Raw genomic sequence first — 57671 nt, forward strand, 5'->3', positions numbered from 1 at the left:
CCACACAGATTGTCTTGTTATAAATTGTTAAAGAACGTTTTGCTAATCGGACTTGCCGATTAGCACGCTTTTCAGCTTTTGCCTTCTAGCGTTGCTTCAGGTTCTCCCCGAAGCGGGAGGCGCATTCTACGCCTTTTGTTTTCAGTGTCAACATGTTTTTGAAATTATTTTCTAAAATGTTTCGCTGAAAACCGCTTCCGATAAGGCTTTCGCCTTTTCCTGCAAGTTGTCGTTTTGACTTTCCTGCCGAAGCGGATGCGCATTGTAGGGATTTAAATTTCTGCGTCAACTCTTATTTAAAAAAAACTCCCACATTTCGTTTGAACGGTTACTTTATAGACTATCAGCTCTATTTCTGCACGTTTTCTACAGGTATAGTTCTCCTACTTCCTAACGAGTGTTTAATTATATGACTATTCGACAGTACCAAACTATCTCACCAACGTTGGGCAACAACGTTTATATTGATGAAATGGCCCTTATCGCCGGCGACGTCCATATGGCGGATGATGTTAGTGTTTGGCCGTTTGTCTCTGCCCGTGGAGATGTAAACACGATAACGATTGGCGCAAGATCAAATATTCAAGACGGCACTGTGTTGCATGTGACACGAAAAACAAGCTCAAATCCTGAGGGTTACCCCCTGGTAATTGGTAAAGATGTCACCATCGGCCATAAGTGTATGCTGCACGGTTGCAGACTTGGTGACCGCATCTTAGTAGGCATGGGTGCCATTATTATGGACAACGTGATTGTGGAAAATGACGTATTTATTGGTGCAGGTACTCTCGTTCCGCCCAATAAAAGACTAGCAAGTGGCTATTTGTATGTGGGTAATCCTATGCAGAAAAAACGTCCATTAACAGAGGCTGAAATTGCTTTTTTAAAGCAGTCAGCCATCAACTATGTTGAGCTCAAGAATGACTATCTCAACACGACGTCAAATAGCGAACGTTAAATATCCCTTAACGCGGCTTGCACTTCTGTAATTGCAGGTCGTTTACCCGTCCAAATATAAAACGCTTCAGCAGCCTGGCCTATCAACATACCTAATCCATCCGATACTTTTGCTGCGCCGTTACTTAATGCATGGCGCATAAATGGTGTAGCCTGCTTCCCGTATACCATGTCGTAAGCAAGCTGGCTTTGTCCGATTTTTAAGGTGCCCAGCTCTGGCAGTTCTCCAGTTAAGCTAGCTGATGTACAGTTCACGATAATATCGTATTGTTGTGAAGCCAATTCGTCCCCTGTCATCGCTTTGACCTGACTAATACCTAATGCATCACTCAGGCGTTTTGCTTTTTCGAAAGTTCGATTGCTAATATGAAGCTCGCTCACTCCTGTATCCAGTAATGGCTTTATCACCCCTCTTGCAGCCCCCCCAGCTCCTATCAGTAAGACTGACGCACCTTGAAGCGAACCAATCTGCGCAACCAAATCACTGACTAATCCCAATCCGTCCGTGTTGAAACCGCGCAGAATGTCCGCTTGTAAAAGCGTATTCACCGCTCGCGCTTGCATGGCATAACGGTCGCAATTAGATTGCGTCAATTCAAAAGCTTCCTGCTTAAACGGCACAGTGATGTTGCAACCAATTGCCTCGGGATCAGCGAAGAAAGCAGTTAATGCTTGCGCAAAATTACCTTTCGCACATTCAATTTTTTCATATGAAATCGTTTCACCACAGGATTGGGCAAACATATGGTGGATAGATGGTGATAGACTATGCGCAATCGGATTACCAAACACTGCTAGTTTTTTCATGAATTTTTTTCGCTCGCTTAAAAAGAAACCCACCACGCCATTTAAGGCTATAGGAGGGCAAGTCATAACTAACGCCATCGCAGAAACCTTTTACGACATTATGGAGGGAGATCCCCTTGCAGCGGATTTGATGGCAATACATCCTAAGCCATTAACGCGAATTCGTGAAGTATTCGCACTATACTTAACTATGTGGCTTGGCGGGCCTAATACTTATGAAGAGCAATTCGGTCATCCCCGACTGCGCGCACGCCACCTTCCTTTTACCGTGACGCCAGTGTTGAAGGAACAATGGATGTATTGTATGCGAAAAGCCATATTTAAGCATGTCCCCGATAAAACGCTGGCTAATCGGATACTGGCTTCGCTGAATGAGTTAGCTGAACACATGATTAATACCAAGGACTAACGTTTACCAGTCCTGGGGCTTCAACCATTCTTGTAACGACGCTTCATCGCTACCTTCTTCGGGAGAGTAACAATATTCCCATCGGGCCAGGGGGGGCATTGACATTAATATAGATTCGGTCCGTCCTCCTGTTTGTAAACCAAATAAGGTTCCTCTGTCATAAACCAGGTTAAACTCAACATAACGACCACGTCGATATAGTTGAAACTGTCTTTGCCTCTCGCCAAAAGCAGTATTTTTGCGTTTTTCAACAATCGGCACATAAGCATCCACATAGCCATTCCCTACCGCCTGCATAAAGGCAAAGGATTGCTCGAACCCGAAATGGTTTAGATCATCAAAAAATAGTCCTCCTACGCCGCGCGTCTCATTACGATGCTTTAGATAAAAGTATTCATCACACCATTTTTTATATTTGCCGTAAGTAGAGTTACCAAAGGGTGCACATATATCTTTTGCAACCTGATGCCAATGCATGACATCTTCTGGATAAGGGTAAAATGGGGTTAAATCAAAGCCGCCCCCAAACCACCAGATAGGTTTTTCGCCTGGCTTTTCTGCAATAAAAAAACGCACGTTTGCGTGTGACGTAGGTACATATGGGTTATGCGGATGTATAACTAACGACACCCCCATAGCTTTGAAACTTCTACCCGCCAGCTCGGGGCGTGAAGCGGTGGCAGATGCCGGCATGGCATCACCAAATACATATGAATAGTTGACACCGCCCTGCTCTATCACCCTACCATCTTTCATGACACGAGTCAGACCACCACCACCCTGTTCACGTTGCCATTTGTCTTCTACAAATGAGGCTTTACCATCTACGGCTTCCAATGTATTACAGATGTTGTTTTGCAATGACTGCAAGTAGGTCTGGACTTGCTGGATGGCTTGTTCCGGTTGGGTCAATTCTTCCACGTTACTCATTAAAGTTCTCACTACGCTCTTATTATATTGCCAGTTTGACTATCACGAATCGTAGAGGGAGAATCATATCCTCCGGTTTCACCTTCGACATAGTACACTTTTTCGCCAAAATACGTTTTTGCCTCCGCTAGAGAGGTCGCAGGTACTAACCCGGAAGGGTTGGCACTGGTAGAAACGAGCGGACTTTCTGCGATTCTACACAGCTCAATTACCACTGGATGATTGGTAACACGCACTGCAATTTGCTCCTGTCCTCCGGTAATCCAATCGGGAGCAGTTTTGCTTTTAGGTAATAACCACGTTACCGGGCCAGGCCACGAAGAAAAAATTGCAGGCCGTCTATCTAATGAAATTTTTTGGTCATCAACATATGGAAGCAAGCGTGAGTAAGTATCCGCAATCAGGATCATACCTTTTTCAATTGGCCGCGCTTTCAGTGCTAGTAATGCATCCACTGCATCACGGTTATCTGGGTCACACCCTATGCCCATTACTGCTTCAGTGGGATACACCACCAGCTTACCGTCATCAAATGCCTGCTTGAACTCGGCACGCTGTATTTCGTTCATGTGGAACTACCTGAAATAAAATAATTTAACTATAGCGACGTAGGTTTTATTGTGTGTGCCAGTTACTACTGTTTAAAGTCGCACTTAGGCTGGGGGCAACAAACGGTACCTTTTTTATCAATTAACATCTTCCAACCACAAGTTGGACAGGTTCCTGCCACAGGAGGCCAGTTTACCACGTAACGACATTTGGGATACCCATCGCAGGAATAGAATCGCTTCCCGTATTTGTTAGTGCGCTCGGTTATTTTGCCTTCATGACATTGCGGACAGGCTACCTCGGTATCCGTTTTTTGCTTCAATGGGGCAATATGCTGGCAATCTGGAAATCCAGAACAACCGACAAACATACCGTAGCGCCCTTTTTTCACCGCTAAACCCTCACCACAAGATGGACATACAGAACCATCAATAGCGGTTAGCGTTGTAGTTTGATTATCATGCAGGGGTTTACTGAAATGGCAATCGGGAAAACCCGAACATCCAACGAAGGGACCTGATTTGCTGTTCTTAATATGTAAGGCCTTGCCACATTCAGGACAAGGACCAAGTGAGTCGTCTAGCGCGTGTTCCTCAGCGCTAAACAAAGAAAGGTCAATTTTTGACATTCACCATAACCAGTTAATGGTAAAAAATTAATGTAGCGTGCCATCGGATTCATCAAACAACAAATCTTCCATCTGAGCATAGGCATTTTCCTTACCTGGTACATTAAACAGCACCATCAACACTACCCATTTAAGATCTTCCAGACAGAACTCAGTTGAATCTATTTCCATTACCCGATCAATTACCATCTCACGGGTTGACGCATCCAGCACTCCAACTTGCTCTAAAAATAACAAAAAACCGCGACATTCTATATCCAGCCGCATCTGTTCTTCCTGCGTATAAATCCGGCTCAGACTGGAATTTATATTTTTGCAGAAATACGGTTTGATGTCCGTCTCCTGCAATGCAGCAAGTTTTTCTAACCACGCTAGCGCTTTATAGATTTCGTCGTGATGAAAGCCAGCACGAACCAATTCATCCGTTAATTCATCCTGATCAACGCGAATTTCCGTTTCGCTGTGAATAAAGTTTTCAAATAGATACATGAGGATGTCGAACATTTTTTTTACCCCTCAATTTGACGTAGCCGCCTGGTACGGCTGCTACACAACCCCGCAATTCGTATTCTAAAAGGGTTGCCAATACCTCTGAAACTGACAACTTGTTGCGTTCGGCAATAACGTCTACAGCTGTAACATCAAAGTCCACACTATCTAATAATTCATCGGTTGCCAAGTTTTCGCATGGACTTTTTTGCGATTCATCCACACCTTGCAATGCCAGTTGCGATGGTACACAAGCGAATTCTTCGATAATGTCTTCCACCTTAAATACTAGTTTTGCACCTTGTTGGATTAAATGATGACAACCTTCTGATGTGGAATTATAAATGTTACCGGGTACAGCAAATACCTCTCGCCCTAGATCTATGGCTAAATTTGCAGTTATCAAGGTGCCACTTTTAATTGCCGCCTCAATTACTACAGTTCCAGTGGACAGTGCTGCAATAATTCTATTTCGTCTGGGAAAATGACAAGCTCTTGGTGGAGTTCCGGGCCAAAACTCACTCACAATGGTACCGCCTTGTTCAACGATGGAATGATGTAGCTTCTGATTTCGGGCAGGATAAATTTTATCAGGCCCCGTACCCGTAACGGCAATAGTTTTAGCCTGCCCATGCAACGCTCCTTGGTGGGCGGCAGCATCGATTCCCGTCGCGAGCCCACTCACAACGCTCCAACCAAGCTCAGCTAATTGTCTGGCAAATTCTTGAGCTATTTGCTTACCTGCGTGGGTGCAGCGGCGGCTCCCCACCAGTGCTATAGAAGGCTGTGATATTAATCTCTCGTTACCTCGCACAAAGAGCACCAATGGCGGGGAACATAATTGTTTCAGCATTTCTGGATAAGACGAGCAATCAATACTGACCAGTTGATTTAAGGTCTCCTGAGACTGCCACTCAAGACTTTGCTCGATACGCTGCAGATCGGCTGCGCGTATAAGTTGAGCTAATTTTTCGGGTAGCTCAGCTTGGTGGTTTACTTGAGGCTGCCAATTACCAGTAAAAAGGTGGTCGAGTGAAATCGAATTTTTTTCAATTACGTCTAACCATTCCCTCGGGGTGACGCCTTTGATGGTGGTTAGGGTGAGCCATTTAATTAAATCTTCCTGATTGCAGACTCCAATCGTATTCATTTGCCCTTCCTGCGTTCTGTTCAGTCAGAGCGAGGACCCTCTGCGACTACGGGTTAGCGACGATTGCCCCTCTCTGAATACTATCTTTTGCCCGCGTAATAATGCCATAGCTGGCTTTTTCAAATGTTTTGAAGATGATCAGTTCTCCTACTTTCAAAGCGGGTTGTTTTACCGTTGAACCATCATTAAACACACTTTTTACCACATTGGTTTCACTGCTATAACGGGGAGTATGGCCATCAATTATGTCTGGACCTTGGGTGTAGATACCCATAACGGTTCCAGGTGCTATCTGTTTATTGCCTATATCAACAATTACCACATCGTGTTTGCCTGTAAGCGTATGTTCATGCAAATTACCTACGATATGACCTCGTTGACTGGTTGCAGCAGCCAGGGTTAAGTCTTTCGCATCAGTAAATTTGCCAGCATAAAGTTTGTCACCCCTTTGGGCTTCAAAGTTTGACTTATCAACTTTTACCAACCACTGGTCAGCAGCCTTGTCTTCTACCATCGTTGCATCAGCAACATGGTGAACCTGCACGCCAAGTACATTTCCTTCGAAGTCTTTAATAGTACTTTGCTTACGAATAACCCGATACTGATCTTCTGGACGGCCCATCTTTCGACTGAGCACCAAATCCCCTTCTACAAAACGCATGTCTGCTTCCTGATTACCTAATAGGTAGGGCAAACGTGAATAGTTTTCTTCTGCCAACAATTCATTTTGATTCACATAGGTAGCAATGGCTGACCAAGGCAGGACACTTATCGGCTGCGGCTTCGTTTCCGTGACGGTGGTGGGTGTCAGGGTCAGTTGTTTTTTATTGCGGACTACTTCCAAGATCGGCTGGCCGTCCACATACCTAATCGTCAGCACATCGCCAGGATAGATCAGGTGAGGATTCGATATTTGTGTATTTTTGCGCCAAAGCTCAGGCCATAGCCAAGGCTTGTCGAGAAATAAGCTGGCGATATCCCACAACGTATCATTCTTCTTTACGGTATAGGTTTTAGGAGCGCTAGGTCTTATATCCACTTGTTGTGCCATGGCGAAGCCGGCAACCACAAAGGTGAGCAATGTAAGTAGACATGCACCTTTGCTTATCAGTTTCTTTACAAAAATCATGTATGTATTGCCCCTTTCCTGTCTGTTTGCACTTACGTCACCCTGCATCAACTTGCACCTTGCTGTTACTATACCTATAAAGCCAAAACAAAAAAATGCACGTAGGTATGGATATACGTTAGAATAGTACGCTATTAATAGGTGTAAATAGTGCTGGCAATCGGATCGTATATGTTTTTATACAGTTTAGGGTCGGTTTGCTGTCACTGGATAGACTACAAGTGAGATTATGGCCACTCTAGAAGTATTAAGCTTTCCGGATGAACGCTTGCGTACAATCGCAAAACCGGTAGAAAAATTTGACGACGAGCTAAAACAACTTGTCGCCGACATGTTTGAAACAATGAAAGACGAAAATGGCATTGGGCTGGCGGCTACGCAAGTGGATCGTCACATTCAGGTGGTAGTGATGGATGTATCTGAAGATCAAGATACGCCATATGTTTTTGTTAATCCTGAAATAGTTGAAAAGCAGGGCAAAGTCACCAGCGAAGAAGGGTGTTTGTCTGTGCCTGGCAACTATGCCAAAGTAGATCGTGCTGAGTCTGTTAAAGTAAAGGCATTTAATGAACGCGGCGAGCCATTTGAGCTAGAAGCTTCAGGGCTGTTTGCTATTTGTATCCAACATGAGCTTGATCACCTGAAAGGGGTATTGTTTGTGGATTATTTGTCCCCTTTAAAGCGCCAACGTATCCGTAAAAAACTTGAAAAAGAAGCCCGTCTAGCGGCCCGAGCGTAAGAGTCGACGTGACCATAGCAAAAAAAATTATTTTCGCGGGAACACCTGATTTCGCCGCCAAGCACTTAGATGCCTTAATCCACTCCGAACACCATGTTGTTGCCGCGTATACACAACCCGATCGCCCAGCCGGTCGGGGCAAAAAACTTACGCCAAGTGATGTAAAAAAATTAGCACTGGCAAATGATATCCCCGTTTTTCAACCTGCTAATTTACGCCATGAAGATGCGCAACAACAACTAGCAGCTTTGGATGCAGACATTATGGTGGTAGTGGCATACGGATTGATACTACCAAAAACAATCTTAGCAACCCCCCGTCTAGGTTGTTTAAACGTACACGGCTCAATTCTGCCAAAATGGCGAGGTGCTGCCCCTATCCAGCGCGCAATCTGGGCGGGTGATACTCAGACCGGTGTGACCATAATGCAAATGGACGAAGGGCTGGACACGGGGGATATTCTTGATATTGCCACCTTACCAATTAACCCTGATGATACCAGCGCCAGCTTGTACACCAAATTAGCAGCGCTGGGTCCCAAGGCATTATTGAAAGTCCTTGATCAACTGGAAGAACTCACACCGCAAGCCCAAGATAATGCTATGGCTACCTATGCCAAGAAGCTGTCAAAAGATGAGGCGCGTATTGATTGGCAAGAAGACGCTGAGCAGCTAGAGCGAAACATTCGCGCCTTCAACCCGTGGCCCGTTGCATGGACAAAAGTGCAAGATGAGAACGTAAAATTGTGGCAGGCCAGCATAGAAAAAACCGCTATCACATCAGCACCTGGTACTATATTGCGCGCAGATAAGCAGGGAATAGTGGTGGCGACTGGATCTAACGCACTTGTTATTACGCAGCTACAGTTACCTGGGAAACGTCCATTATCTGCTGCCGATGTACTCAATTCTCGATGTGACTGGTTTACTCCTGGTACTGTTCTTAGCAGTTGTAACGCATGATTAAACACGCTCTTCCCAAACAGCCCACTTTACGTAGCGATACTGCATGGGTGATTTATCAAATTTTGGAAGTGGGTAAATCGTCGCGGGAATGTTTGAACACAGCGCAACGCAGGCACTCTTCCAAAGACAGCGCATGGATCCAGGAAATGGCCATGGGCGTAATGCGACAACTACCTCAACTTCAATTGTGGCTTAGGGAATTACTGGAACAACCCCTAAAAGGCAAAAAGAAAATTATCGAACATCTTTTATTGCTGGGGCTCTATCAGATAGCGTTTACTCGCGTGTCAGATCATGCTGCAATTTCTGAAACGGTCAATGCCTGCCCTAATTTAGGTAACCCAGGTTTGAAGGGACTAGTGAATGCTATCTTACGTCGCTTTCAGCGCGAGCATATGGCACAACAGTTGAGCAGTGATCCAATTGTTGCCAGCGGCTTACCTAAATGGATAGTCAAATCGCTGCAACAATACTATTCGCAAAGGGAAGTTGCCCAAATTATCAAACAAACCAATCGCATAGCGCCAATTTGGCTTAGAGTTAATCAACGGCAAACTGACATAGACCATTTCACTCAGCATCTGCGTGATCAAAACATTCAATTCACACTATCCAACGACCATCCAGAAGCGATAATTTTGCAGTCTCGTGTGGACATTCCCTCTCTCCCGGGTTATGCGGATGGCTGGTTTTCGGTGCAGGATGGAGCAGCCCAACATGCAGCTCGTTACCTCGCTCCGCGACCTAATGAGCGGGTCTTGGATTGCTGTGCAGCCCCCGGCGGCAAGACCAGCCATATTATGGAGTTGGTGCCAGATTTGGCTGAATGTATCGCATTGGATAACGAAACTGCTCGGCTTGCCCGACTCGAAGAAAATATGCGGCGATTAAAGCATTCTGTAAAAGTCCTTCATGCTGACGCACTCGATACTGAAAGTTGGTGGGATGGAAATTTGTTCGATCGTATTTTGCTTGATGCTCCCTGTTCAGCTACCGGTGTGATCCGTCGCCATCCTGATATTCGTTGGCTGCGCAAGGCCTCTGATATTGAGAAATTGGTGGCGCTTCAACAAAAGATGCTGAATACCCTTTGGCCACTATTAAAGAAAGGTGGGTCATTACTGTATGCCACGTGTTCTATTTTACCGCAAGAAAATGTACGGCAAATTGCTGGTTTCCTTGCCTCTCATAGTGATGCTAAGTTAGATCCAATATTGAATAATGAAACTAATGACTTACCTGGAAGGCAAATTTTACCCGGGGAAGGGCAAATGGATGGTTTCTATTATGCGAGACTGATAAAGTCTGCATCGTAATTAAACAGGGTGTTTGCTTAATACAATGAAAATTATCATTCTGGGCGCTGGACAGGTAGGCGGGACTCTCGCTGAGAATTTAGTTGGTGAAAAGAACGAAATCACCGTTATCGATTCTGATCCCGGCAAGCTTCGCACCCTGCAGGACAGATTAGATCTACAAGTCGTTACAGGCGTGGGCTCTCATCCTGATGTGCTACGTAAAGCCGGCGCTGAAGATGCCGATATGTTAATCGCCGTCACCAGCAGTGATGAAAGTAATATGCTGGCTTGCCAGGTCGCCTACAGTTTATTTAAAACACCCACTAAGATCGCCCGTGTTCGCAGCGAACAATACATCATTTATCAAGAGCAGCTTTATAAGCAGCAGAACATACCGGTTGACCATATCATCGCGCCTGAACAGCTGGTTACCACCTCCATTAAACGATTAATTGATTACCCAGGCGCCCTGCAGGTGGTGGAGTTTGCTGAAGGTAAGGCCAGTTTGGTCGCAGTTAAAGCGTATTACGGTGGCTTGCTGGTGGGTCATGCCCTATCTGCTTTAAAAGAGCATATGCCAAACGTGGAAACACGGGTAGCAGCTATTTATCGGCGTGGCAAACCTATCAGGCCATTAGGCACCACCGTAATAGAAGCCGATGATGAAGTTTTCTTTATTGCTGCAACCAAACACATTCGTGCGGTAATGAGTGAATTACAAAAACTCGAGTCCAGTTATAAACGCATCATGATTGCAGGGGGTGGCCTAATTGGTGCTGGCTTAGCCAAACGACTGGAACACAAACACAATGTTAAACTGATTGAATATAGTGCAGAGCGGGCGCAATATTTATCAGCACATTTAGATAAAACCATCGTTTTTCGGGGCGATGCCTCGGACCCCGAGCTTCTTACCGAGGAAGGAATCGAGCGGGTAGACGCATTTATTGCAGTAACCAACGATGATGAAGCGAATATTATGTCTGCCATGCTAGCTAAGCGCATGGGGGCCCAAAAGGCCATGGTGCTAATCCAACGGGGCGCCTATGTTGATTTAGTTCAAGGGGGTGAAATCGACATTGCCTTCTCGCCGCAACAAGCCACCATTTCTGCTCTGCTCACGCATATACGTCGCGGAGATATTGTTAATGTTTACTCTTTACGCCGTGGAGCGGCTGAGGCCATTGAAGCTATCGCGCATGGCGATGAAAACACGTCTAAAGTGGTCGGTAAACAAATTGGTGATGTACGCCTTCCTCCAGGCACCACAATTGGAGCCATCGTTCGCGATGACCAAGTGATCATTGCTCATAGTGACACTGTTATTAAAGCCAATGACCATGTGATTTTGTTCCTGGTGGATAAAAAGTATATCGGAGACGTGGAAAAGCTGTTCCAACCCAGCGCTTTCTTTTTTGGGTGACCGCTCAGCTTCGCCAGAACGTGGGCGAGAACAATACCAGCAGAGAAAATATTTCCAGTCGTCCAAATAACATGGCCATCACCAGTAACCACTTACCCGCATCGCTCACATCAGAATACGTTACGGACACGCTACCTAACCCTGGACCAAGGTTATTTAACGTCGCCGCAGTGGCAGTAAATGCCGAAAGGTTATCTAACCCCGTGGCTATCATGCCGATCATGATAACCACAAAAACAATCGCGTAGGCTGAGAAAAAGCCCCACACCGCTTCGACGACTCTATCCGGCATCGCTCTTTCTCCAAGCTTTACCGAATAAACCGCTTTAGGGTGGATAAGACGGTCTATTTCGCGCTTGCCTTGCAGAAACAACAAAAATACGCGGATCACTTTTAACCCGCCCCCGGTTGAACCAGCGCATCCTCCAATAAAGCTTGCGAAGATTAACAGGATAGGTAAAAAAGCCGGCCAAGCGGCGAAGTCGGTGGTAGCAAACCCGGCGGTAGTGCTGATCGATATCGCCTGGATCATGGCTTGGTCCAAGGCTTCTTCGGCATCGGTATAATAGCCTGTGAGCACTAATACTAAAAAGCAGATTAAAATTATCGACGCCTGAATAACAAAAAATGCTTTAAATTCAGGATCGTTAAAGTACCCTTTTGTTGAACGGGTAGCCGCAGCGGCATAGTGCAGGGAAAAATTAAGCGCAGCTATCAACAAAAATATTGAGCACACCACGTTTACCATGGGGCTATCGAAGTAGCCTAAACTGGCATCGTGGGTCGAGAAACCGCCAATCGCAATCGTCGAGAACGCATGACAAATCGCATCGAACCAGCCCATACCGGCAAACCAATATGCCAGGGTGCATGCTATTGTTAGGGAAAGGTATATGTACCAAAGGTGTTTCGCGGTATCCGCAATACGCGGGGTCATTTTAGAATCTTTAACTGGGCCGGGTGTTTCAGCTCGATACAACTGCATTCCCCCTACCCCTAAGATAGGCAGTATTGCCACCGCCAGTACGATAATCCCCATACCGCCAAGCCACTGCAGCTGCTGACGATAAAATTGCACCGAGTGAGGCAGAAATTCTATGCCTTCAATCACAGTAGCGCCAGTAGTTGTCAATCCGGAGAACGATTCAAAAAACGCATCGGTGACCGTCATTGACGGTTGATCTAATAATATGAAAGGGATAGCGCCAAAACTCGCCAGTACAGTCCAGAACAAGACAACAATTAAGAAGCCTTCTTTGGCGCGTAAGTCGCGACGATGACCCCGTTGTGGATACCAAAAACCCAGCCCAGTTACCACACACATGATAAAGGTAAGAATGAAAGGCAGACCACTCCCATCCTGATAGATCACCGACACCACCGCGGGGGGGATCATTGTGACACTAAAAAGTGCAACCAGCAGTCCAAGAATTCGTACTATCGCACGATAGTGCATGTTTTTGCCTTATTTTTCTTTGATTTATCGGGCAGTTAAAAAAAGCGAATTTTAAATATTATCACTTGGCTTAATATTATGCGCGGTTACATGAATGCTGGCAAAGAAAAAAGCGTTGTTTTCTTTGCCATATCAACTCATGCCATCCCAATAACCGTCTGCACCATTTTATTGATTCCCGCATGCGCTTCCAGAATATCCTGCGCCAGCATATAGGCGGGTGTAGTGACCAATTTCGCTTCACTATCGATAATTATTTCTTCCACCGGACAACTGACATGCTGAGCCCCTAACGCATTTATACCTTGCGCAGTTGATTCATCGGTACCAATTGTCATTTTAACATTGTTACCATACACCGACGCTGCCAGAGCTGGGGCAATACAGGCATATCCTGCGGGCTTGCCACACTTTGCAAATGCCTTACATGCCGCTGCAACGTCACTATCTAGCTGGCTGTCTGCGCCATCAGTGGCAAAAGTACACAAGTTTTTCGCAGCACCAAACCCACCCGGAACAATCAGTGCGTCAAACTCATCTACGTTAAGTTCAGTTACCGGCTTTATTTCACCGCGGGCAATACGGGCCGACTCCACCAACACATTCCGCGACTGTCCACTTTCCTCGGCACCGGACAAATGATTGATCACATGCAACTGCGCTTTATCGGGCGCAAAACACTGATATTCGGCCCCATGTTGCCTAATCGCCAATAGCGCCAATACCGTTTCGTGAATTTCAGCACCGTCAAATACACCACACCCGCTTAAGATTACTGCAACTTTTTTCATATTTCCTCCAAGGCCTTGCGTTCTCAGACTTATGCTTTTTTGTTCATTTTTCAATCTCAATTGAACAAAAAAGATATCAAAATACCTGTTAGGATTTTGAATTGGTTATGCTACATTACTTCGCTAACTTGGTAATGATAAAAATAAAGCTCGCCAAGTTATCCACAAAAAAGCAAACAAAAATAATAAAAATAAGGTTCTTGTTTCTAGCCGTCTACGCCTTATACCAAAACGACTTCAGGGTCTCAATTCCTGAGGCTTACTTATATCTAAAATTCAGCTCACCATTTTTTGTCACAGAGTTATCCACAGGATTAAAAAGATTCTTTACACCATCATCTGGCGAAGTGCAGGTGCATGTGGCATCCTCTCACTCAATCTATTGTTCCAAGCGAAAAGCGTATCCAGCATGTCAAAACAAACTACCCCACCCTTTATTCTTGTTGATGGTTCGTCCTACCTATTTCGAGCTTTTCATGGGTTACCCCCATTAACTAACTCTAAAGGACAGGATACGGGAGCAATTTACGGCGTGATCAATATGCTTAAGAGTTTGTTGAAACAATATCAACCCACTCACATTGCGGTAGTGTTTGATGCTAAAGGCAAAACGTTTCGTGATGAAATGTACGCCGAATATAAGGCAAATCGTCCGCCCATGCCTCAGGAGTTGGGTAGCCAGATTGCGCCACTTCACGAAATCATTCGCGCCATGGGTTTACCCATCATCATCGAAGAGGGCGTGGAAGCCGATGACGTTATCGGTACGTTGGCCAAGCAGGCGTCGGAGGCTGGTATCAATACACTTATCAGCACAGGTGACAAAGACATGGCCCAGCTGGTCAATGAGCATGTCACGTTAATCAATACCATGACCAATCAACTCATGGATATAGCAGGCGTCAATGAAAAGTTCGGCGTGCCGCCTGAACTTATTATCGACTTTCTAGCCCTCAAGGGCGATAAGGTGGATAACATCCCGGGCGTTCCTGGTGTGGGCGATAAAAGTGCGCAGGCGATGTTAAATGGCATTGGGGGCATCAGCGCTATCTATAATAATCTGGACAAGCTCGCAGAACTAAGTTTCCGGGGCAGCAAAACAATGGCGGCCAAGATGCAGGAATACGAAGAGCAAGCACGTATTTCATATCAGCTTGCCACCATTAAAACCGATGTTGAACTTTCAGTGAGGCCGGATGATCTTAAGCCCGCTACAGCAGATAACACTAAATTAGCCGCGTTATATACTGAGTATGAGTTTAAACGGTGGCTCCAGGAAGTATCCTCAGAAACCTCGGCACAGGAAATGGAAGACGCTGCTCCAGCTTCCTCGCCATCGGTTGATATTGACCACAGTAAATACGAAGTAATTTTCAGCGAAGCCGCGCTGGACAGATGGATCGAGAAACTCAAACAAGCCCCTCTCTGGGCATTTGATACCGAAACCACCAGCCTTAATTACAAAGACGCTGAATTAGTGGGCATGTCGTTTTGCACAGGGCCGGGTGAAGCTGCATACCTGCCGGTCGCGCACGATTATATGGACGCCCCGGAGCAACTCTCTCGCGATTTGGTATTGGAAAAATTTAAACCCCTGCTGGAAAATAATGAAGCCAAAAAGATTGGGCAGCATCTTAAATACGATAAACATGTGCTTGCCAATTATGACATTAAACTAAACGGCATTGCTTTTGACACTATGCTGGAATCCTATGTGTTAAACAGCACCGCCACACGCCACGATATGGATTCATTAGCCTTGGCTTACCTTAGCCATCAAACGGTAAAGTTTGAGGACATTGCGGGAAAAGGGGCTAAACAACTCACCTTTAATCAGATTGAAATTGATAAAGCAGCACCCTATGCCGCGGAAGATGCGGAAGTTACCTTTTTATTACATCAGGTTTTATGGGAAAAACTTGAACAAGTCGAGCCTTTAAAAAAGCTATTGTTGGATATCGAAATGCCGGTGGCCAATGTGTTGGCACGCATGGAGCAGCTTGGTGTGCGCATCGATAGCCAGCAACTTAATCAACAAAGCCAGGATTTGGCAAAGCGTATCATGGAACTAGAAAAACAAGTACATGAAGAAGCGGGTGAAGAATTTAATTTGGGATCTACTAAACAACTTCAACAAATTCTGTTTGAGAAAAACGCACTACCTGTCATTAAAAAAACGCCGAAGGGAGCCCCCTCTACCTCGGAAGAAGTTCTGCAGGAACTGGCCTTGGATTACCCGATTCCCAAGTTAATCATGGAGTATAGAGGGTTAACTAAGCTTAAAAATACCTATACCGACAAGCTACCCAAGATGATCGATCATCGCTCAGGGCGTGTGCATACCTCCTATCACCAAGCTGTTGCAGCCACCGGGCGTTTGTCTTCTACTGATCCTAATCTGCAAAATATTCCGATCCGAACCGAAGAAGGACGTAGAGTACGTCAGGCATTTGTGCCGCGAAAGGGATTCAAAATAGTTGCCGCCGACTACTCACAAATTGAACTTCGCATCATGGCACACCTTTCCAATGATAAGGGTTTACTTACCGCGTTTTCGGAGGGAATAGATATACATAGTGCCACCGCAGCCGAAGTATTTGGGGTGAAGCTGGAAGAGGTAACAACCAATCAGCGTCGCAACGCAAAAGCGATTAACTTTGGTTTAATTTATGGTATGTCTGCATTTGGCTTAGCCCGACAGCTCAACATTCCACGCGGCGAAGCTCAGGAGTATATGGATCTGTATTTCGCTCGCTACCCAGGGGTACGCACATACATGGATGAAGCCCGGGAAAGCGCTAAAGAAAAGGGTTACGTGGAGACAGTGTTCGGGCGGCGCTTATATTTGCCTGATATTAAAGCCAGCAACGGGGCCCGCCGTAAGGGGGCAGAGCGTGCGGCTATTAATGCGCCGATGCAGGGTACCGCGGCAGATATCATCAAACTGGCAATGATTGCGGTTGATGAATGGATAGAAAAAGAGGCCCAAGAGGACGTTTTCATGATGATGCAGGTACATGACGAACTCGTTTTTGAAATAAAAGAACAAAACATTGAAAAACACAGTAGGCAAATCCAGCAATTAATGGAACGCGCCGCCACACTCTCAGTCCCATTAGATGTGGAAGTTGGGGTCGGAAATAACTGGGATGAAGCACATTAAAAAGTAATTAGGTTACGACATTTGGCATACTTATATTCAAAATAGCGGCTTTTCAGTAATTAAATTACACAAAATGCTTGCTAAGCAGTTTTCATTTAAGTACCCTTATTTGTGTAGGGTACAGAGGTGAAAACACTGTTTTCATTCCTTTGATTTGGCCCCGGTCGTTTGACCGGGGTTTTTTTATATATTGAAGAACTCGCGCAGCCTCTCTTGCTCTCCGTTCACATCACTACGAAAAACGTTTTTTAAATAAAAATAAAAAAATCTGAACTAATGCGTCAAGACGTACTCTGAATATATAGTTTTAATGTGTTTTCTCTTTGTGTTTAGCCCCGCCCTTGGCGGGGTTTTCTTTTTTAATCACCCACGAAAACGTTTTTCGAATACGAATCCATTTGCTAGTTTTTCATTATTCCCCGTAAAGCTGCAGCATACACGCGTATAAAGCCTACTTCTGCTCGTACTTCAGTCAGATGAACAGAGAGTAAACACTCCCCATGTAGGTTTATGATCAGTCGTTTGACTGGTAATCGCTGATATAGTGAAGTTTAGTAGTCGGTAAAACCATTACACCCCTTATAAAAAAGAAGCAGTTGTCACACCCGCTGCAATTGGGTGCGCTTGCGACTCAACGGGTATGGGCCAGATTGCCCCAGCAAGCTAACAACCTGCGCCATGGAAGGATAAAAGTGTGGTCCCCCCTTAAACCCATCTGGGCAGTTAAGTTTAATTTTGCCTGAGGCGGCTAACCATTGTCGCTTCAATTTCTCACTCGTCGCTTACCAGCCACAAAAAAGCTCTATTCATTTCGCTCTTTCTTAAAGATTATCACCGACGCATAAGGTCAGATTTGAGATTGAAGGGCTTCGCCATGCAACACTTAGAGCATCTACGAACTCCACTATTCGTGGGGCTGGGGTTTGCAACAATTTGTTTTTTCTTGGTGATGTTTCATTGGGCACACCGGCAAGAGGGTATGCCGCAATGGCAGTAGCAATGTTAGTGCAAATGTTGTTGCCAGATCCAATAGCTCAATAGAGGATCGAAACGGTGGCAAAATCAAAGCAGGCAAAACCCTCTCCTGCACAAGCTCAAGATGCTAAGAATCAGTGATAATAGTGGGTAACAGATGTGGAACTACACCAGCTATTACTACGCCGAATGTACACTTTTAATACGTGTTCACCCCGCTAATTAGCGGGGTTTTCTTTTTGTCCCGCAGTGTTATCTAATTCCAGCCATCGATTAAGCATTTGCTCTAACTCAGGTAAGCCTTGCTTATTTAATGCAGAAAATGTGTTTACTGTGACGTCTCCGCAAAACGCGAGCGCCGCTTCTCTAGCCATCAACAATTGTGCCTTACGTTTGCCCGATTTCAGCTTATCTGATTTAGTCAATAACGCCAGTACAGGCAAATTGGCACTCACCGCCCAATGGATTAAATCCTGATCTAGATCTTTAAATGGATGTCGAATATCCATCAACACCACCAGTCCTTTAAGGCACTTGCGTTTCTGTAGATATTCACCTAATGACAGTTGCCACTTTTTCTTCATTGCCAAAGGAACTTGTGCGTAACCGTAACCAGGCAGGTCCACCAGCCGTCGCTGTTCATCCAGCTCAAACACGTTGATCAACTGCGTTCTTCCTGGGGTTTTACTGGTACGGGCAAGATTTCGCTGGCGCGTGAGTGTGTTCAATGCACTGGACTTACCTGCATTGGACCGCCCTGCAAAGGCCACTTCAATGCCCCCCTCATCGGCAAGATGTTTAATATCAGGTGCACTGGTTAAAAATTTCGCTTTTGTATAGTACGTCATGTATCGTAGCTCAAATTTTAGTTGCGCAATATACAACTGAATGACAGGATATTGCGATAAAAAGGGCGAAAAACCATAGTTTTATCATGGAATAGGTTTTTCTAACGCATTAAATGTGTAAAATAGCCATGATAACACGTATAGCACGCGAGCCGTTGGGACAATTACAGAGATAAATTATGAAAAAACTGTGTTTGCTGATAGGAATGACATTTATGCTTAGTGGCGCAGCCGTTGCTAATGGCGATGCTGCTGCGGGCAAAGAGAAAGCAGCGACCTGCGCAGCCTGCCATGGGCCTGATGGAAATAGTGTAATTGAAGCGAATCCAAAATTGGCTGGCCAGCATCCGAACTATCTTGTTAAACAGTTACAAGAATTCAAGCTGGCCGCAGAAACCGGTGGCGAAGAGGGCCGTAACAATGCGGTAATGAACGGTATGGCCGCCCCCCTGTCTCAACAGGATATGGAAGATATCGCAGCGTATTACGCAAGTCAGGAAATGACTTCTGGGACGACGATAGAAGAATATGTTGAGCCTGGCGAAGCATTGTATCGTGGCGGTGACGAAGAACGGGGTATTACGGCGTGTATCGCTTGTCATGGTCCCAATGGGAATGGAATGCAATTAGCAGGTTTTCCAGATATTAGTGGACAACATGCGGCCTATACCGCAGCACAGCTAAACGCCTTTAAAGACGGTCTCCGTCACAATGATATGAACGGTATGATGCGTGATATCGCCCAAAAATTAACTGATGAAGATATTGCCATACTGGCCAGTTACATTTCAGGATTACACTAAATTTCTACTAAATTCATCAATTTGTTAAATAATTGTAATAAAAGTAGTTGAAATTTAAAATCTGTCATGTATTCTACTGCATAACTTTTGATGTCCACGCATAATAATAAAACAATGTGGCCTCAGGGGAATACATAACAATAATAATAAAAAAAGTTGCAAGGACGACGTCATAAAGCGTCAGGAAGACCCAAAACAACAAGAAACGATGCTCTGTCAATAATAAGAAAAAGTAGAGCTTAGCAGGATGCTAACTAGCACACAGAGGTGCAATAACGGGAGAGGTGTCATCAGACACTCATACAAACAAGGTGATAGTTCAGGCTATCGCCTTTTTTTCTTTTGAGACATTACGTTTTTAATGCCAATTCATACCTGCCCTCTTTGCGCAAGCACACACACAGATTTTTATTATGAAGACAGAACTCGTGTCTATCGGCAATGTCGACGGTGTACATTAGTATTCGTGGATAAAAATGACCTGCCCTCTACAAGCACAGAACTAAACGAATACAACTTGCACGAAAACAATTCGGATGATTCAGGCTATCGACAATTTTTATCCAGATTAGCCGTTCCGTTGCTAAAAATTTTACCTCCACAGCAATGTGGTTTGGATTTTGGCTGCGGTCCCTCGCCTGTCCTGGCCGATATGGTGGCTGAGGCGGGGCACCAGGTTGCACTGTACGATCCTTTTTTCCAACCAGACAAATCGGTGTTAGCCGACAAATATGACTTCATTATGTGTACTGAAGCAATTGAACATTTCCATCATCCACAACGTGAGCTTATGTTATTCAGCCAACTCATTAAAAAAGATGGTTGGCTAGCTATTATGACTAAACGCGTACTCAGCAAAACGCGTTTTGCAAACTGGCACTACAAAAATGATCCTACACATGTCAGCTTTTTCAGTGATACAACGTTTGAGTTTATAGCCAGTCAATATGGTTACACCCTGGAATTCGCAGGTGCTGATGTAGTACTTATGCAGAAAATCTAGCGTGTTAACTTGCTTACATTGTTACAATGATTAGAAATCAACCGCACGTTGTTGATAAAACACCGCTATAATAGCGTTCATAATGAAAGTAGAATGTGGAATGATAAATAGCTATGCCGCGTAAAAAGAAGTCCAGAAAAGTAGGTTTAATTGGCGTTCGTAAAGATCCCAACGCCCCGCGTCCCCCGAAAGAACCGAAACGAGGTAAAAAGTCAAAAGGCAAGCCGGCAGGCAGCCGTCACAATGTCGATTCTTCGAATAAACCTGCAGCAGCGAAAAAGGCCCTAAGCGATCCCAGGCTGGGTAGTAAAAAACCCGTATCTTTAGTTCCCAAACCCACCCAAGCAGAAAAGCGTCGTTACGCCACGCCTGCCCAGGAATTAGCTGACATAGAGGCGGATGAACGCCTGACCGTGCTGCTGGACAAATCCGAGAATGGTGTAAAATTAAGTGCGCGCGAACAGCAGTATGTAGATGAAAAACTGGCACGCCATCGCGTTCTTTGTGAATTGCTCGGTATCACTGACGAAGACCAGGAAGAAGACAACGAAGTCTCACCGCTGGACAATATTGAACGATTGAATATAGACGACTTTAAGGATTAATGTTAACTGATGATGTGGATGGGTTTGGCCGTTACAGGCGTAGTTATAATTTTAGCGTTAGGGTTTTATGCAGGTCGGTTGTTATTCCAGCTTAAACAACAAAATCAGCGTCATCAACTTGCAAGAGCACGCCGTACGGCCACCATCGTTGAGAGTATTCAGGTCATTGCCAAAGCCATGCTACAGCAACAATGCGAACTGTCTGAAGGGGCTATCAGGTTATGCAATCTGCTGGAAGCGCTACCTTCCGCATCCCCCCCTGATTATTCCAGACAATACCCGAAGCTTTATGAATTTTTTTACAAAGTCAGTGGCTTCGCTATTTTAGACGCCAGAGCGAAATTGCCCAAGTCGGAGCGAATGCGGCAGGATGTAGCGCGCGCGCAAATCGAGTCTGAATATGAAACAGCAGTATTGAAAGAGCTCCCTGCCCTGCAAGATTACTGCGATACCCTTTAGCGTATTGCCTCTTTGCACACGTCGGCGTAACAGTGGCAATCTGTGGTGTGGTCGTTGACCATACCCACTGCTTGCATAAACGCGTAACAAATCGTTTCACCTACAAAGGTAAACCCTGCTTTTTTCAAAGCTTTCGCCATATTTTTTGATGCAGCAGTACTCACTGGAACTTCTTGCTGGGTTTTCCAATGATTGATAACCGTTTTGCCATCAGTGAACTGCCAGATAAAGTCCGTGAACGACCCCTGTTCCTTAATGGCTAAATAGGCTTCTGCGTTCTTGAATATCGAATTGATTTTAAGCTTGTTACGAATGATTCCTGAATTCTGTATTAGTCTTGCGCGTTCCTCTTCTGGCATGGTCACTATGCTTTTTGCATTAAATTGACAAAACGCATCTTCATAATGTTTTTGTTTACGTAAAATGGTGATCCATGACAACCCTGCCTGCTGACCGTCCAGACAAAGTTTAGCAAATAAAGCGTCATCCTCCCGTTCTGGCCTACCCCAGACTTCGTCGTGATAACGTTGATACAACGGGTCATCGGAGACCCACGCGCATCGATTGAGTTTGCAAGCGGCCATATTTTTTCCCTTATTTGATGATTAAGCAGACTTTAACCCGCTAAAGCCTACATTCATAGACTCACTATCTGTATACTAGGCGACCTTTAATTTGTCACTGAAGCACGTGGTTATAAAGAGAATGCACAATTTCGATATAAAAACCTTTCAGGGGTTAATCCTGGCGTTACAGGATTACTGGGCCCGACAAGGCTGTGTGATTATTCAGCCGTTAGATATGGAAGTGGGCGCGGGTACGTTTCATCCCATGACATTTTTGCGCTCCCTTGGCCCTGAGCCAATTAGCAGCGCCTACGTGCAACCCTGTCGCCGTCCCACTGATGGTCGCTATGGCGAAAATCCTAACCGCTTGCAACATTATTATCAGTTTCAGGTGATGCTGAAACCCTCCCCAGACAATATCCAGGAGTTATATCTTGGTTCACTAAAAGAGCTTGGATTTGATCCCCTGGTTCATGACATCCGTTTTGTTGAAGACAACTGGGAATCGCCAACGCTCGGTGCCTGGGGGCTTGGCTGGGAAGTGTGGCTAAATGGAATGGAAGTTACCCAATTCACTTATTTCCAGCAGGTGGGTGGACTCGAATGTAAGCCGGTAACTGGGGAGATCACCTACGGGCTTGAGCGTCTTGCCATGTATATCCAGGGCGTCGACAGTATCTATGATCTGGTGTGGACAGACGGGCCATTAGGTAAAGTGACCTATGGTGATGTGTTTCATCAAAATGAAGTAGAACAGTCTACTTACAACTTTGAACATGCGAACGTTGAGGTATTATTCAGAACATTTGATGAGTGTGAAGCAGCCAGTCAATTGTTAATTGAAAAGAATCTCCCGCTTCCTGCCTATGAGCAGGTAATGAAGGCCTCTCACGCGTTTAACTTACTCGATGCCCGCCACGCCATTTCGGTCACCGAGCGTCAACGTTATATATTGCGGGTGAGAGCTCTCGCCAAAGCCTGTGCAGAAAGTTATTACCAAGCCCGTGAAGAATTGGGCTTCCCATTGTGCAAAAAGGAGCAGTAATCGTGCGCAAAGAGAATCTTCTTATTGAGTTAGGCACAGAAGAATTGCCACCGAAAGCGCTCAAAACCTTAGCAACGAGCTTTGCAGAAAATATTCACGCAGGGCTAACCAACGCCGAACTTTCTTTTGAGGCTATCGAATGGTTTGCCGCGCCCCGTCGTCTGGCTGTGTTAGTTAAAAAACTCGATGCTACGCAGCAAGATAAGACGGTAGAAAAACGCGGCCCGGCGGTCAGCGCCGCGTTTGATGAAAAGGGCGAACCTACTAAAGCTGCACTGGGCTGGGCCCGTGGTAACGGCATAGAAATTAGTGATGCAGAACGGCTGGTGACAGAGAAAGGTGAATGGTTACTCTATAAGGCCCACCAAGCTGGACAATCTATCAATGCGTTACTTGAAGGTATTTTGACTCAGGCATTATCAAAACTGCCCATTCCTAAACCGATGCGCTGGGGACATCACACTACGCAATTTATTCGTCCGGTGCATACCTTGTGTGTACTTTTCGGCAGTGAGGTGATTGAAGCAAAGGCGTTGGGTCTAAGCAGCGATAATAAAGTCAATGGTCATCGCTTTCATGGCGAACAAGGCGTTACTGTGGCGCATGCAGATGAATATCTGGCCACGCTGGAAAAACAGCATGTCATCGCCGATTTTAAGCAACGCACACTGCTGGTACGGCAGGAACTTGAAAAAAACGCCGCCCAGCTTGGCTTAAAGCCCGACTTTGATGAGTTACTGCTAGAGGAGATTGCCTCTCTTGTAGAATGGCCAGTGGTACTGACAGCCTCCTTTGACACCTCATTCTTGCAGGTTCCCAAGGAAGCGCTTATCTATACCATGAAAGATGATCAAAAATATGTCCCATTACTGCACGAAGACGGGGAACTTAGTAACCAGTTCTTGTTCGTCAGCAATATTCAAAGCCGTGATCCCATCCAGGTGATCAGTGGCAACGAAAAAGTTATTCGTCCACGTTTGGCCGACGCAGAATTTTTCTTTAATTCCGATAAGAAGCATTCATTGGCAAGCCGCTTAAACAGCCTCGATTCTGTGCTATTCCAGAAACAGTTAGGTACGTTAAAAGACAAGTCTCAACGCATCGCAACGCTGTCGTCCTATATAGCCCAACAAATTAACGCCGATGCGGCACTTGCTTATCGTGCGGGGGAATTAGCCAAAGCCGATCTGATGACCAATATGGTCATGGAATTTCCTGATGTGCAGGGCGTAATGGGCAAATATTACGCGCTTCACGATGGCGAATCAGAGGAAGTAGCTAATGCCCTTTACGACCAATATCTGCCCCGTTTTGCAGGTGACGACTTGCCCGCTCATCCGGTCAGTGCCTCAGTAGCGCTAGCAGACAAAATCGATACTTTGGTAGGGATTTTCGGTATCGGTCAATTGCCCAAAGGGGACAAAGACCCGTTTGCCCTGCGGCGGGCCGCAATTGGTCTATTGCGGATCATCAGTGAGCTTAAACTACCCCTCGACTTAGAGGATCTGGTAGGTAAAGCGATTGAAATCTACGCAGAAAAAATTACCAATGAAGACTGCCATCAACAGGTAGTCGACTTCGTGCTGGGTCGTTTTAATGCCTTGTTGCAGGATCAAGGCATAAGTATCGACGTCATTCAGGCGGTCAGTGCGCGTCGTCCGACCCAACCGACAGATTTTGTTGCACGTATACAGGCAGTAAGTACGTTCAAGGCTCTCGACGCCGCAGAAGCGCTGGCAGCAGCAAATAAGCGGGTAGCCAACATTCTAGCCAAACAACATGTTGAAACCGGGGTGAAGGTTGAAAGCGCCTTGCTGACCGAATCAGCTGAGCAAACCCTTTACCATGAGCTGGAGTCCGCCAGGACCGAACTGAATATGGCCATAGAGCAACAAGACTACACAACGGTGTTAACTCGGTTAGCCCAGTTGCGAGAAAGTATTGATGCTTTTTTTGATAACGTGATGGTCATGACTGATGACAATGCCGTAAGAGATAATCGCCTGGCATTACTGTTGATGCTACGTGAACTCTTTATGGTGACAGCGGATATTTCCCTGTTAGCCAAAAACTAACACTACTAAGGGTATTTGTGACACTACGAACACTTGGAATCATTACCATGCTTGCCTTGTCCGGTTGTGCTGCACAGCCGGGCAGTCAACCGTCTTCTCAGGGCAGTAACGTAAATGTAGCCCTGGAGGATCTGTATATTCGTGGGGTATTTAATTGGTGGGAAGCCAAAGAAAATCACCGGATAAATTTGAAAGGCAGGCAAGGTGTGGTTGACGTAGACCTTATTGCGGATGGTCAACCTAACGATTTCAAGTTTTCAAACCAGTACTGGAGTCCGTCACAAACCTGCGGTGGCCGTTATGCAGGCCAACTGGTTTCAACACGAAGTACCCTTTACTTAACTTGTGGAGCAGACGCGCAAAATTTACAGTTCACCCCATCAGATGACGGTACGTATCGATTCATCATCAATGATGCAGGAAGAGGTGAATTTACCTTAAGCGTTATTCAGGTCAAATAAATTAATAGGCCATGCTGCGAAACGGTCGCCGCTTGGCTTTAGCGGTTAAGACGCTTAACCAGGTGACTTAGTTTTACTGCAACCATGCCTACTGGCTTTCCCATGAACAGAGAGATCAGGAATGCTGCAGGCCACGCCAAAATAAAGGCTTTCATCCAGGCTTCGCCAAGACCATCTACCCAACCGATATTTATAAAGGTCACCCATCCAGACATCAGGGTTGATAGAACCAACGACATACAAAACGCGTAACAGAATTTATCCCGGTTAATCAAACCTGCTCCTCACATTTGATTTAATTGAAATGCAATGAAAGGGTAAAACAATCAAAGATTAACTGCTAGTAACCCAGTCGAATACTCGCCAATCTCACCACTATGCAAACACAACGATGCGCCCACGCGCAGAATTAATCTGATGCATACGTATTCACACCACATACACTTGGCAGCGTTCTACAACTCCCTTACTCTTTGTTGATTAATTGTTAATCATTTACATTTTAGCTACATACCGTGTCAGCTAACCAAGGAGCCGTTATGCGCGCGTTATTTGTCAGTATTGTTCTCTTTTTTCTTACCTCCCTAGCATACGCTCAAGATTGGCGATCGCCCGACCAGGTAGCAGTATCTAATCCGTCAAAGCCTCGTCATTTGCCCGGTGGGGCAATGGAAATCACCGTCGACATCACTAACGCCAGTAATCAGCAACTTATCGGCCCGTTCCGCTTAGTAGTTAACGAAAGCTCTCATTCTCTGTTGGATTTAGATGGCGTTGACAACGGCAATGCTTACAAAATCTTGCCTTTTACGGTATTGGGTGCGCGCACAACCAATCAAGTTGTACTAAGACTAGGACAGGAACGTAAACCGTTTAATTTCGATTTCAGCGTGGAAAGCCGTGGCGCGAGTACAGCCGGTAACGTACTGCAATTAGCCGATGATCAAATCGCGCTATTCTATAAACGGAAAGATCATGATTATGCGGGTTGGGGTTTACACCTATGGAGTGGACAGGCTTGCGGCAATTATGCAGAACCCACTACCCTCAGCCCCCATTTCAATAACTGGGGCTCACCCTACCCTGCGGACGGTATACATCCGCAATATGGTGCTTACTTTATTTTAACCGTTGAGCCGGGTGCGCAATGCTATAACTATATTGTTCATAAAGGCGATGAGCGCGGTGTAGGTAGTGGTGATCAACAGTTTGTCCCCGCAGAAGGTCAAGAAGCCTTTACATTTCATGGCAATGACAATATGTGGTATTTCCCCGTTTCTACACCGCCCGTTTTCGCCACTGGGGCCAGTGCACACTGGCTAACGCCAGGCACCTTGGTATGGGCAAATGCTATAGAGGCAGCAGAATACCGTTTATATCACTCTACCGAAGCCAACATGGCCATCGTCTTTGGGTTACTGGCAAATGAGGGTGAGTCGGTAAACTTAATCCCCTCCGATTGGGATGCGTCACTTAAACAACAATTCCCCCATTTAAGCAGCTTTACTGGCTTCAACGTTCCGGTCTCTGTAGATGATGCCAAGAAAATGGCGAAAGATCAGTTAATTGTAGTGGCTCTCGATAATGACAACAATGTCTTAGCGGCAACCTACGTTCAACGGGCTACGCTGCTCGATTCGCTCTATACGGCGGGCGATAACGATGCTGATGAAGCTGATCTGGGGGTGATGTATGCCGGAGATAATGTATCAGTAACAGTGTGGGCCCCCACCGCACAGAGCGTTTCGATTCATCTGTACAATCGTAATTTGAAATGGATGGGAAGATCATCTGGCAAGAAACCCATGCACTACGATCCTCACACGGGTTTTTGGCGCTTTGAGGGTAACAAGCGTACGCTAGATCGAAAATATTATCGGTTTGAAGTCACTGCATACCACCCACTTACCGATAATATCGAAACAATGATGACATCAGATCCCTACTCACTGACGTTATCTGACAATGGCATTCACAGCCAATTTATAAATTTAAATGATGCTGATTTACAACCTGCCGGATGGCGCAACCATAGTGTTCCAACGGTGTCCAATCCTGAGGACGCAGTGATCTATGAAACGCATATTCGTGATTTTAGTAATCTTGACCCCTCTGTTCTACCAGAATATCAGGGTAAGTATATGGCGTTTACGCAAACGGATTCACAGCCTGTGCAACATTTACAGCAACTCGCTGATGCAGGACTTACCCATATCCATCTACTTCCTGCAAATGATATCGCTTCAATTGAAGAAAACCGTGATCAACGTGTGGAAATTACGGATACGGTGGGCACATTGTGCCAGCGTAAGCCTTCTGCCATTGTGTGTGATGTGGCGTCACCCTCATCGCGTTTGATTGACGTGTTAGAAAGTTACGAACCTGATACGGGCGATTCCCAGGCTTTAGTAGATGATTTTCGTGGAATGGACGGTTTTAACTGGGGGTACGATCCGCATCATTTCGCTGCACCAGAAGGCAGCTACGCCACCGATGCATCGGGAGAAAGTCGCGTACGCGAAATGCGGGCGATGAATATGGCGCTTCACAATATGGGATTGCGAAGTATTTTGGATGTGGTTTACAACCACACAGCGTCGTCAGGACTGTATGATAAATCTGTTCTAGATAAGGTCGTACCCGGTTATTACCACCGCCTGAATGAGTACACTGGCGCTATCGAACGTTCCACTTGCTGCGAAAACACCGCTACCGAAAACCGAATGATGGAAAAACTGATGATTGATTCATTAGTCATTTTCGCTCGCGATTATGGTTTTGATGGTTTTCGATTTGATTTAATGGGGCATGTTCCTAAAGCGTCCGTCGAACGCGCTCGGGCTGCGGTGCAAGCAGTTGATCCTGATTCTTACTTTTACGGAGAAGGCTGGAATTTTGGCGAAGTTGCCAACGACCGCCGTTTTGTACAGGCTTCTCAGCTAAATATGGCAGGTACCGAAATTGGCACCTTCTCAGACCGCCAGCGAGAAGCCGTGCGCGGCGCTACGCTTTTCACCGGTGCAGGCAATGTAAATGAACAGGATGTGATCCGTATAGGCATGGCGGGGAATATGGCCGATATGCAATTCGTGGCGGCTAATGGCCAATACGTGAAAATGTACGATTATCAATGGAATGGCCAGCCTGCGGGGTACAGTAGTGATCCCGCCGATACGATTAACTACATATCAAAACATGATAACGAAACATTGTGGGACCAACTGCAGTTAATGCTGCCGGATTCGTTGTCGGTTAGTGAACGCGCCCGCATTCAAGCGGTTGCGCTCTCTATCCCCATCTTAAGTCAGGGTATTCCTTTCCTGCATATGGGCTCGGAACTGCTGCGGTCCAAATCATTAGACAGAAATTCTTACGACGCAGGCGACTGGTTCAACAAAGTTGATTTTTCAATGACGCAAAGCAATTGGAATATTGGGCTCCCCTTAGCTCAGGATAATGCGAGCAAGTGGGAGACCATGAAAAAAATTATCAACAACCCTGCCACTGCGCCAGATAGTGATCTAATGCACGCCACATTTGAGCGATTTAAAGAATGGTTGTCTATCCGCCAGTCGTCCGTGTTATTTCGGTTACCAACCCAACAAGATATCATTGAGCGTCTATCCTTTCGCAACACTGGTTTTGAACAGCAAATCGGCTTAATAGTGATGGCTTTAGATGACGGCATTGGGGTGACCGATATTGACCCACTACATGATGCAATAGTGGTAGTCGTGAATGGTTCCAGCGCAACCGTTGATGTGCCGTTACCACAGGCAGACCAATTTAAATTACACCCGGTACAAGTTGGTTCAACTGATATTGCATTAAGCTCAGTAACGATAAGCCAAAACGCATTTACCGTTCCTGCTCAAACCACGGCGGTATTTGTAAAGCCGCAAAACGGGGCTCAAGGTGAGGGCATTTCTGCACGCCCCCCACTTGGCGATCAAGAGATATACTTGCGCGGAGACATGAATGGCTGGGGCATTGATCACCCATTGGCTTATCAGGGGAATGGACGTTACGGCGTCACCTTGGACCTGACTGCCGGCGTGTATCAGTTTAAATTGGCAAGTGAAGGTTGGAACTTGCAGTACGGTGGTGGCTTTGCTATACCGCTAAATGAAGCCTACAACATTTATGAATATGGCGATAATTTAAGGGTTTCCCTAGCCCAGAGTACTAGCGTGACGTTCACACTTACTTTGTCAGATACCTCACCTCCAACATTGCTGCTAGCTGCTGATGTAGATGATACGCCCCCTGCGCCCTATGGGGAAACGCAAGTGTTTTTACGCGGCACGATGAACGGCTGGGGCACCGACAATCCCCTTATCTACCATGGCAATGGTCGTTATACCGTTTCTCGCGGACTTAACGAGGGCAGTTATAACTTTAAATTAGCAAGTCAGGATTGGTCTACCGTTAACATCGGTGTCACTACCACGGGCCAGGAAATAGTGCTAAATACGCCTTGGGACATGGTTAATGGCGACAGCCATGATGTTACCGTAGTTATCCCTTACGCTGGTAACTATTTGTTTGAAATTGATGCTACTGAGCCTTTCACACCTAGGGTAACGGTAAAAGAAGACATTGGGCCACTAGCAGCCACTCCCTATATTCGCGGAGCGTTTAACGGATGGGGAACCTCTCATCCGATGGTTTATATCGGCAACGGCAAATATCAGACGGATATCCAAATGCAGGTGGGTCAATATCAATTCAAAGTCGCCAGCAGTGATTGGTCAGCCCTTGATTATGGTTCGTTTGAACAGGCTGTCGTGGGAAAGACCATACAACTTGAAGGTAAAAACAATATTAATTTGGATATTACCCAAAGCGGCGTACGCCGTTTTACTATGAACGTGTTCGCGACTCCTTTTACCCTGCGACTAGAATAAGGTTTACGTATTGCACACTCTTTTACGGGGTGTGCAATATTGCTTAGCGACGTTCTTTTAGTGATTACATACCAGTTGCGCGTTTCCTGGTTAGAGAACTTTTTAACTCTTCATTAAAAGGTGCTTCATACTGCCATGCTTTACATGCATTTATGTGAGTTGGTACGTCGCTTTTATCCTGTAGCTCGCACCTCATTGTGAGTTGCTTAAGGCTACGATCGGGAGGTAAGACGCAAGTTATCCTTATGTTTTTAGCCGTTTAGAGTACCGGACAGTTGCGTCACCTTTATTATCAAAACTTCTTAAGTTTACTTATTTCTAGCTACTGCTGACGTCCATTCAAGCTATAGCTCGCACCCCCGCAGTGTAAGTAACCGCTTATTTTATAAGCCGCCAAGTAACAATTGTCTTTTCGTTCTCTTATCTATATGCTGGTTTTGCATCTCAAATGACGATTCTTTGTGGTTTTCGACGCTTATTTTGCACATATATATGTATGCAATATCTCGGGAGTGCGATTCATTTGTAGAGTGGTCATCATGCTAGATAAACTTAAACTGAGTCGCAACTGGGACAATTCTGAAAAGTGACACCATCTATTTTAGACGACATTAAACGCATTCAAGCCATTGAATCGGTCCCCCATATTTTAAAAATGCTCTCGGAAGCAACTGGTCTTCGCTTTATCTGCATAGCGAGAGTCACCGAGAATAAATGGACAATGTGTGCGGTGCTGGATTTAGTTAATTTTGATTTAACACCTGGCGATGAACTTGCGATTCATACCACCTTTTGTTCACAGGTAAGAAGTACTTCAAAGCCGGTCATAATTAATAGCGTTCACAATGATCAAACTTACCATGATAGTCCCATTCCTAAAATGTATAACTTCGAGAGTTATTTTTCGTATCCAATATATGATCAAGACGGGTCATTTTTTGGCACCTTGTGTGGATTGGATCCGAAAGCGGCTGATTTGAAAAATGAACGAATTGAAAGTCAGATTCAAGCATTCTCAAATTTACTTTCTCGTCAATTGATGGCGCAGGAACGCATAGACAAGTTACAGACGGCTTTGTCTGATGAAAAGGAAATTGCACGGTTGCGTGAACAATATATTGCCATTCTTGGGCACGATATCCGCACCCCCTTATCTTCTTTATCCTTATGTGTAGACCTCCTTAAAGACCATACTAATGATACGTTTATAAATAAGATTCTCGGTAAAATGACAAACAGTGTGGCGAGGATGAATGGATTGATTAACGATGTTATGGACTTCACGTATGGTCGTGTTGGTGATGGCCTCAAATTAAATCTCAGGCCGATAGAAGACCTTTCCCCCGGCCTTGAACATACTATTTCAGAACTTGCTGGGCTTCACTCAACATGTGAGATCATCGCAGATATCCAGCTTAAAAGAGCTTTAGTTTGCGATTCAGACCGTATATGTCAGTTGCTATCAAATCTATTAGTGAATGCGATAACGCACGGGGACAATACCCAACCAATCTATGTCACCGCATATATACAAAATGGACAGTTTACACTTGAAGTAAAGAATCAAGGGAAAACCATCCCTACCACCACGCTGGAAAGTTTATTTCAACCTTTCTGGCGTAGTTTACAAGATAAGAATAGTAAAGGTCTCGGTTTAGGGCTATTTATTGCGTCTGAGATAGCTAAAGCCCATGAGGGGAAACTAACGGTTGCCTCGCACAATCAGGAAACCCTATTTACCTTCACTATGTCCATATAGGGGCAGATGGCTCCGCGCGCTAAACAAAGTATTATGCCGCGACGGTGACACTCTTTATGTATTATTACCCACAAATTTACTACCTGCATTTACCTATCGCTGTTCTGCTATTTTCTATAAAAAAACGGCCTTAAAAGGCCGCTTTTGGGTAATCAAAAATTCACGCAGTTGAAAGTGCTATACGTCAAGGTTCTCTACTTTAAGCGCATTGGCTTCAATAAAGGCCCGACGCGGTTCGACCTGGTCACCCATTAATGTTGTAAACAACTGATCACAGGCGATCGCATCTTCGATGGTGACTTGCAACATACGGCGACTAGTAGGATCCATAGTTGTCTCCCAAAGCTGTTCAGGATTCATTTCCCCTAGCCCTTTGTAGCGCTGTATATACTGCCCCCGTTTCGCTTCGGCCATTAACCAATCTAATGCTTCTTTGAACGACCTGATGGGATGTTTACGCTCTCCACGTTGGACAAAAGCCCCTTCATCCATCATGTTGTTAATCGCATCATTCAGGTTACGAATCTTTTCATACTCTGTAGAATCGATAAAATCATGATTAAGTTTGTATTCGTAATCAATACCGTGCATACGCATAATTATGGAAATATAGAATTCACTCATTTCCTCATCGCGCTTTATTTCAAATCGGAATTCTGCACCGTCAGACGATTTTTTGTCGTTAAGACTAGCCACTAACAATTCTGCTATTTGTTGCAGTGCCGCTTCGTTTTTCAAGTCTTCCAGTTTAATCGTGTTAGAGTACAGTAAGCGATATAAAATGACTTCTGGCATCACCCTGCGCATACGCGTAATCATTTTTTCTACACTCTGGTATTGCTTGACCAGTTGCTCTAAGCCCACTCCGCTAATTGGTGCGGCATCTTCACTCGCATATAAAGCTGCACCATCTAGGGCAATAGAAGTAAGATACTGAACCAGTGAATCGTCATCTTTTAGATATTGTTCTTGCTTACCTTTTTTGACCTTGTACAAAGGAGGCTGGGCAATGTAAACATATCCGCGCTCAATTATTTCTGGCATCTGGCGATAAAAGAACGTTAGCAGCAAGGTGCGGATATGTGAACCATCTACGTCCGCATCGGTCATAATGATGATACGATGGTATCGCAACTTGTCCGGATTGTATTCGTCTCTGCCGATTCCACAGCCAAGGGCGGTAATTAACGTAGCCACTTCCTGTGACGATAACATCTTATCGAAACGAGCTTTTTCTACGTTCAGAATTTTTCCTTTAAGCGGTAAAATGGCTTGATACTTACGGCTTCGACCCTGTTTAGCAGATCCTCCTGCCGAGTCACCCTCCACTATGTACAATTCACTTAAAGCTGGGTCTTTCTCCTGACAATCAGCCAATTTACCGGGTAGGCCAGCCAGGTCTAATGCCCCTTTTCTACGGGTCATCTCCCGCGCTTTTCTAGCAGCCTCACGAGCCCGTGCCGCATCGATTATTTTAGACGCAATGATTTTACTTTCAGTAGGATTTTCTAAAAGGAATTCTGCAAGCTTTTCATTCATAGTCGACTCAACGGCCGGACGCACCTCTGAAGAAACTAATTTATCTTTGGTTTGCGATGAAAACTTGGGGTCAGGTACTTTAACAGAAACTACTGCGGTCAAGCCTTCACGGGCATCATCCCCACTCGCATTAGTTTTAGCCTTCTTGTTAAGGCCTTCCTGTTCCATGTAGTTATTTAGTGTACGTGTTAACGCACCGCGGAAACCTGCTAAGTGTGTACCACCATCGCGCTGTGGGATGTTATTAGTGAAACAGAAAATATTTTCCTGAAAACTGTCATTCCATTGCATTGCTACTTCAACAGAAATACCGTCTTCCTCACGTTCATGGGCAAAATGAAAGACTTTATGATGAACAGGTGTTTTATTCTGGTTCAGGTATTCAACAAACGCTTGTATACCACCTTCATATTTAAAATGGTCTTCTTTACCGTCGCGCTCATCTAGTAACTTTATCGACACACCAGAATTTAAGAAAGATAACTCTCTTAAACGCTTAGCGAGAATATCGTAGTGAAATTCAACGTCTGAAAATGTATCTTCACTGGGCCAAAAACGTAGAGAGGTACCGGTTTTGTCCGTTTCGCCGATTACGGCCAGGGGCGCCTGGGGTACGCCATGCTGATACTCTTGTTCATGGGTTTTACCTTGTCGACGGATCCGTAGCTTTAGTTTTCTGGAGAGTGCATTGACCACCGAAACCCCTACACCATGAAGACCACCCGAGACTTTATACGAGTTATCGTCAAACTTTCCGCCGGCGTGCAGGACAGTCATAATTACTTCAGCTGCGGATACACCTTCTTCTTCATGTATAGAAGTTGGAATTCCTCGTCCATCGTCGGAAACGGAAACGGAACCATCGGAATGGATTTGAACAACGATTTCACTGCAGTGTCCAGCTAACGCCTCATCGATGGAATTATCTACAACCTCAAATACCATGTGGTGTAGGCCGGTACCATCGTCAGTATCACCAATATACATCCCCGGACGCTTACGTACTGCGTCTAACCCCTTCAGTACCTTAATACTGGAAGAATCGTAATTTTGCTGTTCTGACATACTTAGTTGCTCTCCTCTTTCACGATGCCATGTTCCACGTGAAACATTTTTTTATCGTTATAATTCTCTACAAAGTCGATTTTCTCATCGACTATTGCAGTTACGACTACTTGCGTATCGGTGTCTAATAAACGCGTTAGAAACTTTTCTCTACGTATGTTATCTAATTCTGCACCTATATCATCAAGTAGAAATATACTTTGACGTTGCGACTGGGCGGTAAATAACTGGGTTTGAGCAAGTTGCAATGCCGCGACTGTCATTCTAAGCTGACCTCTGGACAGCATTTCCTGTGCAGCGAAGTTATTTACCTTTAATTTTAAATCGGCTTTATGAGGGCCAACTGAGGTGTATCCCACCTTGTAATCATATTCGCGCTTTTTCGCTAACGCCTCTTCAAAAGATAGCTGTTTTTCCCACCCCCTATAATAAGCAATTTCTACGGAAAACTCAGGTAAAAATTGCTCCATAATAGCTTTAAAAAACGGGAAAACCTCCTGAATGTAACGTTGTCGACTTAAATCAATTAGTTCTGCAGCTTCAATGAGTTTATCAGACCAAAAACTATGTTCTGCTGTTGATAGATCACTACCTTGTTTTAATATTGCGTTTCGCTGTTTTAATAGCGAAAGATAGATTTTTGCATGCTCTCTGAAAGAATGTTCCACGTGGAACAATCCCCAATCAATAAACCGGCGTCGTTCTGAAGGCGTACCAACAAGTAAATCGGTGCTTTGGGGCGTGAACAGTTGCACTGGAACCATGCTAACCAGGTCGGACAGTTTCTTAGAGTGTTCACCATTGATGCTGCAGGTAACCTCGTGCTTGCGTGTACGTTGTAAACCCACTCTACTCAGATTACCCGTGTCGTCATTACATTTGGCGAAAACACTAAACGCCCCTACGCTTTCCCGAATTACAGATTCATGCCTGCTCGTCCGGAATGAACGGCCGTAACCTAAATAATAAATCGCTTCAATCAGAGAAGACTTTCCACTGCCATTTTGCCCTCTGATAACCGATAGCGAAGGTGACAAATCTAAACAAGCCGAGGAAATATTTCTAAAATTTGTGATCTGGACTTGCGCCAGTTTCATAGGGGACTCAAAATCTAATATAGCTGATTAACGCACTCTACTCTATTAAAAGCAGAGTGCGATAAAAACTAAAGTCGCATAGGCATGATGACATAAAGTGCAGAATCGTCATCTGCGGCTTCAATTAACGCACTGGCGTTGGCATCCGACAATGATATTTTCACCGATTCTGAAGAAAGCGCATTTAGTACATCTATGAGATAGGCAACATTAAAACCGATCTCTAAATCATCGCCTTGGTAATCAACATCAACAATTTCTTCTGCTTCTTCTTGTTCAGGGTTGTTGGCTGTAATTTTGAGCTCACCCGATGATAGATTTAAACGCACTCCCCTGAACTTTTCATTGGACAGAATGGCTGCGCGCGAAAATGCTTCTTTCAAAACGGCTTTACTGGCCGTAATTACTTTATCTCCATCTTTAGGGAGAACACGACGATAATCCGGAAAACGGCCATCGACTAATTTACTGGTAAAAATAAACTCACTTGAAAACAGGCGAAGATGATTTGCGCCAATCTGAATCTTTAGAGACTTATCTTCTTCCCCTATTAAGCGAGATATCTCTAAAACGCCCTTACGAGGAATAATGACCTGACGAACAGGTAAATTAGCCCCCTCAAAACCAAATCGACATAATGCTAAACGATGTCCGTCAGTGGCTACTGTACGTACCAAATTATCTTCAGTCTCTAATGACATGCCATTTAAATAGTAGCGCACGTCCTGTTGAGCCATAGAGAAATGAGTGCTATCAATTAAGTGTTTCAAATCACTAGATGAGACTTCAAATTCGACCTCGCCTTCCCAATCTTCTAGATTAGGGTAGTCACTAGCTGACAAAGTCGATAACGTGTATTTTCCTCTGCCCGCTTTAATTAGCGCTTTATTACCATCTAGTGAAAATTGAATCTCTGAACCATCGGACAGCCCCCTGATAATATCAAACAGTTTTTTAGCGGGGACGGTGATCTCCCCCTCTTGAACGTCACCTTCAAGGGGCATACTGGAAATTAATTCTACCTCCAGATCCGTCCCTGTTAACCAAAGTGACCCTTCACTAACTTTCAACAGCACATTGGATAAAATGGGTAACGTATGTCGACGTTCAACAGCGCCAGACACCAATTGTAGGGGTTGCAAAAATTTTTCTCGACTGATGGCAAATTTCATCTGTTCTTGTTGCGCCTCTTTAAATACATCGTAACGTCGTACAAAGTTAAGAAGATAACGTCCTGATTAGGTTTTTATAATCTTCCTTTATATCATGACTTTCTTCTCTAAGCTGCTCTATTTTTCGACATGCGTGAAGCACCGTCGTGTGATCACGACCCCCAAACGCATTACCAAGTTCCGGGAGACTGTGATTGGTCAATTCTTTTGATAATGCCATAGCAACTTGCCTTGGTCTGGCCACACTGCGACTACGACGCTTAGAAAGAATATCCGCCACCTTTATTTTGTAATAATCAGCAACGGTCTTTTGAATATTATCTACTGTAACTAACTTTTCTTGCAAGGCCAGTAAGTCACGTAATGCTTCGCGAACAAAGTCAATCGTAATAGGCCTGCCAGTGAAATTTGCGTTAGCAATTACACGATTCAACGCGCCTTCAAGTTCACGTACATTAGACCGTAAGCGTTTGGCGATAAAGAAAGCGACCTCATTTGGTAACGTAATCCTATTTTCAGTAGCTTTACGCATTAAAATAGCCACCCGCGTTTCAAGTTCAGGGGGCTCTATCGCAATGGTCAAGCCCCATCCAAAACGGGATTTCAAGCGATCTTCTACACCGTCAATTTCTTTAGGATAACGATCTGACGTTAAAATAATTTGCTGATTGCCCTCTAGCAATGCATTAAACGTATGGAAAAATTCCTCTTGAGAGCGTTCCTTGTTTGCAAAAAATTGAATGTCATCAATTAACAACGCATCTACTGACCGATAGAAGCGTTTAAAATCTTCGATCGCGTTATTTTGCAAGGCTTTCACCATATCCTGAACAAAGCGCTCAGAGTGCATATATACAATTTTTGCATCTTGCCTGTTGGCTATGATCCCATTCCCCACCGCATGGAGCAGGTGAGTTTTACCTAAACCCGTACCGCCATAGATAAACAACGGATTATATGAACCACCCGGATTGTTTGCTACCTGAGTAGCGGCAGCTCTTGCTAATTGGTTGGATTTACCTTCTACAAAATTTTCAAACTGGTAATTAGGATTGATATTACTCTTGTGTTTGGCTGCTTCAGGAATCGGCACCACATTAGGGGTGGAGTGAGATTTAATATGAACATGAGGAGCGGCTGTTTCATTTACGGTAATCGTTGGCGAACTCTCAACAGTAGAGGTGGACAACGTAGAAACGCTAGTGTGATTAGCAGGAGAAGCTTGTACTGTTCGTGTTTCAGACGCTCGCCGACTTACTACCTCTAGACGCAGTTGAGGCGCATCGCTACCGGAAAACTCAGCAAATAAAGCGGTAATTTTATCGCGATACTTATCACGAACCCAGTCCAAAATAAAGCGATTAGGTGCGTATAACGTTATAACGTCAGCCTGCTCATCAGATGTCAACGGTCTTATCCACATGCTGAACTGCTGGTTAGGCAACTCTTGCCGTAACCTATCAAGACAGAGGTTCCATAATGACATGTTAAAAAAGTGCTCCAATGCGCGACGAAGTAAGAATCGACTATCAAAAAGTGACGAATAAGAACTAATTGAGAATGGATATTTCACTATAAGAAATATCAAACGTAGCGCAATTTTTTTAAGGTTTAATTTTATGCTGTGGATTATCCTTGTTTTACCCTCAAATGTAAATCAGGATCATGCAAGATCGCTAAGATCGATTAGTTATATAGCTGTTTTTACTTATTAATATTTCGTAACCTCCTTGACAAATCGGGCAATCGAAGATCTACTGTACATACGATCAATGCTCAATATATTTCCCTCTCTAATAGCAGAAAACCTCCTTATTGTGGATAAATAAAAAAAAAGCATTGAGTTATTCACACCATAAAAAAGCTCGTGACACAGGGTTTGTGTCTTTTGCACAAATATCCGACATTATTTTTGGTTTTTATCGTAGTTAAGATTGACAGTGAGGCGTTAGATCTCTAGAATTCAGCGTCCTTTTGGAAGGGTAGCTAAAAAATTGTCATGCTTTAAAAATATGACTCTTTCTAAAAACTCCCTAAATTTAATTTTGTTTGTGAGACTTTGGTCATGAAAAGAACATTTCAACCGAGCAACTTAAAGCGTAAGCGTTCACACGGTTTCCGTGCTCGTATGGCGACCAAAAATGGTCGTAAAGTACTTGCAGCTCGCCGTGCTAAGGGCCGTGCTCGCCTTTCTGCTTAATGGTTAGTTGCCAAAGTGGGCGAAAATCAATTTTCTAGGGAGTTACGATTACTAACTCCCTCCCACTTTACTCGCGTTTTTAATCAGGCTATTCCAGCCGTTTCTCCTGCTTTTACTCTACTTGCCCGACATAATCAGCTTGAAAAACCCAGGCTTGGCATCACCTTATCTAAAAAGCGCATCAAAAAAGCTCACGAACGTAATCGTTTAAAAAGGTTAATTCGTGAAAGCTTTCGCCATAAAGTTCACCAATTACCCTCGATTGATATAGTTGTAGTGGGAAAATCAGGTGCTGACAAATTAAGCAATGACAAGATTTTTAAAACGTTGGAAAAGCAATGGCAAAAATTAGCCAAGCGTTGCGTAGAATCACAATAAGCATACCCCTGTTACTTATTTGGGGCTATAAGCTGATGATTTCACCTATGATTGGCCCAAGATGCAGGTTTCATCCTACCTGTTCGCAATATGCTATTGAGGCATTAAAAGCACATGGATTAGTAATTGGCGGTTGGTTATCGGTTAAACGCATATTAAAATGCCATCCTTTGCACGCGGGTGGATATGATCCGGTCCCAAATAAACAAAACAACAAACCTATAAAGTAAAGAGACCTCTATGGAATCGCAACGTAGTTTTCTGGTTATTGGCCTGGCACTTGTCAGTTTTTTGCTTTGGCAGCAGTGGCATGTAGATTATGGTCCTAAACCCGTCGAGCCTGCAGGCACAGAACAATTAGAATCTTCGCCAAATGAGGGCGTAGCTTCTGCTAAACCCTCCAACCGAACAAGTGAAGATGTTCCTGTTTCAACCTCACAGTCAACTGCCCAGGTGCCGTCAGCTGATTCGGCCTCAACCCGTCTAATATCTGTATCCACCGATACGTTGGATCTTAAAATTGATTTGATTGGCGGTGATGTTGTTCATGCTGATTTGAAACAATTCCCAGTAAAACAAGGCTCCTCTCAACCTTATAGTTTGCTGCGCAATAATGATCAGCTTTACATTGCCCAAAGCGGCTTGGTGGGCGCAAATGGTCCCGACGGCAGTGCACAGGGCAGACCTCGATACAGTGTGACCCAGGAAAGTTTTAAACTTGAGGGTGATACCCTGCAGGTGCCCATGACCTGGCGCAACGAGGCGGGCATTGTGGTAACCAAGACGTTTACCTTTACACGTGGTAACCACAATATTGATGTGACCTATTCCATTAACAACAACACAGCGCAAACCGCCAACTTCCAACAATATGCGCAACTCAAACAAGTACTCGCCGAGTCTGACGGTAATGTATTCATGCCAACTTATCGGGGTGCTGCCTACTCTACTGAGGACGAACGGTATGACAAATATACGTTTGACGATATCGAAGATAAAAATCTTCGAGAAACCACGCCGGGCGGATGGGTCGGTATGTTGGAGCACTATTTTGTCTCCGCGTGGGTGCCTCCACAGGATGAAGTAAACAAAATTTATAGCCGTTTAATCCGCAATCAGTATGCCATCATTGGCTTTACCGGTGAGCCCATTAATGTTGCCAGCGGCGAATCTGCCACATTGGCCAGCCAGCTTTATCTTGGCCCAAAAGATCAGGATGAACTGGCAACAATCGCCCGTGGGTTAGATTTAACCGTGGATTACGGGGTGTTGTGGTGGATTTCTCAACCACTCTTTAAGTTATTGCAATTCCTTCACGGATTGGTTGGAAACTGGGGCCTGGCAATAATTCTGATCACAATAATTGTGAAAGGAATTATGTACCCATTAACCAAAAAGCAATATGAATCCATGGCGAAATTGCGCAATCTGGCGCCAAAGATGCAGCAGCTAAAAGAGCGATATGGGGATGACCGTCAGAAAATGTCACAAGGCATGATGGATTTGTATCGCAAAGAAAAAGTTAATCCGATGGGCGGATGTTTTCCTCTGTTACTGCAAATGCCAATCTTTTTAGCGCTGTATTGGGTATTGATGGAAAGTGTCGAATTACGTCACGCTGAATTTTATCTTTGGATTACCGACCTCTCAGTAAAAGACCCGTTTTACGTACTTCCTATCCTGACAGGAGCGAGTATGTATCTATTACAGAAGTTACAACCAAATACTATTAGCGATCCGATGCAGCAAAAAATTATGCAATGGATGCCTGTAATGATGAGTGTTTTCTTCCTTTGGTTCCCGGCAGGATTGGTATTGTACTGGCTTATCAGTAACGTGATTACGCTGATACAGGCGAAAATTATTTACGCTTCAATGGAAAAACGCGGAATACAGACAAAATAGAGATAACTTCAAACAGCCCTTCAGGGGCTGTTTTGATTAAGTAAGAGGAAAACTTATGCCATCTTTTGATATCGTTTCAGAAATCAACATGGAAGAAGTGCGAAATGCTACTGAGAATGCCAGTCGAGAATTATCTACCCGATTCGATTTTCGTGGTGTCGACGCAAGCTTCGAATACACCGATAAAACAGTGAAAATGCAGGCTGAAGCAGAATTCCAATTGCAACAAATGGAATCTATATTTCGTACTGCCTGCTCTAAAAGAAATCTGGATACGGCCGCAATGGATGTAAAAAATGTTGACCATCGCGGAAAAAACGTTTTTCAGACTATCGCCTTCAAAGAGGGTATCGAACAGCCGATGGCTAAAAAGATCGTTAAGCTTATCAAAGATGCTAAATTAAAAGTGCAAACATCCATTCAGGGTGAGCAACTGCGCATTACCGGTAAGAAGCGGGATGATTTACAGGAAGTTATCGCACTCATTAAGCAATCAGATTTAGGTCAGCCTTTCCAATACACCAATTTTAGAGACTAATTCACATGGAATTCCCTACACACGACACTATTGTTGCGCAAGCAACTGCACCCGGTAGAGGCGGCGTAGGGATAATTCGTGTATCGGGTCCGAAGGCTAAAACGGTGTGTGAAGCAATTTTACACACTTCACTGCCCCCAAGAGTTGCATCGTATACCCCTTTTTATGACTCGCATGGCAATATTATCGATCAAGGTATCGCCCTTTTTTTTGCCGGCCCTAATTCGTTTACCGGTGAAGATATACTTGAACTACAGGGCCACGGCGGCCAGGTGGTGATGGATATGCTGATTGAGGCCGTGATGCAGGTTCCAGGTTTGCGTTTAGCTCGCCCCGGTGAATTCAGTGAACAAGCATTCTTAAATGACAAACTCGATCTCGCGCAGGCAGAGGCAATTGCTGATTTAATTGATGCAAGCTCAAAGCAGGCTGCACGAAGTGCGCTGCGTTCGTTACAAGGGGAATTTTCTCATCAGATTAATCACCTTGCCGAGCTCATTATTCAATTAAGAATGTATGTGGAAGCTGCTATTGATTTTCCCGATGAAGAAATTGATTTTTTATCCGATGGCAAGGTTGCGGCGGATTTAAGCTTAATTCTGACGCAACTATATCGAGTGCAACATCAGGCAAAACAGGGCTCCCTGTTACGGGAAGGGATGCATGTAGTAATTGCAGGTAGACCCAATGCAGGCAAATCCAGCCTGCTCAATGCATTGGCGGGTCGCGAAAGTGCCATAGTAACCGATATTGCTGGCACGACTCGGGATATTTTAAAAGAACACATCCACATAGAAGGTATGCCTGTCCACATTATCGATACCGCCGGGTTACGAGAAAGCACCGATAAGGTAGAATTAATAGGCATAGAGCGCGCGTGGCAAGCTATAGAAGACGCAGACCGTGTGTTATTTGTGGTAGATAGTACACAATCAGATGAAATTGACCCGTACAAAATATGGCCGGAGTTTATGCAACGTCTACCTGATAACGTCCCTGTCACCGTCATCAGAAATAAAGCGGATTTATCCGGTGAGCAAATAGGTCTAGACACCCTGTCTTCAGAACATAACGCTACCAGCATCATCAGGTTATCAGCCAATACCGGCAATGGCGTTCAGTTATTAACCCAACATCTTGCTAAAACCATGGGATTGGATACCACTTCAGAAGGTAAATTCATTGCGCGGCGGCGACATCTCGATGCGTTACAAAATGCGCTATCCCATGTTGAAACAGGTCAGTTACAATTGTCAGAACATATGGCTGGTGAACTTTTAGCCGAAGAGTTGCGCCTCGCCCATCAAGAACTTACTGAAATCACAGGTGAATTTACCTCTGATGATTTATTAAGTCGAATATTCTCTTCATTTTGTATTGGTAAGTAAAATGTCAAATTACGCAATTATCGTAGGCTCTGTGTTAGGCGCCGCAGAATATGTGGCCGATGCATTAGCCGAATCTATAAAGCAAAACCAGGAGGCAGTTGAAATACACCTGTCCCCAGATCTGCCTGCAATATCACACGATGCAATCTGGATAATTTGCACCTCGACCCATGGCGCAGGCGATTTGCCTGATAATATTCAACCTTTCGCTGAACAACTCGAAAATGCAGATCTATCAGCGGTGTCTGCCTACGTAATTGGTTTGGGCGATAGCAGTTATGATACCTTTTGCCACGGTGCAAAAACCATGGAAACGCTACTTATACAAGCAGGCGCCACGCTGCTCGCGCCCCCCTGTCATATCGACGTATTGACGTATCCTATCCCAGAGGACGAGGCGGTGGCTTGGTTCACCTCTCAAACGAGCGCGCAATCAGCATAACTGTATGTTTACTGAAGCTGAGTATCACGCCTTATGCAGCCCCCTGGCTAATGCCGCCAGGGTACTTTACTGCCTTGGCCTGCGACCCACCACCAATGCGACCACAGCCACCTCTGAACCGTTAAATTACAAATTTCTGCTCGCTTTGGTTAATGCTGATTCGCAGGACAAACCGTTTACCAGAGGCCGTCAACTTAACGACCTTCTAAAATTACTTGAACAAGCGGGATTAATCGCCCTGCCCCCAACCCTGTCGTTGGAATCATCGTTAAACGGGAAAGTAATTCTGCTTCCACTTATCCAGACTAAACATGATTCGTTTAGTCATTTACACCGTCAGCATCAGGCGATTACGATGAAGTGGCAGCCAGACGAAGCGCTATTTGCCGAAATGGCAACTCTGCTAGGTCTGCCTGACAAACACTATGATCAAGATGACATAAATGAGTTTATTGCCTATTGGTTAGGCCGGCCCTCTACCGTCCTCAGCCATTTTCAATGGACCCAGAAGTTCGTTTATTCGATGCGTAATAAACGCTTCGGTCGATCCGATGCAAAACAGCAAGCAGATTTAAGCAATCTCGTGGAAGTTGCACCTTCTCTTGAAGCAGATGATAATACTCGCAAGCTAGTCGAAAAGTATCGTCGCAAACCGTAACTCAAAAAGACACCAATACTATGCAATCGCTGAAAGATAAAATTGATGGGTTAGCCAAAGCACTGGGTAAAAACGCAGATAATCAACAGCCGTACACAGATTATCAAACCTTGCGTAAACAATATGAAGCGCAGGCGAATGCCGAAGTCAAACAAGCTCAGCAGGTCAGTAAAAATCACCGAATTTCCATGTTGCACGGGCAGTCCGATTTAAACCCGAAATGGACATTTGCCAATCTTATTGAAGATAGTGATGATGTGATTGAAGCGGTTAGCATTGCACATTCTTTTATCGCTGCTCACGAGGATATCAACTGGCGCAATGCAGGTTCACACATGATGATTTTTTATGGTGATTATGGCCGTGGAAAATCGCATATTGCTGGGGCTATTGCCCACCAACTGATTGATCAATATGAAATTACCGTACTATACCGACAGCTTTCCACACTGTTAGAACTGCGATATTCGTCGTACGATTTTGGTGCGCAAGATAACGTAGGCCAAAAGTTTCGCCAAGCCTACCAGGAACTTTTAGAAGTAGACTTGCTCATTCTTGACGAAGTTTGTGTTAATGAGAGCATGCTGAAAAAGAATACGCAAAGCTGGTTGGGAAATTTGTTACGCCAGCGATTGGTGAACAAAAAAAATTGTATTTTAATCACCAACCATAATCTGGCGGAGCTAGAAACTGCGCTTGGTCGCTATTGTTTTGAGTCAATCCGTGAATACGATACCTATAAAGTCAGGTTTGCAGGTCCAAGTAGACGTAAGGGCCTGGCCAGTGACGAAGTGGAGCCGCAATCCTCCCCTGCTTACCAACCCAATCAGCTACGATAGCCTGATTTTTTTTAAACCTTTCTCACTCTAGCGGCGACAAACCTTTAGTTAACTCACTAAAGGAATGTCACTTATGCAAAATTTTCTCCTCCCAAAGGCTGTTCCAAGGCTTTGTTTAGCATTGTTATTATTGTCGCCCTTTGTCCAGGCAAAGGTAATTGAACAAGAATTTGCTGCACAACCGGACGATACGCTTCATTTAAAAACCGAACAGGGCAGCATTGAAATTAAAACTCACAAAAACGCCTCAATCGAAGTCTACGTGGAGATAGATGGAGAAGAGCAGGATGAGTTCGATGTCAATTTCGAACAACGTAGCGACAGCCTGCGCATCCGCGGTGAGCGAAAAAATAGACAGGGGTGGAACCGCACACGCATTACTTATTTGATTACCATTCCTGAGCGATACAACCTGGATCTGGATACTGCTGGTGGCAAAATCGAGATCACAGACCTGCTCATCGGTGATATCGAGGCTAGAACGTCCGGAGGGGCAATTAAAATCGCGTCAGTTAAAGGGGATGTACAACTTCATACATCAGGTGGGTCAATTCACACTGAAGATGTAGAAGGTGAAATAGATGCGCATACCTCTGGCGGTAGTATTAAGGTCGCTTTTGCCAAACAATTCACTAAGGACGCAACCTTGGATACGTCAGGCGGGTCAATTGTGGCAAGTCTGCCCGCAGATATTCGAATGGATTTGGATGCCTCTACCAGTGGCGGCAGAGTAAAAAGTGAGTTTGATGTGGATGGGCGGGTAAAAAAACGTTCAATTGAAGGCAAAGTAAATGGTGGTGGTCCAAAATTAACCTTGCACACATCAGGCGGTAGCATCCGGATCGAAAAAAATTAAAAAACAGATCTGAATAACTTTCCATACACAGCGGGATCCTTTCTTAAAAGGGTCCCGCCGTGAGATCATACGATCATTTCTACAAGTTATCCCCAACTGGATCACAACAAGATCAGGGGTGTGCATAAGATCCCCTATAACGCTGTGTACAAGCTTTGATCTAAAAAAGGACAACTTTTCAAACATTTTCAATTGTGGATAAGGTAGCGGGTTATCAACAAGATCAAGGGGCACTTAAACCAAGCTAGATCAGATCTTGTTCATTGCGTAACTTAATGATCTTTAGTGCAAATAGTGGCTTATCAACAGTAAAAGCGCTGCTTAATAGTAATAAATATAAAAGATCTAAATAGATCTTATATATAATTAGCTCAGATCAACTTTCTCATAAAAGTCTCATTTGAAGAAAATTTAACCGTTTTCTTTATGCAATAACTTCGCTAAAATACGCGCCCCCTTTTTCAGGGATCTTATTTAGCATTCCGGTAAGCGAGGTTTTTTCATGTTTTACCAAAAAGAGTTTGATGTCATCGTTATAGGTGGAGGTCATGCAGGTACTGAAGCTGCTATGGCTTCAGCACGTATGGGCATGCAAACTTTACTGCTTACCCACAATATTGAAACAATTGGTCAGATGTCGTGCAACCCAGCTATTGGTGGTATCGGCAAAGGGCATTTAGTGAAGGAAATCGATGCCCTGGGTGGCGCAATGGCGCTGGCCATTGATCACGGTGGGATCCAATTTCGTACATTAAACTCCAGTAAAGGGCCTGCTGTACGGGCCACACGCGCGCAAGCTGATCGTACGCTCTATCGCAATGCTATTCGTAATATGGTTGAACAACAGGAAAATCTGACGTTGTTTCAGCAAAGTTGCGATGATCTCATTATCGAACAGGATCAGGTAACCGGAGTCGTTACTCAAATGGGTCTAAAGTTTAAAGCTAAGGCCGTTGTGTTAACCGTTGGTACCTTCCTGGGTGGGACTATTCACATAGGTCTTGAAAATTACAGAGGAGGTCGCGCAGGCGATCCTCCTTCTATCGCGCTCGCAGATCGTCTACGTGCACTTCCCTTCAGGGTAGATCGATTGAAGACGGGGACGCCCGCTAGACTAGATGCCAGAAGTCTTGATTTTTCTGTTATGCAGGAACAGGCAGGGGATTACCCTACCCCAGTATTTTCTTTTATGGGTTCACAGGCGATGCATCCTCGTCAAATCCCCTGCTATATCACCCATACCAATGAAAATACTCATGAAATTATTCGCAGTGGTCTCGACCGGTCGCCAATGTATACAGGGGTGATCGAAGGTGTTGGGCCGCGATATTGTCCTAGCATTGAAGATAAAATTACGCGCTTTGCTGATAAAACTTCACATCAGATATTTGTCGAGCCGGAAGGCTTGAACAGTATGGAAGTTTATCCAAATGGCATTTCAACCAGTCTTCCTTTCGATGTGCAAATGGCGCTGGTACGATCTATTAAAGGGTTTGAAAATGCGCATATTGTCCGACCTGGGTACGCGATTGAGTACGACTTCTTTGATCCCCGTGATTTGAAACAAACATTGGAAACCAAATTTATCAACGGCTTATTTTTCGCGGGACAGATCAATGGCACCACCGGTTATGAAGAAGCCGGAGCGCAAGGTCTGGTCGCCGGTGTCAATGCTGCGCTGCAGGCACAGCATAAAGATCCTTTTGTCTTACGTCGCGATCAAGCCTACATGGGTGTGCTAATTGATGATCTGGCTACCATGGGTACAAAAGAACCTTATCGCATGTTTACCAGCCGGGCCGAATATCGACTGCTATTGCGTGAAGACAATGCAGATATTCGCTTAACCGCCCTAGGGCGTGAGATAGGGTTAGTAGATGATGCGCGTTGGGCAGCATTTAACGAAAAATTAGATGTAGTGGAACACGAACTACAACGCCTGCGTAGTCAGTGGGTCCATCCATCTCATGGCGCAGTTGACCAACTTAATTTGAAGCTAAAAAATCCTATCAGCCGTGAGCATTCATTAGAAGAACTCATTCGGCGACCCGAAATGACCTATGACGAACTCATGTCCATTGAAGGAATAGGGCCGGGCGTGCAAAATCCGAAAGCGGCCGAACAAGTAGAGATTCAAATTAAATACGCAGGCTACATTGCCCGTCAGATGGATGAAATTGCCAAAGCGCAACGTCATGAAAATACGCTTTTACCGCCGGACTTCGATTACGCTCAAATCTCAGGCTTATCGAATGAAGTCGTGGCAAAATTAACCGATGCCAGGCCAGAAACTATCGGTAAAGCATCACGAATTTCAGGTATTACACCAGCAGCTATTTCACTGCTGCTGGTGTATTTGAAAAAACACGGATTAATGCGCAAACAGGAGCGTCAATCAGCGTGACGGTGAATTTTGATCGAGAAGGTTTAAGTCGAGAACTGGCTTTGGGAATAGATCGACTAGGGTTTGCCATAAGCGATGAGCATCAGCAGACCTTGCTCGATTTTCTTGCAATGTTGGTAAAATGGAACAAAGCCTATAATTTAACTTCCGTTCGCGACCCGCAACAGATGCTTCAGAAGCATATATTGGATTCGCTCAGCGTGATGCCTTTCGTACGCGGAAAAAGGGTAATTGACGTGGGAACAGGTCCAGGATTACCCGGTATCCCCCTCGCTATTGTGTTGCCACACGTGGAATTTGACTTACTTGACAGCTTAGGAAAGCGTGTACGCTTCATGAAACAAGTGGCGCACGAGTGCAAGTTGAAAAATATTCACCCGTTACAGAGTCGCGTTGAAGCCCATCAGCCTGACTTTTACTACGATATTGTGATGAGTCGCGCGTTTGCTTCATTAAAAGATATGTTGCACTGGTGCCAACATCTGGTAGATTTTGAGGGGAGATTTTTGGCGTTGAAAGGGCAATATCCTCAACAGGAAATAGATGAAGTAAGTAATTACTATCATATTGAGTCTGTTACTGAGCTGTCTGTGCCTGACTTAATTGGCGAACGTCATTTGGTTACCATCAAAAAACAATAACGACTATCAGGGTGCTTAGTGGCAAAAGTTATAGCAATTGCGAATCAAAAAGGTGGTGTGGGTAAAACGACTACCGCAGTTAACGTAGCCGCTTCCATGGCGGCAACCAAGCGCAAGGTGCTGCTAATCGATCTTGATCCCCAAGGCAATGCCACCATGGGAAGTGGGGTCGATAAGTATGATGTCGACGCTACTTGTTACGAATTATTGGTGGAAGAAAAACCAATTAAAGACGTCATTGTGGAAAAAACAGCCGGCAAATATGATCTGATTCCGGCTAACGGAGATGTTACGGCTGCTGAAATTAAATTAATGGAGCTTTTCGCGCGGGAATTACGCTTACGGAATGCGCTAAAACCCGTCATGGCCTATTACGATTTTATTTTTATTGATTGTCCTCCTTCCCTCAGCCAATTAACGGTAAATGCCCTGGCGGCAGCAGATTCAGTACTAGTTCCAATGCAGTGTGAATATTACGCGTTGGAAGGGTTAACTGCGTTGATGGATACCATTCAAAAACTCGCATCGGTGGTGAATCCGCAATTAAAAATAGAAGGCGTATTACGAACCATGTATGATCCGCGTAATCGCCTGGCCAACGATGTCTCTGAACAGCTAAAACGTCATTTTGGCGAGCAGGTATATCGAACCGTTATCCCACGTAATGTCCGTTTGGCAGAAGCGCCGAGTTTTGGCACGCCAGCAATGTATTACGACAAATCATCTACTGGTGCCAAGGCATACCTGGCGCTGGCTGGAGAAATATTGCGACGTCGCGATAAAGCACGTCAAACAGCCGCGCAAGCAAGCTAATAACAACACTTAAATCATATAGCGAACGAACTGAGGGTATTATGTCTGCAAAAAAAAGAGGATTAGGGCGCGGGTTAGACGCCTTACTGGCAACGAGCCAGGCCTCCCCTGCCACAGAACAAGACAGAACAGTTGCTGAACAAAGTGAATTAAGTAAATTGCCTATAGAATATCTCAGCCCTGGCAAATACCAGCCGCGCAAAGATATGTCGCCTGAAGCGTTGGAAGAACTTGCATCATCCATCCGTGCCCAAGGGGTTATCCAACCTATCGTGGTACGTAAAACATCCGCACAGCGTTACGAGATCATCGCGGGGGAACGACGCTGGCGTGCGTCACAATTGGCGCAGTTAGATGTGGTGCCGTGTATTATCAAAGATGTACCAGACGAAGCGGCTGTCGCAATCGCCTTGATAGAAAATATTCAACGTGAAGATTTAAATGCGATGGAAGAAGCACAGGCTTTAGACCGCTTGATGGTGGAATTTGAGCTAACCCATGCTCAGGTAGCCGAAGCGGTGGGCAAGTCCCGCACCACGGTCACCAACTTATTGCGTCTGAATAACCTAAAAGACGATGTAAAATTGCTACTCGAGCACGGTGATATCGAAATGGGTCATGCGCGAGCACTGCTTGCCTTGGAAGGTGAACAACAATCGCAGGCGGCACAAATTGTTTCCGGCAAAGGTCTGACAGTGCGTGATACTGAAAAGTTAGTGCGCAAATTTCTTGAACCAGCACCACCGAAACCGGAGAAAGTGGTTGATCCTGATGTTGAGCAACTGGTCACGCGATTATCAGAAAATTTAGGTGCCAATGTGTCTATTGATCACAATGCGAAGGGCAAGGGCAAGTTGGTAATTAGTTTTAGTGATTTAGAACAATTAGATGGCATCTTGGCAAAAATTCACTAGAAACAAACTGTTTTTTTAACCGATCTTTCTCGCAAAACTTATTTTTTTCTGATTATATGGCGCATGTTAATCGGTTGTTAACATGTAAAGTTTCAATTTCGCTTCCAAAACGCGTTGGATGGTTGAAAAAAATCGACAAAACAGTATACTTCTGTCGCTTTTTGTCGGCGTCAAATTAACAGGTTTTACCGGTTACGATGGAAATAACTGAAAAAGGCAAAAAGCTGGCGCGAATTGGCGCACTGTATCAGTGTATTGTCGCGGTGTTGCTAAGCGTAATTATCGCGATTGCCGGAATGAAAATTTGGGCGTTATCATTTGCTATAGGCGCGGTTATCAGTATTGTCCCAAACGGCGTTTTCGCGCTGTTTGCATTCAGATACTCGGGGGCGACTAAAAACCGACTGGTTGTAAAAAGCTTCAATCAGGGCGCGAAAGTAAAATTGCTTATTACTGTAATATTGTTTGTGGTGGCGTTTGTTCAATTTACTATTGAACCGCTTGCATTGTTTGCAGGCTTTGTTATCACAGCCGCTAGCTATTGGTTAGCATTTTTTCGTGCAGGGTAAAACCACATTAACAAACATGCACGAAAAATTACACGAGATTTCTAAACTTTAAACTTGGGTTAAATAATGGCATCTGAAATTACTACCTCAGAATATATCAAGCACCATTTGACCAATGCCACCATGTGTTCAACTGACCAAGGCATTGCTTTTAATAAAGCGTGTGCCGATGCGGGCTTTTGGGCATGGCATGTCGATACATTAGCCTGGTCGATCGGCCTTGGCATTTTGTTTCTTTGGTTATTCCGTAGCGCGGCGAAAAAAGCGACCACGGGCGTACCGGGAAAATGGCAGGCGTTTGTTGAAATTGTTATCGAATTTGTGAATGACAACGTACGTGACTCATTCCACGGTCGTAATAACCTTATCGCACCACTAGCGCTCACCATTTTCGTCTGGGTGTTCCTGATGAACCTGATGGACTTGGTACCAGTAGACGTTCTGCCTTGGTTAGCTGGTCAGGTCGGTTACTATGGTTTTGGTATGGACCCACATGATGTATATATGAAGGTCGTACCCACTACTGACTTGAATCTAACTTTGGCACTGGCGTTGGGTGTGTTCTTCCTTATCCTGTTTTACTCAATCAAAGTAAAAGGTGTGGGTGGCTTCACCAAAGAACTTACCATGCAGCCTTTTAACCACTGGGCATTTATTCCGGTGAACTTCATTCTTGAATCAGTTACCTTATTGGCCCGCCCTTTCTCATTGGCGCTGCGTTTATTCGGTAACCTGTATGCAGGTGAATTGATATTTATTCTTATCGCCACCCTGGGCTTATGGCAGCTTCCTCTGCACTTCCCATGGGCGGTATTCCATATTCTGGTAATCGTGCTGCAAGCGTTTATTTTCATGATGTTAACCATCGTGTATTTGAGCCTCGCTCACGAAGACCACTAAGTAGTTTTAACAAGGCCGCATTGGCGGCCTTAAGTAAAAAAGTAAAAGTAATAAACGGTTTTTTTAACTTTAAATTTAAACTTAAACTGGAGACGTAAATGTTATACATCGCTGTTTCAATTCTGATCGGTATGGGTGCCCTTGGTACTGCTATTGGTTTTGGTCTGTTAGGTGGTAAATTCTTAGAATCTGCTGCGCGCCAACCAGAACTAGCCCCTCAACTGCAAGTAAAAATGTTCATCGTAGCGGGTCTTATCGATGCGATCGCGATGATCGGTGTTGGTATCGCGTTATACCTATTGTTCGCTGTTGGTGCTTAATTTTTATTAACTCAAGTCTATTAGCGAACTTAACGAGGAGGAGCGGTTGTGAATATTAACGCCACTCTAATTGGTCAATTAATCGCTTTTGCTGTCTTCGTGTGGTTCTGCATGAAGTACGTGTGGCCACCACTATTGGCAGCAATTGAAGAGCGTCAGAAGAAAATAGCCGATGGCTTAGAAGCTTCTGATCGTGCCGAGAAAGACCTTGAATTAGCTCAGCAGAAAGCTACTGAGAAATTAAAAGAGGCGAAAGCGCAAGCAGCTGAAATTATCGAGCAGGCTAAGAAACGAGCTAACCAGCTTGTTGACGAAGAAACCCAGCGTGGTCACGCCGAGCGTGAAAAAATTATCACTCAGGGTTATGCCGAAATTGAAGCTGAACGCAATCGTGCCAAAGAAGAATTACGCAAGCAGGTCGCTGCATTAGCAGTTGCCGGCGCACAGCAGATTCTTCAACGTGAAATCGATGCTCAAGCACAAAACGACATTGTTGAAAAACTTGTCGCTGAACTTTAACGAGGAGATGAGCCATGTCTGAATTGACAACTGTTGCTCGTCCCTATGCTAAAGCAGCTTTTGATTTTGCGGTCGAGCGTAACGCCATTACTCAATGGCAGGACATGCTGGCATTTTCCAGTGCGGTAACTCAGAACGATGAGATGCATCAACTATTAAGTGGTGCTCTCGCGGCTGAAAAACTGGCTGAAATTTTTATCAGTGTGGCTGGCGAACAGCTCGATGAACATGGTCAGAACTTTGTAAAAGTTTTGGCTGAAAATAAACGTTTGGTTGCGTTACCTGAAATTTCAGAACTATTTGACGTCTATAAAGCTGAGTACGATAAAGAAGTTGAGGTAGATATCACCTCTGCTACTGAACTTAGTGAGGCGCAAAAGAATGAACTCAGCGCAACCTTAGAAAAACGTTTGGCACGTAAAGTGAAGCTTAATTGTAACGTGGATCCGCAGCTGATAGCGGGCTTTGTAGTCAAAGCCGGTGATACAGTAATCGATGGTTCCGTGAAGTCTAAACTGAACCGTCTCGAAGACGCGTTGCAAGCATAACGGGGATAAGAGCATGCAACTTAATTCCACTGAAATTGCAGAACTGATCAAGAAAAGAATTGAGCAGTTTAATGTTACCAGTGAAGCTCGAAATGAAGGCACCATCGTTGCAGTAACCGATGGTATTATCCGCATTCACGGCCTGGCCGATGTAATGCAAGGTGAAATGATTGAGCTTCCTGGTGGTCGCTATGCAATTGCACTAAACCTGGAGCGAGACTCTGTAGGTGCGGTTGTTATGGGTCCATACGCCGACTTAAGAGAAGGCGTTAAAGTCAAATCTACTGGCCGTATTCTTGAAGTACCAGTAGGTCGTGCGTTACTTGGTCGTGTTGTTAACACACTAGGTGAGCCAATTGATGGTAAAGGTTCTATCGACGCAGAAGGCTTTGAGCCTGTTGAGAAAATCGCACCGGGTGTTATCGAGCGTCAATCAGTAGACCAGCCAGTACAAACTGGATACAAGTCTGTTGACTCGATGATTCCAATCGGTCGTGGTCAGCGTGAGTTGATTATCGGTGACCGTCAGTGTGGTAAAACAGCTATGGCGGTTGATGCGATTATCAACCAGAAAGGCACAGGTATTAAGTGTATTTACGTAGCGGTTGGTCAGAAAGCATCAACTATTGCTAACGTAGTACGTAAACTGGAAGAGCATGGCGCGATGGCTCACACTATCGTAGTTGCTGCATCAGCGTCTGAATCTGCTGCATTGCAGTATCTTGCGCCATATTCAGGTTGTACCATGGGTGAGTTCTTCCGTGACCGCGGTGAAGATGCGCTAATCGTATATGATGATCTGTCTAAGCAAGCTGTTGCTTATCGTCAGATTTCATTGCTATTGAAGCGTCCTCCTGGTCGTGAAGCTTATCCTGGTGACGTTTTCTACCTTCACTCGCGTCTTCTTGAGCGTGCTGCCCGTGTTAACGAGCAGTATGTTGAAAAATTCACTAATGGTGAAGTGAAAGGTAAAACCGGTTCACTTACAGCGCTACCTATCATTGAAACGCAAGCCGGTGACGTATCTGCGTTCGTACCTACGAACGTTATCTCGATCACCGATGGTCAGATCTTCTTAGAAACTGACTTGTTTAACGCGGGCATCCGCCCTGCTGTTAACGCGGGTGTTTCCGTATCACGTGTTGGTGGTGCCGCACAGACGAAAATCATCAAGAAACTTGGTGGTGGTATTCGTTTAGCATTAGCACAGTATCGTGAGCTTGCTGCGTTCTCGCAGTTTGCATCTGACCTTGACGATGCAACCCGTGAGCAACTTGAGCACGGTGAGCGCGTAACTGAGCTTATGAAGCAGAAACAATATACGCCGCTGTCTATCGGTGACATGGGTGTTTCACTGTTTGCTGTAGAGAAAGGCTTTTTGAAAGACGTTGAATTAAACAAAATTCTGGATTTCGAAGCAGCTCTATATTCATACATGAACAGTGAGCACACTGAATTGCTGAAGACTATTAATGAAACAGGTAACTACAACGACGATATCGCCGCACAGTTGAATGAAGCTTTAACTAAGTTTAAAGCCACTCAAACGTGGTAATCATCACGAGCTGACAGTATGTCAGCTCATCGTTGAGTAATCGGAGAAATAGTCATGGCAAGCGGTAAAGAGATTAAAGGTAAGATTGGGAGTATTAAAAATACTCAAAAAATTACCAGCGCAATGGAAATGGTTGCTGCGTCAAAAATGAAAAAGGCGCAGGAACGTATGGCCCTAGGTCGTCCATATGCGGAAAACATGCTTAAAGTGATTGGTCACATCGCCAACGGTAACCTTGAATATCGCCATCCTTATTTGGAAGAGCGCGAGGTTAAGCGTGTTGGATTTATTGTGATTTCGACTGACCGAGGTTTGTGTGGTGGCTTGAACACCAACGAATTCAAACTGGTCGCGCAACAAATTAAACAGTGGCGCGAAAAGGATGTAGAAGTTGATTTCGCAGCGTTAGGGTCAAAAGCCTGCTCGTTCTTTAACCGTTTTGGTGGCAAATTATTAGCCGCTGAATCAGGTTTAGGTGATAAGCCTAAAGTAAGCGACATAGTAGGCGTAGTACGTGTGATGTTAAATGCGTACGACGAAGGTAAATTAGATCGCGTATATCTGGTCTACAATAACTTTGTTAATACCATGACGCAAAAACCAGTGATGAACCAATTACTGCCTTTGCCTAAGTCAGATGACAAAGAATATAAGCATCGCTGGGACTACATTTACGAACCGGATCCAAAAGAAATATTGGAATCATTAATGGTTCGTTATATCGAGTCTCAAGTGTATCAGGGTGTAGTGGAAAACGCTGCATCAGAGCAGGCGGCCCGAATGGTAGCGATGAAAGCCGCTACTGATAATGCCGGTAACTTAATTGATGACCTGCAATTGATATACAACAAGGCACGTCAGGCCGCAATCACACAAGAAATCAGTGAGATTGTGAGCGGCGCGGCAGCGGTGTAGGCAAAGGTTTATAAAAGATAACGAGGACAAATTATGAGTCAAGGTAAGGTCGTCCAAATCATTGGTGCCGTTGTGGATATTGAATTTCCACAAGACGTGGTACCAAAAGTTTATGACGCACTTAAAGTTACCGATGGTGACTTAGCCGGGTTAACCCTGGAAGTGCAACAGCAGCTAGGTGGTGGTGTTGTTCGTGCTATCGCTATGGGAACTACCGACGGTTTACGTCGTAGCACTGTTGTTGAAAATACTGGCGAGCCGATTATGGTTCCAGTGGGTACCGCCACACTAGGCCGTATCATGGACGTATTAGGTAACCCTATTGATGAAGCAGGCCCAATTGGTGAAGAAGAGAGAATGTCTATTCACCGTGCGGCGCCTAGCTACGAAGAGCAATCAAGTGCTGTTGAACTGCTAGAAACCGGTATCAAGGTGATCGACCTTGTATGTCCGTTTGCAAAAGGTGGTAAAGTTGGTCTGTTTGGTGGAGCCGGTGTTGGTAAAACCGTTAATATGATGGAACTTATCCGTAACATCGCAATCGAGCACAGTGGTTTCTCAGTATTCGCTGGTGTAGGTGAGCGTACTCGTGAGGGTAACGACTTCTACCACGAAATGAATGATTCCAACGTACTGGATAAAGTATCGCTGGTTTACGGTCAGATGAACGAACCACCAGGAAACCGTCTACGTGTTGCACTGACTGGTTTGACTATGGCGGAAAAATTCCGTGATGAAGGCCGTGATGTATTGTTCTTCGTCGATAACATCTATCGTTATACCCTGGCCGGTACTGAGGTATCAGCACTGTTGGGTCGTATGCCATCTGCGGTAGGTTATCAGCCAACACTGGCAGAAGAAATGGGTGTACTACAGGAACGTATCGCATCTACCAAGACTGGTTCAATCACATCAATTCAGGCGGTATACGTACCAGCTGATGACTTGACTGACCCATCACCAGCAACCACGTTTGCTCACTTGGACGCGACAGTTGTACTTTCACGTGATATCGCTTCTTTGGGTATTTACCCGGCGGTTGACCCTCTGGATTCTACCTCTCGTCAGCTTGACCCGTTAGTAATCGGTCAGGACCACTACGACGTA

The 57671-nt window shown here is 44.8% G+C and carries 54 protein-coding genes (1 of these 54 running past the window's edge); 38 read left to right on the forward strand and 16 right to left on the reverse strand.

The features are described 5' to 3' along the window. Positions 1-409: 409 nt before the first annotated feature. Positions 410-958 (forward strand): gamma carbonic anhydrase family protein, encoded by a 549-nt coding sequence (locus tag OPS25_RS10070; protein WP_265617594.1) that lies wholly within the window; start codon positions 410-412, stop codon positions 956-958. Here the strand turns inward: OPS25_RS10070 and aroE are convergent. After that, positions 955-1764, reverse strand: a complete 810-nt coding sequence (gene aroE, locus OPS25_RS10075; RefSeq protein ID WP_265617595.1) for a shikimate dehydrogenase — start codon at positions 1762-1764, stop codon at positions 955-957. The genes OPS25_RS10070 and aroE overlap by 4 nt on opposite strands. On the opposite strand from aroE, the gene OPS25_RS10080 reads away from it, so the two are divergent. Then, positions 1763-2173, forward strand: coding sequence for a group II truncated hemoglobin (locus tag OPS25_RS10080; protein WP_265617596.1), 411 nt, complete (start codon positions 1763-1765; stop codon positions 2171-2173). The two genes, aroE and OPS25_RS10080, sit on opposite strands and share 2 nt — an antisense overlap. A 3-nt stretch (positions 2174-2176) precedes the next feature. Here OPS25_RS10080 and hemF read toward each other — a convergent pair whose 3' ends face one another. The 6 genes from hemF to OPS25_RS10110 form a co-directional block, all read right to left on the reverse strand. Further along, complete coding sequence (gene hemF, locus OPS25_RS10085; protein ID WP_265617597.1) at positions 2177-3103, reverse strand: oxygen-dependent coproporphyrinogen oxidase; 927 nt, start codon at positions 3101-3103, stop codon at positions 2177-2179. A gap of 11 nt (positions 3104-3114) precedes the next feature. Continuing rightward, complete coding sequence (locus OPS25_RS10090) at positions 3115-3672, reverse strand: Sua5/YciO/YrdC/YwlC family protein (protein ID WP_265617598.1); 558 nt, start codon at positions 3670-3672, stop codon at positions 3115-3117. A 65-nt stretch (positions 3673-3737) separates the two neighbouring features. Further along, complete coding sequence (locus OPS25_RS10095) at positions 3738-4280, reverse strand: DNA topoisomerase family protein (protein WP_265617599.1); 543 nt, start codon at positions 4278-4280, stop codon at positions 3738-3740. A gap of 27 nt (positions 4281-4307) precedes the next feature. Then, the gene (locus tag OPS25_RS10100; protein ID WP_265610633.1) at positions 4308-4784 is read right to left on the reverse strand and encodes a DUF494 family protein; all 477 of its coding nucleotides are present in this window, start codon (positions 4782-4784) and stop codon (positions 4308-4310) included. Then, on the reverse strand, positions 4756-5919 hold the full coding sequence (gene dprA, locus OPS25_RS10105) for a DNA-processing protein DprA (RefSeq protein ID WP_265617600.1): 1164 nt from the start codon (positions 5917-5919) through the stop codon (positions 4756-4758). The genes OPS25_RS10100 and dprA overlap by 29 nt, the downstream gene beginning before the upstream one ends. A gap of 46 nt (positions 5920-5965) precedes the next feature. Continuing rightward, positions 5966-7096 carry a LysM peptidoglycan-binding domain-containing protein gene (locus OPS25_RS10110; RefSeq protein WP_265617601.1) on the reverse strand — a complete coding sequence of 377 codons (1131 nt, stop codon included), beginning with the start codon at positions 7094-7096 and terminating at the stop codon, positions 5966-5968. A 181-nt stretch (positions 7097-7277) separates the two neighbouring features. On the opposite strand from OPS25_RS10110, the gene def reads away from it, so the two are divergent. Genes def through trkA form a run of 4 tightly spaced genes read left to right on the forward strand, consistent with a single transcriptional unit; the run spans position 7278 to position 11473 of the window. After that, positions 7278-7787: a peptide deformylase gene (gene def, locus OPS25_RS10115; protein WP_265617602.1), complete on the forward strand. Its 510-nt coding sequence runs from the start codon at positions 7278-7280 to the stop codon at positions 7785-7787. An 8-nt stretch (positions 7788-7795) separates the two neighbouring features. Beyond that, positions 7796-8749: a methionyl-tRNA formyltransferase gene (gene fmt, locus OPS25_RS10120; RefSeq protein WP_265617603.1), complete on the forward strand. Its 954-nt coding sequence runs from the start codon at positions 7796-7798 to the stop codon at positions 8747-8749. Then, positions 8746-10068, forward strand: a complete 1323-nt coding sequence (rsmB, locus tag OPS25_RS10125; RefSeq protein ID WP_265617604.1) for a 16S rRNA (cytosine(967)-C(5))-methyltransferase RsmB — start codon at positions 8746-8748, stop codon at positions 10066-10068. The genes fmt and rsmB overlap by 4 nt, the downstream gene beginning before the upstream one ends. Before the next feature lie 25 nt (positions 10069-10093). After that, positions 10094-11473 (forward strand): Trk system potassium transporter TrkA, encoded by a 1380-nt coding sequence (gene trkA / locus OPS25_RS10130; protein WP_265617605.1) that lies wholly within the window; start codon positions 10094-10096, stop codon positions 11471-11473. Between the two features lie 4 nt (positions 11474-11477). On the opposite strand, the gene OPS25_RS10135 is transcribed toward trkA, so the two are convergent. Further along, positions 11478-12929, reverse strand: a complete 1452-nt coding sequence (locus tag OPS25_RS10135) for a TrkH family potassium uptake protein (RefSeq protein WP_265617606.1) — start codon at positions 12927-12929, stop codon at positions 11478-11480. 137 nt (positions 12930-13066) lie between these two features. Then, entirely contained in the window at positions 13067-13720 is a 654-nt protein-coding gene (gene elbB / locus OPS25_RS10140; RefSeq protein ID WP_265617607.1) for an isoprenoid biosynthesis glyoxalase ElbB, read from the reverse strand. A gap of 409 nt (positions 13721-14129) precedes the next feature. On the opposite strand from elbB, the gene polA reads away from it, so the two are divergent. Then, entirely contained in the window at positions 14130-16883 is a 2754-nt protein-coding gene (polA, locus tag OPS25_RS10145; RefSeq protein ID WP_265617608.1) for a DNA polymerase I, read from the forward strand. Positions 16884-18076: 1193 nt separating this feature from the next. On the opposite strand, the gene yihA is transcribed toward polA, so the two are convergent. Further along, positions 18077-18706: a ribosome biogenesis GTP-binding protein YihA/YsxC gene (gene yihA, locus OPS25_RS10150; protein ID WP_265617609.1), complete on the reverse strand. Its 630-nt coding sequence runs from the start codon at positions 18704-18706 to the stop codon at positions 18077-18079. A gap of 179 nt (positions 18707-18885) precedes the next feature. Between yihA and OPS25_RS10155 the strand changes: the two genes are divergently transcribed. The 4 genes from OPS25_RS10155 (at position 18886) to OPS25_RS10170 (ending at position 21576) form a co-directional block, all read left to right on the forward strand. Further along, complete coding sequence (locus OPS25_RS10155; RefSeq protein WP_265617610.1) at positions 18886-19509, forward strand: c-type cytochrome; 624 nt, start codon at positions 18886-18888, stop codon at positions 19507-19509. 466 nt (positions 19510-19975) lie between these two features. Next, the gene (locus OPS25_RS10160) at positions 19976-20512 is read left to right on the forward strand and encodes a class I SAM-dependent methyltransferase (protein WP_320411955.1); all 537 of its coding nucleotides are present in this window, start codon (positions 19976-19978) and stop codon (positions 20510-20512) included. A gap of 113 nt (positions 20513-20625) precedes the next feature. Further along, positions 20626-21117, forward strand: coding sequence for a Der GTPase-activating protein YihI (gene yihI / locus OPS25_RS10165; protein WP_265617612.1), 492 nt, complete (start codon positions 20626-20628; stop codon positions 21115-21117). 9 nt (positions 21118-21126) lie between these two features. Beyond that, positions 21127-21576, forward strand: coding sequence for a DUF2489 domain-containing protein (locus OPS25_RS10170; RefSeq protein WP_265617613.1), 450 nt, complete (start codon positions 21127-21129; stop codon positions 21574-21576). Here OPS25_RS10170 and OPS25_RS10175 read toward each other — a convergent pair. After that, entirely contained in the window at positions 21573-22160 is a 588-nt protein-coding gene (locus OPS25_RS10175) for a DNA-3-methyladenine glycosylase I (RefSeq protein WP_265617614.1), read from the reverse strand. The genes OPS25_RS10170 and OPS25_RS10175 overlap by 4 nt on opposite strands. 121 nt (positions 22161-22281) lie before the next feature. Between OPS25_RS10175 and glyQ the strand changes: the two genes are divergently transcribed. Genes glyQ through OPS25_RS10190 form a run of 3 tightly spaced genes read left to right on the forward strand, consistent with a single transcriptional unit; the run spans position 22282 to position 25723 of the window. After that, entirely contained in the window at positions 22282-23187 is a 906-nt protein-coding gene (glyQ, locus tag OPS25_RS10180) for a glycine--tRNA ligase subunit alpha (RefSeq protein ID WP_265617615.1), read from the forward strand. A 2-nt stretch (positions 23188-23189) separates the two neighbouring features. Next, positions 23190-25262, forward strand: a complete 2073-nt coding sequence (glyS, locus tag OPS25_RS10185) for a glycine--tRNA ligase subunit beta (protein ID WP_265617616.1) — start codon at positions 23190-23192, stop codon at positions 25260-25262. Between the two features lie 17 nt (positions 25263-25279). After that, on the forward strand, positions 25280-25723 hold the full coding sequence (locus OPS25_RS10190) for a hypothetical protein (RefSeq protein WP_265617617.1): 444 nt from the start codon (positions 25280-25282) through the stop codon (positions 25721-25723). A gap of 38 nt (positions 25724-25761) precedes the next feature. Here OPS25_RS10190 and OPS25_RS10195 read toward each other — a convergent pair whose 3' ends face one another. After that, positions 25762-25962, reverse strand: a complete 201-nt coding sequence (locus OPS25_RS10195; protein WP_265617618.1) for a DUF2798 domain-containing protein — start codon at positions 25960-25962, stop codon at positions 25762-25764. 300 nt (positions 25963-26262) lie between these two features. Between OPS25_RS10195 and pulA the strand changes: the two genes are divergently transcribed. Both pulA and OPS25_RS15925 read left to right on the forward strand, forming a co-directional pair. After that, the gene (gene pulA, locus OPS25_RS10200) at positions 26263-30630 is read left to right on the forward strand and encodes a pullulanase-type alpha-1,6-glucosidase (protein ID WP_265617619.1); all 4368 of its coding nucleotides are present in this window, start codon (positions 26263-26265) and stop codon (positions 30628-30630) included. Positions 30631-31216: 586 nt separating this feature from the next. After that, positions 31217-32389 carry a GAF domain-containing sensor histidine kinase gene (locus tag OPS25_RS15925; protein WP_265617620.1) on the forward strand — a complete coding sequence of 391 codons (1173 nt, stop codon included), beginning with the start codon at positions 31217-31219 and terminating at the stop codon, positions 32387-32389. A 177-nt stretch (positions 32390-32566) separates the two neighbouring features. Here OPS25_RS15925 and gyrB read toward each other — a convergent pair whose 3' ends face one another. The 4 genes from gyrB to dnaA all read right to left on the reverse strand — a co-directional run bounded on the left by gyrB (position 32567) and on the right by dnaA (position 38748). Next, on the reverse strand, positions 32567-34993 hold the full coding sequence (gyrB, locus tag OPS25_RS10210; protein ID WP_265617621.1) for a DNA topoisomerase (ATP-hydrolyzing) subunit B: 2427 nt from the start codon (positions 34991-34993) through the stop codon (positions 32567-32569). Positions 34994-34995: 2 nt separating this feature from the next. Continuing rightward, positions 34996-36090, reverse strand: a complete 1095-nt coding sequence (gene recF, locus OPS25_RS10215; RefSeq protein ID WP_265617622.1) for a DNA replication/repair protein RecF — start codon at positions 36088-36090, stop codon at positions 34996-34998. Between the two features lie 68 nt (positions 36091-36158). Continuing rightward, on the reverse strand, positions 36159-37262 hold the full coding sequence (gene dnaN, locus OPS25_RS10220) for a DNA polymerase III subunit beta (RefSeq protein ID WP_265617623.1): 1104 nt from the start codon (positions 37260-37262) through the stop codon (positions 36159-36161). 46 nt (positions 37263-37308) lie between these two features. Further along, positions 37309-38748 carry a chromosomal replication initiator protein DnaA gene (gene dnaA / locus OPS25_RS10225; RefSeq protein ID WP_265617624.1) on the reverse strand — a complete coding sequence of 480 codons (1440 nt, stop codon included), beginning with the start codon at positions 38746-38748 and terminating at the stop codon, positions 37309-37311. 579 nt (positions 38749-39327) lie between these two features. On the opposite strand from dnaA, the gene rpmH reads away from it, so the two are divergent. The 22 genes from rpmH to atpD form a co-directional block, all read left to right on the forward strand. After that, positions 39328-39462 (forward strand): 50S ribosomal protein L34, encoded by a 135-nt coding sequence (rpmH, locus tag OPS25_RS10230; protein WP_014290886.1) that lies wholly within the window; start codon positions 39328-39330, stop codon positions 39460-39462. A gap of 15 nt (positions 39463-39477) precedes the next feature. Further along, complete coding sequence (gene rnpA, locus OPS25_RS10235) at positions 39478-39840, forward strand: ribonuclease P protein component (protein WP_265617625.1); 363 nt, start codon at positions 39478-39480, stop codon at positions 39838-39840. Then, positions 39801-40070 (forward strand): membrane protein insertion efficiency factor YidD, encoded by a 270-nt coding sequence (gene yidD, locus OPS25_RS10240; RefSeq protein ID WP_265617626.1) that lies wholly within the window; start codon positions 39801-39803, stop codon positions 40068-40070. The genes rnpA and yidD overlap by 40 nt, the downstream gene beginning before the upstream one ends. A gap of 10 nt (positions 40071-40080) precedes the next feature. Then, entirely contained in the window at positions 40081-41745 is a 1665-nt protein-coding gene (gene yidC / locus OPS25_RS10245) for a membrane protein insertase YidC (protein ID WP_265617627.1), read from the forward strand. Between the two features lie 55 nt (positions 41746-41800). Next, complete coding sequence (locus OPS25_RS10250) at positions 41801-42283, forward strand: YajQ family cyclic di-GMP-binding protein (RefSeq protein WP_265617628.1); 483 nt, start codon at positions 41801-41803, stop codon at positions 42281-42283. A gap of 5 nt (positions 42284-42288) precedes the next feature. Next, a complete protein-coding gene (mnmE, locus tag OPS25_RS10255) occupies positions 42289-43671 on the forward strand; it encodes a tRNA uridine-5-carboxymethylaminomethyl(34) synthesis GTPase MnmE (protein WP_265617629.1) in 1383 nt (460 codons plus the stop codon). 1 nt (position 43672) lies between these two features. Beyond that, positions 43673-44113 (forward strand): flavodoxin domain-containing protein, encoded by a 441-nt coding sequence (locus OPS25_RS10260; RefSeq protein WP_265617630.1) that lies wholly within the window; start codon positions 43673-43675, stop codon positions 44111-44113. 4 nt (positions 44114-44117) lie between these two features. Continuing rightward, on the forward strand, positions 44118-44771 hold the full coding sequence (locus OPS25_RS10265) for a DnaT-like ssDNA-binding domain-containing protein (protein WP_265617631.1): 654 nt from the start codon (positions 44118-44120) through the stop codon (positions 44769-44771). Positions 44772-44791: 20 nt separating this feature from the next. Beyond that, complete coding sequence (locus OPS25_RS10270; RefSeq protein ID WP_265617632.1) at positions 44792-45610, forward strand: ATP-binding protein; 819 nt, start codon at positions 44792-44794, stop codon at positions 45608-45610. 73 nt (positions 45611-45683) lie between these two features. After that, positions 45684-46466, forward strand: a complete 783-nt coding sequence (locus OPS25_RS10275; protein WP_265617633.1) for a DUF4097 family beta strand repeat-containing protein — start codon at positions 45684-45686, stop codon at positions 46464-46466. Between the two features lie 502 nt (positions 46467-46968). Then, on the forward strand, positions 46969-48870 hold the full coding sequence (mnmG, locus tag OPS25_RS10280; protein ID WP_265617634.1) for a tRNA uridine-5-carboxymethylaminomethyl(34) synthesis enzyme MnmG: 1902 nt from the start codon (positions 46969-46971) through the stop codon (positions 48868-48870). Between the two features lie 2 nt (positions 48871-48872). Then, complete coding sequence (rsmG, locus tag OPS25_RS10285) at positions 48873-49511, forward strand: 16S rRNA (guanine(527)-N(7))-methyltransferase RsmG (RefSeq protein WP_407080240.1); 639 nt, start codon at positions 48873-48875, stop codon at positions 49509-49511. Between the two features lie 18 nt (positions 49512-49529). Beyond that, the gene (locus OPS25_RS10290; protein ID WP_265617636.1) at positions 49530-50324 is read left to right on the forward strand and encodes a ParA family protein; all 795 of its coding nucleotides are present in this window, start codon (positions 49530-49532) and stop codon (positions 50322-50324) included. Positions 50325-50365: 41 nt separating this feature from the next. Then, complete coding sequence (locus tag OPS25_RS10295; protein ID WP_265617637.1) at positions 50366-51238, forward strand: ParB/RepB/Spo0J family partition protein; 873 nt, start codon at positions 50366-50368, stop codon at positions 51236-51238. Between the two features lie 197 nt (positions 51239-51435). Further along, positions 51436-51807 (forward strand): ATP synthase subunit I, encoded by a 372-nt coding sequence (locus OPS25_RS10300; RefSeq protein WP_265617638.1) that lies wholly within the window; start codon positions 51436-51438, stop codon positions 51805-51807. A 63-nt stretch (positions 51808-51870) separates the two neighbouring features. Continuing rightward, positions 51871-52707: a F0F1 ATP synthase subunit A gene (gene atpB / locus OPS25_RS10305; RefSeq protein WP_265618403.1), complete on the forward strand. Its 837-nt coding sequence runs from the start codon at positions 51871-51873 to the stop codon at positions 52705-52707. 98 nt (positions 52708-52805) lie between these two features. Beyond that, a complete protein-coding gene (gene atpE, locus OPS25_RS10310; RefSeq protein WP_169211206.1) occupies positions 52806-53027 on the forward strand; it encodes a F0F1 ATP synthase subunit C in 222 nt (73 codons plus the stop codon). A gap of 48 nt (positions 53028-53075) precedes the next feature. Next, positions 53076-53546: a F0F1 ATP synthase subunit B gene (gene atpF / locus OPS25_RS10315; RefSeq protein WP_169211207.1), complete on the forward strand. Its 471-nt coding sequence runs from the start codon at positions 53076-53078 to the stop codon at positions 53544-53546. Between the two features lie 14 nt (positions 53547-53560). Next, positions 53561-54094 carry a F0F1 ATP synthase subunit delta gene (gene atpH, locus OPS25_RS10320; RefSeq protein ID WP_265617639.1) on the forward strand — a complete coding sequence of 178 codons (534 nt, stop codon included), beginning with the start codon at positions 53561-53563 and terminating at the stop codon, positions 54092-54094. A gap of 13 nt (positions 54095-54107) precedes the next feature. Continuing rightward, positions 54108-55649, forward strand: a complete 1542-nt coding sequence (atpA, locus tag OPS25_RS10325; protein WP_265617640.1) for a F0F1 ATP synthase subunit alpha — start codon at positions 54108-54110, stop codon at positions 55647-55649. A gap of 54 nt (positions 55650-55703) precedes the next feature. Continuing rightward, the gene (atpG, locus tag OPS25_RS10330) at positions 55704-56564 is read left to right on the forward strand and encodes a F0F1 ATP synthase subunit gamma (protein ID WP_265617641.1); all 861 of its coding nucleotides are present in this window, start codon (positions 55704-55706) and stop codon (positions 56562-56564) included. 33 nt (positions 56565-56597) lie between these two features. Continuing rightward, positions 56598-57671, forward strand: partial view of a F0F1 ATP synthase subunit beta gene (gene atpD, locus OPS25_RS10335; protein ID WP_265617642.1) — the 5' portion only. 315 nt of this gene lie beyond the right edge of the window; 1074 of the gene's 1389 nt are visible here — the first part of the coding sequence; its start codon is at positions 56598-56600; its stop codon lies off the right edge, out of view.

This window comes from Alteromonas aquimaris (genome assembly GCF_026183695.1).
Classification (GTDB): Bacteria; Pseudomonadota; Gammaproteobacteria; order Enterobacterales; family Alteromonadaceae; genus Alteromonas; species Alteromonas aquimaris.

Excerpts from the sequence above, each read along its gene's own strand:
- OPS25_RS10070 (WP_265617594.1), top strand. The coding sequence starts at position 410 with ATGACTATTCGACAGTACCAAACTATCTCACCAACGTTGGGCAACAAC.
- OPS25_RS10080 (WP_265617596.1), top strand. The coding sequence starts at position 1,763 with ATGAATTTTTTTCGCTCGCTTAAAAAGAAACCCACCACGCCATTTAAG.
- aroE (WP_265617595.1), bottom strand. The coding sequence starts at position 1,764 with ATGAAAAAACTAGCAGTGTTTGGTAATCCGATTGCGCATAGTCTATCA.
- hemF (WP_265617597.1), bottom strand. The coding sequence starts at position 3,103 with ATGAGTAACGTGGAAGAATTGACCCAACCGGAACAAGCCATCCAGCAA.
- OPS25_RS10090 (WP_265617598.1), bottom strand. The coding sequence starts at position 3,672 with ATGAACGAAATACAGCGTGCCGAGTTCAAGCAGGCATTTGATGACGGT.
- OPS25_RS10095 (WP_265617599.1), bottom strand. The coding sequence starts at position 4,280 with ATGTCAAAAATTGACCTTTCTTTGTTTAGCGCTGAGGAACACGCGCTA.
- OPS25_RS10100 (WP_265610633.1), bottom strand. The coding sequence starts at position 4,784 with ATGTTCGACATCCTCATGTATCTATTTGAAAACTTTATTCACAGCGAA.
- dprA (WP_265617600.1), bottom strand. The coding sequence starts at position 5,919 with ATGAATACGATTGGAGTCTGCAATCAGGAAGATTTAATTAAATGGCTC.
- OPS25_RS10110 (WP_265617601.1), bottom strand. The coding sequence starts at position 7,096 with ATGCAGGGTGACGTAAGTGCAAACAGACAGGAAAGGGGCAATACATAC.
- def (WP_265617602.1), top strand. The coding sequence starts at position 7,278 with ATGGCCACTCTAGAAGTATTAAGCTTTCCGGATGAACGCTTGCGTACA.
- rsmB (WP_265617604.1), top strand. The coding sequence starts at position 8,746 with ATGATTAAACACGCTCTTCCCAAACAGCCCACTTTACGTAGCGATACT.
- trkA (WP_265617605.1), top strand. The coding sequence starts at position 10,094 with ATGAAAATTATCATTCTGGGCGCTGGACAGGTAGGCGGGACTCTCGCT.
- OPS25_RS10135 (WP_265617606.1), bottom strand. The coding sequence starts at position 12,929 with ATGCACTATCGTGCGATAGTACGAATTCTTGGACTGCTGGTTGCACTT.
- elbB (WP_265617607.1), bottom strand. The coding sequence starts at position 13,720 with ATGAAAAAAGTTGCAGTAATCTTAAGCGGGTGTGGTGTATTTGACGGT.
- polA (WP_265617608.1), top strand. The coding sequence starts at position 14,130 with ATGTCAAAACAAACTACCCCACCCTTTATTCTTGTTGATGGTTCGTCC.
- yihA (WP_265617609.1), bottom strand. The coding sequence starts at position 18,706 with ATGACGTACTATACAAAAGCGAAATTTTTAACCAGTGCACCTGATATT.
- OPS25_RS10155 (WP_265617610.1), top strand. The coding sequence starts at position 18,886 with ATGAAAAAACTGTGTTTGCTGATAGGAATGACATTTATGCTTAGTGGC.
- yihI (WP_265617612.1), top strand. The coding sequence starts at position 20,626 with ATGCCGCGTAAAAAGAAGTCCAGAAAAGTAGGTTTAATTGGCGTTCGT.
- OPS25_RS10170 (WP_265617613.1), top strand. The coding sequence starts at position 21,127 with ATGATGTGGATGGGTTTGGCCGTTACAGGCGTAGTTATAATTTTAGCG.
- OPS25_RS10175 (WP_265617614.1), bottom strand. The coding sequence starts at position 22,160 with ATGGCCGCTTGCAAACTCAATCGATGCGCGTGGGTCTCCGATGACCCG.
- glyQ (WP_265617615.1), top strand. The coding sequence starts at position 22,282 with ATGCACAATTTCGATATAAAAACCTTTCAGGGGTTAATCCTGGCGTTA.
- OPS25_RS10195 (WP_265617618.1), bottom strand. The coding sequence starts at position 25,962 with ATGTCGTTGGTTCTATCAACCCTGATGTCTGGATGGGTGACCTTTATA.
- pulA (WP_265617619.1), top strand. The coding sequence starts at position 26,263 with ATGCGCGCGTTATTTGTCAGTATTGTTCTCTTTTTTCTTACCTCCCTA.
- gyrB (WP_265617621.1), bottom strand. The coding sequence starts at position 34,993 with ATGTCAGAACAGCAAAATTACGATTCTTCCAGTATTAAGGTACTGAAG.
- recF (WP_265617622.1), bottom strand. The coding sequence starts at position 36,090 with ATGAAACTGGCGCAAGTCCAGATCACAAATTTTAGAAATATTTCCTCG.
- dnaN (WP_265617623.1), bottom strand. The coding sequence starts at position 37,262 with ATGAAATTTGCCATCAGTCGAGAAAAATTTTTGCAACCCCTACAATTG.
- dnaA (WP_265617624.1), bottom strand. The coding sequence starts at position 38,748 with ATGTCATTATGGAACCTCTGTCTTGATAGGTTACGGCAAGAGTTGCCT.
- rpmH (WP_014290886.1), top strand. The coding sequence starts at position 39,328 with ATGAAAAGAACATTTCAACCGAGCAACTTAAAGCGTAAGCGTTCACAC.
- yidD (WP_265617626.1), top strand. The coding sequence starts at position 39,801 with ATGGCAAAAATTAGCCAAGCGTTGCGTAGAATCACAATAAGCATACCC.
- yidC (WP_265617627.1), top strand. The coding sequence starts at position 40,081 with ATGGAATCGCAACGTAGTTTTCTGGTTATTGGCCTGGCACTTGTCAGT.
- OPS25_RS10250 (WP_265617628.1), top strand. The coding sequence starts at position 41,801 with ATGCCATCTTTTGATATCGTTTCAGAAATCAACATGGAAGAAGTGCGA.
- mnmE (WP_265617629.1), top strand. The coding sequence starts at position 42,289 with ATGGAATTCCCTACACACGACACTATTGTTGCGCAAGCAACTGCACCC.
- OPS25_RS10260 (WP_265617630.1), top strand. The coding sequence starts at position 43,673 with ATGTCAAATTACGCAATTATCGTAGGCTCTGTGTTAGGCGCCGCAGAA.
- OPS25_RS10265 (WP_265617631.1), top strand. The coding sequence starts at position 44,118 with ATGTTTACTGAAGCTGAGTATCACGCCTTATGCAGCCCCCTGGCTAAT.
- OPS25_RS10270 (WP_265617632.1), top strand. The coding sequence starts at position 44,792 with ATGCAATCGCTGAAAGATAAAATTGATGGGTTAGCCAAAGCACTGGGT.
- OPS25_RS10275 (WP_265617633.1), top strand. The coding sequence starts at position 45,684 with ATGCAAAATTTTCTCCTCCCAAAGGCTGTTCCAAGGCTTTGTTTAGCA.
- mnmG (WP_265617634.1), top strand. The coding sequence starts at position 46,969 with ATGTTTTACCAAAAAGAGTTTGATGTCATCGTTATAGGTGGAGGTCAT.
- OPS25_RS10295 (WP_265617637.1), top strand. The coding sequence starts at position 50,366 with ATGTCTGCAAAAAAAAGAGGATTAGGGCGCGGGTTAGACGCCTTACTG.
- OPS25_RS10300 (WP_265617638.1), top strand. The coding sequence starts at position 51,436 with ATGGAAATAACTGAAAAAGGCAAAAAGCTGGCGCGAATTGGCGCACTG.
- atpE (WP_169211206.1), top strand. The coding sequence starts at position 52,806 with ATGTTATACATCGCTGTTTCAATTCTGATCGGTATGGGTGCCCTTGGT.
- atpH (WP_265617639.1), top strand. The coding sequence starts at position 53,561 with ATGTCTGAATTGACAACTGTTGCTCGTCCCTATGCTAAAGCAGCTTTT.
- atpA (WP_265617640.1), top strand. The coding sequence starts at position 54,108 with ATGCAACTTAATTCCACTGAAATTGCAGAACTGATCAAGAAAAGAATT.
- atpG (WP_265617641.1), top strand. The coding sequence starts at position 55,704 with ATGGCAAGCGGTAAAGAGATTAAAGGTAAGATTGGGAGTATTAAAAAT.